Source organism: Streptomyces sp. NPDC088354, assembly GCF_044753585.1.
Classification (GTDB): Bacteria; Actinomycetota; Actinomycetes; order Streptomycetales; family Streptomycetaceae; genus Actinacidiphila.
This window is the reverse complement of sequence record NZ_JBIVNJ010000021.1, coordinates 1-55,234: the sequence shown is the minus strand read 5'-3', so window position 1 is coordinate 55,234 and position 55,234 is coordinate 1. Positions and strand designations below refer to the sequence as shown.

55 protein-coding genes (1 of these 55 cut by a window edge) are annotated in these 55,234 nt (G+C 72.9%); 28 read left to right on the top strand and 27 right to left on the bottom strand.

Annotated elements, in window-relative coordinates; all coding sequences use genetic code 11:
* On the bottom strand, positions 1-197 hold the beginning of the coding sequence (locus ACIP98_RS26625) for an MFS transporter (RefSeq protein WP_401978294.1). The gene continues 1,144 nt to the left of window position 1, outside the view; 197 of the gene's 1,341 nt are visible here — the first part of the coding sequence; it begins with the start codon at positions 195-197; its stop codon lies beyond the left edge, outside the window.
* 68 nt (positions 198-265) lie between these two features.
* Between ACIP98_RS26625 and ACIP98_RS26620 the strand changes: the two genes are divergently transcribed.
* The gene (locus ACIP98_RS26620; protein WP_319658618.1) at positions 266-844 is read left to right on the top strand and encodes a MarR family winged helix-turn-helix transcriptional regulator; all 579 of its coding nucleotides are present in this window, start codon (positions 266-268) and stop codon (positions 842-844) included.
* Between the two features lie 159 nt (positions 845-1,003).
* A complete protein-coding gene (locus tag ACIP98_RS26615) occupies positions 1,004-1,444 on the top strand; it encodes a DUF4234 domain-containing protein (protein WP_401978290.1) in 441 nt (146 codons plus the stop codon).
* 21 nt (positions 1,445-1,465) lie between these two features.
* Here the strand turns inward: ACIP98_RS26615 and ACIP98_RS26610 are convergent, their stop codons facing one another.
* Entirely contained in the window at positions 1,466-2,734 is a 1,269-nt protein-coding gene (locus ACIP98_RS26610; RefSeq protein ID WP_401978287.1) for a D-alanyl-D-alanine carboxypeptidase family protein, read from the bottom strand.
* 126 nt (positions 2,735-2,860) lie between these two features.
* On the opposite strand from ACIP98_RS26610, the gene ACIP98_RS26605 reads away from it, so the two are divergent.
* Both ACIP98_RS26605 and ACIP98_RS26600 read left to right on the top strand, forming a co-directional pair.
* Positions 2,861-4,111: a DUF4132 domain-containing protein gene (locus ACIP98_RS26605; RefSeq protein WP_401978284.1), complete on the top strand. Its 1,251-nt coding sequence runs from the start codon at positions 2,861-2,863 to the stop codon at positions 4,109-4,111.
* Complete coding sequence (locus tag ACIP98_RS26600; RefSeq protein WP_319658626.1) at positions 4,108-5,106, top strand: hypothetical protein; 999 nt, start codon at positions 4,108-4,110, stop codon at positions 5,104-5,106. The genes ACIP98_RS26605 and ACIP98_RS26600 overlap by 4 nt, the downstream gene beginning before the upstream one ends.
* Positions 5,107-5,172: 66 nt before the next feature.
* On the opposite strand, the gene ACIP98_RS26595 is transcribed toward ACIP98_RS26600, so the two are convergent.
* The 5 genes from ACIP98_RS26595 to ACIP98_RS26575 all read right to left on the bottom strand — a co-directional run bounded on the left by ACIP98_RS26595 (position 5,173) and on the right by ACIP98_RS26575 (position 9,177).
* Positions 5,173-5,931 carry a succinate dehydrogenase iron-sulfur subunit gene (locus ACIP98_RS26595; RefSeq protein ID WP_319658627.1) on the bottom strand — a complete coding sequence of 253 codons (759 nt, stop codon included), beginning with the start codon at positions 5,929-5,931 and terminating at the stop codon, positions 5,173-5,175.
* Positions 5,931-7,685, bottom strand: a complete 1,755-nt coding sequence (gene sdhA / locus ACIP98_RS26590) for a succinate dehydrogenase flavoprotein subunit (protein ID WP_319658628.1) — start codon at positions 7,683-7,685, stop codon at positions 5,931-5,933. Before sdhA ends, ACIP98_RS26595 begins: the two co-directional genes overlap by 1 nt.
* A 28-nt stretch (positions 7,686-7,713) precedes the next feature.
* Positions 7,714-8,184, bottom strand: coding sequence for a succinate dehydrogenase hydrophobic membrane anchor subunit (locus tag ACIP98_RS26585; protein ID WP_319658630.1), 471 nt, complete (start codon positions 8,182-8,184; stop codon positions 7,714-7,716).
* 8 nt (positions 8,185-8,192) lie between these two features.
* Complete coding sequence (gene sdhC / locus ACIP98_RS26580) at positions 8,193-8,573, bottom strand: succinate dehydrogenase, cytochrome b556 subunit (RefSeq protein WP_319658631.1); 381 nt, start codon at positions 8,571-8,573, stop codon at positions 8,193-8,195.
* Positions 8,574-8,700: 127 nt separating this feature from the next.
* Positions 8,701-9,177, bottom strand: coding sequence for a 2-oxo-4-hydroxy-4-carboxy-5-ureidoimidazoline decarboxylase (locus tag ACIP98_RS26575; RefSeq protein WP_401978355.1), 477 nt, complete (start codon positions 9,175-9,177; stop codon positions 8,701-8,703).
* A gap of 1,071 nt (positions 9,178-10,248) precedes the next feature.
* Here ACIP98_RS26575 and ACIP98_RS26570 point away from each other — a divergent pair.
* The 3 genes from ACIP98_RS26570 to ACIP98_RS26560 all read left to right on the top strand — a co-directional run bounded on the left by ACIP98_RS26570 (position 10,249) and on the right by ACIP98_RS26560 (position 12,491).
* Positions 10,249-10,881: an RNA polymerase sigma factor gene (locus tag ACIP98_RS26570; protein ID WP_401978280.1), complete on the top strand. Its 633-nt coding sequence runs from the start codon at positions 10,249-10,251 to the stop codon at positions 10,879-10,881.
* On the top strand, positions 10,878-11,843 hold the full coding sequence (locus ACIP98_RS26565; RefSeq protein WP_401978277.1) for a hypothetical protein: 966 nt from the start codon (positions 10,878-10,880) through the stop codon (positions 11,841-11,843). The genes ACIP98_RS26570 and ACIP98_RS26565 overlap by 4 nt, the downstream gene beginning before the upstream one ends.
* A 210-nt stretch (positions 11,844-12,053) precedes the next feature.
* Positions 12,054-12,491 carry an SRPBCC family protein gene (locus tag ACIP98_RS26560; RefSeq protein ID WP_319658634.1) on the top strand — a complete coding sequence of 146 codons (438 nt, stop codon included), beginning with the start codon at positions 12,054-12,056 and terminating at the stop codon, positions 12,489-12,491.
* A gap of 4 nt (positions 12,492-12,495) precedes the next feature.
* Here ACIP98_RS26560 and ACIP98_RS26555 read toward each other — a convergent pair whose 3' ends face one another.
* Entirely contained in the window at positions 12,496-13,389 is an 894-nt protein-coding gene (locus ACIP98_RS26555; protein WP_401978274.1) for a peptidoglycan-binding protein, read from the bottom strand.
* A gap of 120 nt (positions 13,390-13,509) precedes the next feature.
* Between ACIP98_RS26555 and ACIP98_RS26550 the strand changes: the two genes are divergently transcribed.
* Positions 13,510-15,099, top strand: a complete 1,590-nt coding sequence (locus ACIP98_RS26550) for a methylmalonyl-CoA mutase (protein WP_401978272.1) — start codon at positions 13,510-13,512, stop codon at positions 15,097-15,099.
* A 126-nt stretch (positions 15,100-15,225) separates the two neighbouring features.
* Here ACIP98_RS26550 and ACIP98_RS26545 read toward each other — a convergent pair whose 3' ends face one another.
* The 3 genes from ACIP98_RS26545 to ACIP98_RS26535 all read right to left on the bottom strand — a co-directional run bounded on the left by ACIP98_RS26545 (position 15,226) and on the right by ACIP98_RS26535 (position 18,004).
* Positions 15,226-15,606, bottom strand: coding sequence for a hypothetical protein (locus tag ACIP98_RS26545; RefSeq protein ID WP_401978270.1), 381 nt, complete (start codon positions 15,604-15,606; stop codon positions 15,226-15,228).
* Positions 15,607-15,671: 65 nt separating this feature from the next.
* Positions 15,672-17,024, bottom strand: coding sequence for a polysialyltransferase family glycosyltransferase (locus tag ACIP98_RS26540; protein ID WP_401978268.1), 1,353 nt, complete (start codon positions 17,022-17,024; stop codon positions 15,672-15,674).
* On the bottom strand, positions 17,024-18,004 hold the full coding sequence (locus ACIP98_RS26535; RefSeq protein ID WP_319658638.1) for a glycosyltransferase family 2 protein: 981 nt from the start codon (positions 18,002-18,004) through the stop codon (positions 17,024-17,026). Before ACIP98_RS26535 ends, ACIP98_RS26540 begins: the two co-directional genes overlap by 1 nt.
* A gap of 186 nt (positions 18,005-18,190) precedes the next feature.
* Here ACIP98_RS26535 and ACIP98_RS26530 point away from each other — a divergent pair, with 186 nt between their 5' ends.
* Genes ACIP98_RS26530 through ACIP98_RS26515 form a run of 4 tightly spaced genes read left to right on the top strand, consistent with a single transcriptional unit; the run spans position 18,191 to position 22,907 of the window.
* Entirely contained in the window at positions 18,191-19,498 is a 1,308-nt protein-coding gene (locus ACIP98_RS26530) for a DUF6716 putative glycosyltransferase (protein WP_319658639.1), read from the top strand.
* A gap of 26 nt (positions 19,499-19,524) precedes the next feature.
* Positions 19,525-20,838, top strand: coding sequence for an acylneuraminate cytidylyltransferase (locus ACIP98_RS26525; protein WP_319658640.1), 1,314 nt, complete (start codon positions 19,525-19,527; stop codon positions 20,836-20,838).
* The gene (locus tag ACIP98_RS26520; RefSeq protein WP_319658641.1) at positions 20,835-21,782 is read left to right on the top strand and encodes an N-acetylneuraminate synthase family protein; all 948 of its coding nucleotides are present in this window, start codon (positions 20,835-20,837) and stop codon (positions 21,780-21,782) included. Before ACIP98_RS26525 ends, ACIP98_RS26520 begins: the two co-directional genes overlap by 4 nt.
* 3 nt (positions 21,783-21,785) lie before the next feature.
* The gene (locus ACIP98_RS26515) at positions 21,786-22,907 is read left to right on the top strand and encodes a hypothetical protein (protein ID WP_401978264.1); all 1,122 of its coding nucleotides are present in this window, start codon (positions 21,786-21,788) and stop codon (positions 22,905-22,907) included.
* Between the two features lie 466 nt (positions 22,908-23,373).
* Here the strand turns inward: ACIP98_RS26515 and ACIP98_RS26510 are convergent, their stop codons facing one another.
* From ACIP98_RS26510 to ACIP98_RS26500, 3 genes are read right to left on the bottom strand one after another with little or no spacing between them, the layout of a single operon-like run.
* Positions 23,374-24,243, bottom strand: a complete 870-nt coding sequence (locus tag ACIP98_RS26510) for a SecDF P1 head subdomain-containing protein (protein ID WP_401978263.1) — start codon at positions 24,241-24,243, stop codon at positions 23,374-23,376.
* Positions 24,236-24,604: a hypothetical protein gene (locus tag ACIP98_RS26505; RefSeq protein ID WP_319658644.1), complete on the bottom strand. Its 369-nt coding sequence runs from the start codon at positions 24,602-24,604 to the stop codon at positions 24,236-24,238. The genes ACIP98_RS26510 and ACIP98_RS26505 overlap by 8 nt, the downstream gene beginning before the upstream one ends.
* The gene (locus ACIP98_RS26500) at positions 24,601-26,505 is read right to left on the bottom strand and encodes a hypothetical protein (protein WP_401978260.1); all 1,905 of its coding nucleotides are present in this window, start codon (positions 26,503-26,505) and stop codon (positions 24,601-24,603) included. The genes ACIP98_RS26505 and ACIP98_RS26500 overlap by 4 nt, the downstream gene beginning before the upstream one ends.
* A gap of 206 nt (positions 26,506-26,711) precedes the next feature.
* Here ACIP98_RS26500 and ACIP98_RS26495 point away from each other — a divergent pair, with 206 nt between their 5' ends.
* The 8 genes from ACIP98_RS26495 (at position 26,712) to ACIP98_RS26460 (ending at position 36,857) form a co-directional block, all read left to right on the top strand.
* On the top strand, positions 26,712-28,238 hold the full coding sequence (locus ACIP98_RS26495) for a glycosyltransferase (RefSeq protein WP_401978257.1): 1,527 nt from the start codon (positions 26,712-26,714) through the stop codon (positions 28,236-28,238).
* A 274-nt stretch (positions 28,239-28,512) separates the two neighbouring features.
* Positions 28,513-29,715 carry an amidohydrolase gene (locus ACIP98_RS26490; protein WP_319658817.1) on the top strand — a complete coding sequence of 401 codons (1,203 nt, stop codon included), beginning with the start codon at positions 28,513-28,515 and terminating at the stop codon, positions 29,713-29,715.
* A gap of 154 nt (positions 29,716-29,869) precedes the next feature.
* Positions 29,870-30,922, top strand: a complete 1,053-nt coding sequence (locus ACIP98_RS26485; protein ID WP_319658647.1) for a BMP family ABC transporter substrate-binding protein — start codon at positions 29,870-29,872, stop codon at positions 30,920-30,922.
* Between the two features lie 223 nt (positions 30,923-31,145).
* The gene (locus ACIP98_RS26480; RefSeq protein WP_319658818.1) at positions 31,146-32,747 is read left to right on the top strand and encodes an ABC transporter ATP-binding protein; all 1,602 of its coding nucleotides are present in this window, start codon (positions 31,146-31,148) and stop codon (positions 32,745-32,747) included.
* On the top strand, positions 32,744-33,859 hold the full coding sequence (locus tag ACIP98_RS26475; RefSeq protein WP_401978255.1) for an ABC transporter permease: 1,116 nt from the start codon (positions 32,744-32,746) through the stop codon (positions 33,857-33,859). Before ACIP98_RS26480 ends, ACIP98_RS26475 begins: the two co-directional genes overlap by 4 nt.
* The gene (locus tag ACIP98_RS26470) at positions 33,856-35,145 is read left to right on the top strand and encodes an ABC transporter permease (protein ID WP_401978253.1); all 1,290 of its coding nucleotides are present in this window, start codon (positions 33,856-33,858) and stop codon (positions 35,143-35,145) included. Before ACIP98_RS26475 ends, ACIP98_RS26470 begins: the two co-directional genes overlap by 4 nt.
* Entirely contained in the window at positions 35,142-35,564 is a 423-nt protein-coding gene (locus ACIP98_RS26465; RefSeq protein ID WP_319658650.1) for a cytidine deaminase, read from the top strand. Before ACIP98_RS26470 ends, ACIP98_RS26465 begins: the two co-directional genes overlap by 4 nt.
* A gap of 15 nt (positions 35,565-35,579) precedes the next feature.
* Positions 35,580-36,857 (top strand): thymidine phosphorylase, encoded by a 1,278-nt coding sequence (locus ACIP98_RS26460; RefSeq protein ID WP_319658651.1) that lies wholly within the window; start codon positions 35,580-35,582, stop codon positions 36,855-36,857.
* 98 nt (positions 36,858-36,955) lie between these two features.
* Here ACIP98_RS26460 and ACIP98_RS26455 read toward each other — a convergent pair whose 3' ends face one another.
* Positions 36,956-38,227 carry an MFS transporter gene (locus tag ACIP98_RS26455; protein ID WP_319658652.1) on the bottom strand — a complete coding sequence of 424 codons (1,272 nt, stop codon included), beginning with the start codon at positions 38,225-38,227 and terminating at the stop codon, positions 36,956-36,958.
* A gap of 63 nt (positions 38,228-38,290) precedes the next feature.
* Here ACIP98_RS26455 and ACIP98_RS26450 point away from each other — a divergent pair, with 63 nt between their 5' ends.
* On the top strand, positions 38,291-39,271 hold the full coding sequence (locus ACIP98_RS26450) for a LysR family transcriptional regulator (protein WP_401978250.1): 981 nt from the start codon (positions 38,291-38,293) through the stop codon (positions 39,269-39,271).
* On the opposite strand, the gene ACIP98_RS26445 is transcribed toward ACIP98_RS26450, so the two are convergent.
* Positions 39,258-39,458, bottom strand: a complete 201-nt coding sequence (locus tag ACIP98_RS26445) for a DUF5999 family protein (RefSeq protein WP_319658655.1) — start codon at positions 39,456-39,458, stop codon at positions 39,258-39,260. The genes ACIP98_RS26450 and ACIP98_RS26445 overlap by 14 nt on opposite strands.
* A gap of 114 nt (positions 39,459-39,572) precedes the next feature.
* A complete protein-coding gene (locus ACIP98_RS26440) occupies positions 39,573-40,352 on the bottom strand; it encodes an alpha/beta hydrolase (RefSeq protein WP_401978248.1) in 780 nt (259 codons plus the stop codon).
* A 52-nt stretch (positions 40,353-40,404) separates the two neighbouring features.
* On the opposite strand from ACIP98_RS26440, the gene ACIP98_RS26435 reads away from it, so the two are divergent.
* Positions 40,405-40,521 carry an excalibur calcium-binding domain-containing protein gene (locus tag ACIP98_RS26435; protein ID WP_401978353.1) on the top strand — a complete coding sequence of 39 codons (117 nt, stop codon included), beginning with the start codon at positions 40,405-40,407 and terminating at the stop codon, positions 40,519-40,521.
* Between the two features lie 137 nt (positions 40,522-40,658).
* Here the strand turns inward: ACIP98_RS26435 and ACIP98_RS26430 are convergent, their stop codons facing one another.
* Complete coding sequence (locus ACIP98_RS26430; RefSeq protein ID WP_401978246.1) at positions 40,659-41,774, bottom strand: adenosine deaminase; 1,116 nt, start codon at positions 41,772-41,774, stop codon at positions 40,659-40,661.
* Positions 41,775-42,230: 456 nt separating this feature from the next.
* Between ACIP98_RS26430 and ACIP98_RS26425 the strand changes: the two genes are divergently transcribed.
* A complete protein-coding gene (locus tag ACIP98_RS26425) occupies positions 42,231-42,572 on the top strand; it encodes a hypothetical protein (protein ID WP_319658658.1) in 342 nt (113 codons plus the stop codon).
* 66 nt (positions 42,573-42,638) lie between these two features.
* Here ACIP98_RS26425 and ACIP98_RS26420 read toward each other — a convergent pair whose 3' ends face one another.
* The 5 genes from ACIP98_RS26420 to ACIP98_RS26400 form a co-directional block, all read right to left on the bottom strand.
* On the bottom strand, positions 42,639-42,839 hold the full coding sequence (locus ACIP98_RS26420; protein ID WP_319658659.1) for a PspC domain-containing protein: 201 nt from the start codon (positions 42,837-42,839) through the stop codon (positions 42,639-42,641).
* Between the two features lie 85 nt (positions 42,840-42,924).
* Complete coding sequence (locus ACIP98_RS26415; protein WP_319658660.1) at positions 42,925-43,416, bottom strand: VanZ family protein; 492 nt, start codon at positions 43,414-43,416, stop codon at positions 42,925-42,927.
* 53 nt (positions 43,417-43,469) lie between these two features.
* Positions 43,470-44,195: a hypothetical protein gene (locus ACIP98_RS26410; protein WP_401978243.1), complete on the bottom strand. Its 726-nt coding sequence runs from the start codon at positions 44,193-44,195 to the stop codon at positions 43,470-43,472.
* Complete coding sequence (locus ACIP98_RS26405; protein WP_401978352.1) at positions 44,192-45,667, bottom strand: ATP-binding protein; 1,476 nt, start codon at positions 45,665-45,667, stop codon at positions 44,192-44,194. Before ACIP98_RS26405 ends, ACIP98_RS26410 begins: the two co-directional genes overlap by 4 nt.
* Before the next feature lie 74 nt (positions 45,668-45,741).
* Positions 45,742-46,419: a response regulator transcription factor gene (locus ACIP98_RS26400; RefSeq protein WP_319658662.1), complete on the bottom strand. Its 678-nt coding sequence runs from the start codon at positions 46,417-46,419 to the stop codon at positions 45,742-45,744.
* Between the two features lie 187 nt (positions 46,420-46,606).
* Here ACIP98_RS26400 and ACIP98_RS26395 point away from each other — a divergent pair, with 187 nt between their 5' ends.
* The gene (locus ACIP98_RS26395; RefSeq protein WP_319658663.1) at positions 46,607-47,449 is read left to right on the top strand and encodes a SigE family RNA polymerase sigma factor; all 843 of its coding nucleotides are present in this window, start codon (positions 46,607-46,609) and stop codon (positions 47,447-47,449) included.
* A gap of 139 nt (positions 47,450-47,588) precedes the next feature.
* On the opposite strand, the gene ACIP98_RS26390 is transcribed toward ACIP98_RS26395, so the two are convergent.
* A complete protein-coding gene (locus tag ACIP98_RS26390; protein ID WP_401978241.1) occupies positions 47,589-48,209 on the bottom strand; it encodes an ATP-binding protein in 621 nt (206 codons plus the stop codon).
* A gap of 180 nt (positions 48,210-48,389) precedes the next feature.
* Between ACIP98_RS26390 and ACIP98_RS26385 the strand changes: the two genes are divergently transcribed.
* On the top strand, positions 48,390-48,743 hold the full coding sequence (locus ACIP98_RS26385) for a hypothetical protein (RefSeq protein WP_319658665.1): 354 nt from the start codon (positions 48,390-48,392) through the stop codon (positions 48,741-48,743).
* A gap of 487 nt (positions 48,744-49,230) precedes the next feature.
* Here ACIP98_RS26385 and ACIP98_RS26380 read toward each other — a convergent pair whose 3' ends face one another.
* From ACIP98_RS26380 to deoC, 3 genes are read right to left on the bottom strand one after another with little or no spacing between them, the layout of a single operon-like run.
* Positions 49,231-50,154 (bottom strand): aldehyde dehydrogenase family protein, encoded by a 924-nt coding sequence (locus tag ACIP98_RS26380; protein ID WP_319658666.1) that lies wholly within the window; start codon positions 50,152-50,154, stop codon positions 49,231-49,233.
* Entirely contained in the window at positions 50,147-51,634 is a 1,488-nt protein-coding gene (locus ACIP98_RS26375) for an aldehyde dehydrogenase family protein (RefSeq protein WP_319658667.1), read from the bottom strand. Before ACIP98_RS26375 ends, ACIP98_RS26380 begins: the two co-directional genes overlap by 8 nt.
* A gap of 6 nt (positions 51,635-51,640) precedes the next feature.
* Positions 51,641-52,636, bottom strand: coding sequence for a deoxyribose-phosphate aldolase (deoC, locus tag ACIP98_RS26370; protein ID WP_319658820.1), 996 nt, complete (start codon positions 52,634-52,636; stop codon positions 51,641-51,643).
* A gap of 131 nt (positions 52,637-52,767) precedes the next feature.
* Here deoC and ACIP98_RS26365 point away from each other — a divergent pair, with 131 nt between their 5' ends.
* From ACIP98_RS26365 to ACIP98_RS26355, 3 genes are all read left to right on the top strand, one after another.
* Positions 52,768-53,304 carry a SigE family RNA polymerase sigma factor gene (locus ACIP98_RS26365; RefSeq protein ID WP_319658669.1) on the top strand — a complete coding sequence of 179 codons (537 nt, stop codon included), beginning with the start codon at positions 52,768-52,770 and terminating at the stop codon, positions 53,302-53,304.
* A gap of 46 nt (positions 53,305-53,350) precedes the next feature.
* Positions 53,351-54,304: a hypothetical protein gene (locus ACIP98_RS26360; protein ID WP_401978238.1), complete on the top strand. Its 954-nt coding sequence runs from the start codon at positions 53,351-53,353 to the stop codon at positions 54,302-54,304.
* A gap of 78 nt (positions 54,305-54,382) precedes the next feature.
* A complete protein-coding gene (locus tag ACIP98_RS26355; protein ID WP_319658671.1) occupies positions 54,383-55,042 on the top strand; it encodes a PH domain-containing protein in 660 nt (219 codons plus the stop codon).
* Positions 55,043-55,234: the final 192 nt, after the last annotated feature.

Genomic DNA, 55,234 nt, shown 5'->3' with positions numbered 1-55,234 from the left:
GGCACCGTCGCACAGCCCAGTACGAGTGCGAGTGCCGAGACGTCGCCGGTCACCCGGGTCACCGCGATGACCAGCGCGGCGGGTACGACCCCGTCGCCGAGCAGGGAGAGCAGGCGGCCGGTGAACAGCAGGCGGAAGGCGCGGAGCCGGAGCGGATGCGCCGGGCGCGGTGGATGCGTCGGTGTCATGGGGACCATGAGGACGCAATGTATTTTGGTGTCGAATGATTCGCCACCGAAATTTATGGTGCCGTAGGATTCAGGCCATGACAGCAGAGCCACCGGGTGCGACCGGCACGGAGCGGGACTGGACCGACGGCCATGTCGAGCGCTGGCTGCCCGTCCTGCCGGACCTCGATCCCGACATCGAGGGCGCCGTCACCCGGATGAAGCTGGTCACCAGGCATCTGCAGAAGGTCCGCGAGCAGTCGCTGGCCTCCCACGACCTCCAGGGGCACGAGTTCCACACCCTGCACGCGCTCGCCGGGCGCGGCGGCCGTGCCGTCCCCTCCGAACTCGCCGCCGACCTCGGCCTCGCCCCCGCGTCCGTCACCGGCCGGGTCGACGGCCTCGAACGCCGCGGCTACGTCCGCCGCACGCACTCCAGCACCGACCGCCGCCGCGTCGACGTCGAGCTCACCGACGACGGCCGCGCCGCCTGGCTCGGCGCGATGGACGTGCTGGGGCACGAGGAGTACCGGCTGCTCGGCGCCCTCGACGCGGGTGAGCGCAGGATGCTGTCCGACCTGCTGCGCCGTGTGATGGCGGTCGCCGAGGCGGGGGGTACCGAAACGGACGCCGGCGGGACGGACGGCGGCGGTGCGGGCGGTACCGGGGCGAAGTGAGCGGCGGCGACCGCCCCGTACATGTCGTACACGCCATCGCCATATCCTGACCCGGGAGTCTGTGCGGAATATGTCGCCGCCGACCCCTGACACTCGGCTGAACCGCCGAGTAGTTTTGCCTTCCTCGCCACCTTCGCCGGCATATCGCTCGGGGGCAGCATGTTGTACAACGAGGACCGGTACCGGACCCTGACCCGTCCGGTCGTCCCGGTTTTCCCCGTCACCACCCGCACGTACCTCGCCACGCCCTCCGGCGAACTGCGCCGCCCGGGCCGCGTGTGGCTCCTGGGCGCCTCGACCCTCGGCGTCTACTGGCTGGTCTGGTACTACCGTGCCAACCGCGAACTGCGCGACTTCGACCCCGGGATCAAGGTCCGTCCGGCCCTCGCCGTACTCGCGGTCTCCCTCGGCGCCCTGCTGCTGCTGCCCGCCGCGGTCTCCCTCTACAACACCGGCTGCCGCATCGCCCGCGCGCAGCGCCGCGCCGGTCTCTCCGGCTCGGCCTCCGGCTTCAAGGGCGTCCTCCTCGTGCCGGCCCTCGGTCTGATGCCCTTCTACTACCAGGAACAGCTCAACCGGGTGTGGGTCGCCCGCAACTAGGGCGGGGCCCGGCGCCGCCCCTCACGAGGGGCGCCTTCGCCGCCCGCCGGGTCGTTCCGAGGTCCGATCCGGGACCCGTTCCTGGGTGGGCGCGCCCGTCCGTGCGCCGGACCTGGTGCCCGTCCGCGGGGCGGCCTGGGTGCCGGCGCCGGATCGCCGGCGGCGACCGCCGTCCGCCACGGCCCTCGGCCGCGGACGCCGGCGGATCGCCAGGATGAAGGCCGCGACCAGCGCCACCAGCCCCGCCTCCGCCCCCGGCCCGAACCACCCGGAGCCCTTCGCCGCCGTCGTCGCGCTCACCTCGCCGCCGCCGCGCGGCGTCGGGGACGACTTCAGCTCGCTGAGCGGCGGCACCAGCGCCCCTACCGGGGTCACCCGGCCCGTCGCGCCGAACCCCCAGTCCAGCAGCGCGGCGGCCTCCTTGTAGACCTCGTCGTACCCCGACTCCGGGTGCATCACGGTGACGAGCAGCGTCCTGCCGTCGCGCTCCGCCGCGCCGGTGAAGGTGTTGCCGGCGTTCGTCGTGTAGCCGTTCTTCACGCCGATCACGCCCTGGTAGCGCCCCAGCAGCCGATTGGTGTTCTGGATCTCGAACGTGCTGCCGTGCTCCCCGGGGAAGTGCGCCACCTGGGTCCGGCAGTAGTCCCGGAAGTCCGGATTGCGCAGCCCGGCCCGCGCGAACAGCGTCAGGTCGTACGCCGACGACAGCTGTCCCGGCGTGTCGTAGCCGTCCGGGCTCACCACGTGTGTGTCGTTCGCCTGCAGCTCCAGCGCCCTGGCCCGCATCTCCCGCACGGTCCTGTCCACGCCGCCGTTCATGGAGCAGAGCACGTGCACCGCGTCGTTCCCCGACCGCAGGAACACCCCGAGCCACAACTGCTCGACCGTGTACGTGATCCCCGCCTCGATCCCGACCAGGCTGCTCCCCGCTCCTATGTCCGCGAGGTCCTCCGCCGTCACCCGGTGCCTCAGCGACCGGTCGAACTTCGGCAGCACCGTGTCCGCGAACAGCATCTTCAGCGTGCTCGCCGGCGGCATCCTGCGATGCGCGTTGTACGCCGCCAGCACCTCGCCGGAACCGGCGTCCGCCACGACCCACGACAGCGAGTTCGTCTCCGGCAGGTCCGGCGCGCCGCCGTCCACCTGGACCCCGGAACGGGCCAGCCGCTCACCGCCGATCACGGATCTGCCGGCGGCCGCGGCGGAGCCGGACGCCAGAAGGGCGGAGGGGAGGGCGGCCGCTGCCAAGCCGAGCGCGCCGCGACGTGAGATGGGGGGGAAGTCGCGCACCGCAAGACCGTACAAGCGATGGCGCCCCGACGGGGAACAGGGGGCGGGTCCCGGCGGAAAGTGGCACTCGTTCGGACGGTGGTGGACGGGGGTCCGCTGTCAGTCCCCCTCTCTACGCTCGCGGACATGGGGACTGGAACGGTCGTCGGGGAGACGGAGCAGGCCGTTCCCGCGTACGGGCTGAGCGGCCTGGGGCGGGGCGTGTGGCGGCTGGGCGGGGTGAGCGCCGAGCTGGAGGTACGGGGCGGGAAGGTGGCGCTGGGCTGGCGGGATGCCGCGGGCAGGGCCGTACGGGGGGTGCCGGGGTGCGTGCGGCGGGAGCACGCGGGGGAGCTGGCGCCGCTGCGGGCCGCCGTGCGGGACATAGAGCAGGCGCTGGCGGCCCAGGCCGCCCGGCTGGAGCGGGAGTTCCTGCGGGGCCGCCCGTGGGCGTACGACGCGTGGCGGGAGCGGTGCCTCGACCACCCGCTCGTGGGAACGCTCGCCCGGCGCCTGCTGTGGACGGTGGACGGTGCGGCGTGCGCCCACACGGACGGAGCGCTGCGCACGCTGACGGGGGAGCGGGTCGACGCGGGCCGGGCGGTGGAGTTGTGGCATCCGCTCGGCCGGGACCGCGCGGAGGTCGCCGCCTGGCGTACCCGGCTGGAGCGGCACGGCATCACGCAGCCCTTCCCGCAGGCCCACCGCGAGGTCTGCGCCGCCGAACCCGCCGCAGGGCACCTTCTGCGTGAGGACCGGTTCGACGCGCGGGCCCGCGCCCTCGGGTGGCGGTACACGCCGGGCGACGGCGCCCGCGGCTCCGCCACGCGTGACCTGACGCACTGGGGGGTGCGCGCGGAGCTGCCGATCGAGGCCGTGCCGTACGCGGGGGGCCGGGCCCTGGCCCCGGGTGTGCCGCGGTTCCACCCGCTCGGGTCCGCCGGCGTTCCGCCGCTCGTCGTCAGCGAGGTCGGGCGGGACGTCGGCCTGCTCGTGGACGCCGCCGGTATCGGCAACGACGCCGCCCCCGCGGGTGGTCAGGACCGCGCCCTGTGGGCCTCCTGCGCCTTCGGGGAGCTCACCCCGGCCGCCCGGACCCGCCGCGACGTACTGACCCGCCTCCTGCCGCGCCTCGCCGTGGGGGACCGCTGTCGCACCGAGGGCCGGTTTCTGCACGTCAGCGGAGTCCGTCATGCCTACCGGATCCACCTCGGCTCCGGCCGCGTACTCCTGCCCGGCGACCGCCACCTGCCCCTCGCGACGGCCGGCTCCCGTGCCCCGCAGCCGAGTTGGCTTCCCCACGAGGGCGACCGCATGCTGTCGGTCGTCCTCGGCACGGCGCAACTGCTCGCACGCGACAGCGAGATCACCGACCCGACGATCGTGGCGCAGCTGTGAGCCCGGCGCGCACGTACCGTCCCTCGCCCTGGGAGGACCCGGACCGGGCCGGCCTCGTGGCCCGCCTCGCCGCACAGGGGGAACCGGCCGCTCTCGCCGACGAGTTGCTGCACCGGAGCGAGGGCGTCGGCCACCGGACGGCGGCCGTCCTGCGGGCCATGCCCGAGGAGCGGCGCCGGGCTCTGGCCGGGGTCGTCGTCGCGCGTATCGGTGGCGCCGCCTGTGCCGGAGACGCGCGTCGAAGTGGCATGGTGCTGCTGGCCGTGATCTCGCGGGGCTTCCCGCACCAGGCGTGGTGCGAACAATGGAACGCCCTCCTGGAGGGCTGGGCGCGTCGCTGGTACTCCTCGGGCACCAGCGACGAACTGCCCGCCCTCGCCGAGGCCCTGCTCGACGCCGGACGGCCCCTGTCGGGCGAGGTGGTCGGGTTGCTCCGCAGATCCGCTGACGACGGCTGCCTCGACTGGGCGGGCATGCTCCTGGACCGCCTGCCGGAGCCGCCCGTGAACCCCGGCGAGCCCTGGGCCGACCGCGTCCTCGCGCAATTGCCGCAACTCGGCGAGGGATGGCGGCGGTTGATCCCGCATCTGCGTGCCGCGAAGCCGGCTCCCAGCGAGCGCTGGGACCGGGCGGCCGCGGCGGTCCTCGACGGTATCGACGCCGGGACCGTGCGCCGGACCGTCACCCCATGGCTCGCCCTCGCCGTCCACGGCGGCAGCGCCCGCGGGGGCGGCCACGACCCCTGGAACCTCACCGGCGTCCGCGGCCTCGCGTGGCTGCTGTCGTCCCCGGCGCTGCCCCCGCACCCGGAGACGGTCCGCACGCTGGGCGCCCTCGTCGAACGGTCACCGGTCAAGAACGTCGTCGCCGGCGCCGGGGTGCGCGCCCTGGCCCGCCTGGCCTGCGGGGCCGGGCAGGAGGAGCTGCGCAGGCTTGCCGGGAGTGTCAGCCACACGGTCACCCGCAGGCAGATCCAGAACGCGCTGACGAGGTGAACGGCCGAGGGCCCCGCACCCGGTGAAACGGGTGCGGGGCCCTCGGGCGGACCTGGGGAGGCGGGATCAGAAGCGACGCGTGATGAGCGCGCGCTTCACCTCCTGGATGGCCTTGGTGACCTCGATGCCGCGCGGGCAGGCGTCGGTGCAGTTGAACGTGGTGCGGCAGCGCCACACGCCGTCCTTGTCGTTCAGCACCTCGAGGCGCTGCTCGCCCGCCTCGTCACGCGAGTCGAAGATGAAGCGGTGCGCGTTGACGATGGCCGCCGGACCGAAGTACTGGCCGTCGTTCCAGAACACCGGGCAGGACGACGTGCACGCGGCGCACAGGATGCACTTGGTCGTGTCGTCGAAGCGCGCGCGGTCCTCGGGGGACTGCAGGCGCTCGCGGGTCGGCTCGTTGCCCTTGGTGATCAGGAAGGGCATCACGTCCCGGTAGGCCTGGAAGAACGGGTCCATGTCCACGATCAGGTCCTTCAGGACCGTCAGGCCCTTGATGGGCTCGACCGTGATGGGCTTCTCCGGGTTGATGTCCTTGATGAGGGTCTTGCAGGCCAGGCGGTTGCGGCCGTTGATGCGCATGGCGTCGGAGCCGCAGATGCCGTGGGCGCAGGACCGACGGAACGTCAGCGTGCCGTCCAGGTCCCACTTGATCTTGTGCAGGCCGTCGAGGACCCGCTCCTTGGGGTCGATCTCGAGCTGGAAGTCCTGCCACGTGGGCTCCGCGGAGACCTCCGGGTTGAACCGGCGGATCCGGAAGGTGACGGTGATGTAGGGCGAGGCCTGGGCCTCGGCCTCGACCTTGTCGAGGGTCGCGGTGCTCATCAGTACTTACGCTCCATGGGCTGGTAGCGGGTCTGCACGACCGGCTTGTAGTCGAGACGGATCGCTTCGGTGCCGTTGGCACCCACTTCGCGGTACGCCATCGTGTGCCGCATGAAGTTGACGTCGTCGCGGTTCGGGTAGTCCTCGCGGTAGTGACCGCCGCGGGACTCCTTGCGAGCCAGGGCGGAGACCGCCATGACCTCGGCGAGGTCGAGCAGGTTGCCCAGCTCGATGGCCTCCAGCAGGTCGGTGTTGAAGCGCCGGCCCTTGTCCTGGATCGAGACGTTCCTGTACCGCGCGCGCAGCTCGCCGATCTTCTCGACCGCGGTCTTGATGGTCTGCTCGGTGCGGAAGACCATGACGTTGGCGTCCATGGTCTCCTGCAGCTCCTTGCGGAGCGTCGCCACCCGCTCGTTGCCGGTGGAGGCGCGCAGGGTCTCGACCTGGCTCTCGACCAGCTCGGCCGGGTTCTCGGGGAGCTCGACGTAGTCGGCGGTGGCCGAGTAGTCCGCGGCGGCGATGCCGGCGCGGCGCCCGAAGACGTTGATGTCGAGCAGCGAGTTGGTGCCGAGGCGGTTGGCGCCGTGCACGGAGACGCAGGCGACCTCGCCGGCGGCGTACAGGCCCGGGACCACGGTGGTGTTGTCCGCGAGGACCTCGCCCTGGACGTTGGTCGGGATGCCGCCCATGGCGTAGTGCGCGGTGGGCTGGATCGGGATCGGGTCCGTGTAGGGCTCGATGCCGAGGTAGGTGCGCGCGAACTCCGTGATGTCCGGGAGCTTGGCGTCCAGCTGCTCCGGGGGCAGGTGGGTGAGGTCGAGGTAGACGTGGTCGCCCTCGGGACCGCAGCCGCGGCCCTCCCGGATCTCGGTGTAGATCGCGCGGGAGACGACGTCGCGCGAGGCGAGGTCCTTCATGACCGGCGCGTACTTCTCCATGAAGCGCTCGCCGTCCTTGTTGCGGAGGATGCCGCCCTCACCGCGGGCGCCCTCCGTCAGCAGGATGCCCATGCGCCAGATGCCCGTCGGGTGGAACTGGAAGAACTCCATGTCCTCCAGCGGCAGACCGCGGCGGTAGACGGCGGCCTGGCCGTCACCGGTGAGGGTGTGCGCGTTGGAGGTGACCTTGAAGAACTTGCCGGTGCCGCCGGAGGCATAGACGACCGACTTCGCCTGGAAGACGTGGATCTCGCCGGTGGCCAGCTCGTAGGCGACCACGCCGGCGGACTTCTTGACGCCGTCCTCCTCGACCAGCAGCTGGTCCAGGACGTAGAACTCGTTGAAGAACTCCACGCCCTCCTTGACGCAGTTCTGGTACAGCGTCTGGAGGATCATGTGACCGGTGCGGTCGGCCGCGTAGCACGCGCGGCGGACCGGGGCCTCGCCGTGGTTGCGGGAGTGCCCGCCGAAGCGGCGCTGGTCGATCCGGCCCTCGGGCGTGCGGTTGAAGGGCAGGCCCATCTTCTCGAGGTCGAGGACCGCGTCGATGGCCTCCTTCGCCAGGATCTCGGCGGCGTCCTGGTCGACCAGGTAGTCACCGCCCTTGATCGTGTCGAAGGTGTGCCACTCCCAGTTGTCCTCCTCGACGTTGGCGAGGGCGGCGGCCATGCCGCCCTGGGCCGCGCCGGTGTGGGAGCGGGTGGGGTAGAGCTTCGTCAGCACGGCGGTGCGGCTGCGCTTCGTCGCCTCGATGGCGGCGCGCATGCCGGCGCCGCCCGCGCCGACGATGACGGTGTCGTACTTGTGGATCTGCATGGGGGGTCGCTTCCCTGTCCAGCCCTGGCTAGCGGATGTTCGGATCGAAGGTGAAGATCACCAGCGTGCCGAGGAGAATGGTGAACGCCGTCGCCGTGTACAGCAGCATCTTCAACCAGAACCGGGTGTTGTCCCGCTCGGCGTAGTCGTTGATCACGGTGCGCAGGCCGTTGCCGCCGTGCAGCATGGCCAGCCACAGCATGATCAGGTCCCAGGTCTGCCAGAAGGGGGACGCCCAGCGGCCGGCCACGAAGGCGAAGCCGACCTTGGTCACGCCGCCGTCGAGGACGAGCTGGATCAGCAGGTGGCCGAGGACCAGGACCACGAGCACGATGCCGGACAGGCGCATGAACAGCCAGCCGTACAGCTCGAAGTTGGTCCGGGTGGCGCGCGGCGTGCGCTTCGAACGGGCGCGCGGCGCCTCGATGAAGGGAGCCGGGTTGTCAGGGCCGTAGGCGGCGCTGGAGGAGCTGAGCTCCACGTGGTCGGTTGCGGACATGAATGGACTCAGCTCCCGAACAGCACTCGAGCGGCGTGACCGAGGACGGGGTAGATCGCCCCGATCATCAGGACGACCCAGATTCCGACGACCGACCACAGCATCTGCTTCTGGTACTTCGGGCCCTTGGACCAGAAGTCGACGGCGATGACGCGCAGGCCGTTCAGAGCGTGGAAGAGGACAGCGGCGACCAGCCCGTATTCGAGAAGGCTGACGATGGGCTGCTTGTAGGTGTCGACGACCTTGTCGTAGTCCTCGGGGGAGACCCGCACCAGTGCGGTGTCGAGGACATGGACGAACAGGAAGAAGAAGATGAGGACACCGGTGACGCGATGAGCCACCCATGACCACATGCCTTCCCGGCCGCGGTACAACGTTCCAGCCGGCACGGAAAAAACCCTCCGGGAGCGGTGAGGGGCCTGCCGGCTTCGTTTGGTCGGTCGGGCCCGGCCGGGTACGGTCCTCCGGCCCTGGCCATCGTAGCGACGGCCTGTCGGCTACGTCCTGCCGGGTCCGTCAGGTGTGATCGATCCCGCACGGGTGGGTGTATCCACCGGGAACCCCTTGTCCCGCCGGGTCGTCCCCGCGGGCGAGGCGGGCCAGCCGGGTGCGGGTCACCCGGCGCAGCTCCTCGGCGGCGACCACGCGTTCCTCGTCGGGGTCGTGGCCCAGGCGGCGGCGCAGCGAGGCGAGCAGCTGGCCGAGGGTCTCGTCGGGGTCGACCCCGTCCAGGCTGACGACGAAGACATGGCCGAAGCGGGCCTCGTAGGCGGCCTGGGCGGCCCGCAGCGCGGTGTGCGCGGCGAGGCTGCCGCGGGTGGGCGCGATGTCCGGCGGGGCGCCCGCGGCCTCGCCCGCGAGGGCTTCGGCCAGGTCGGCGGGGGACAGGTCGTAAGCGGCCTCGTCGGCGGCGGCGAGCAGCGCGTCCACGTCCGGGTAGGGACGGTGGGCGGCGACCCGGCGGGCCCAGCGCAGGCTGCCGCAGCAGCCCAGCAGGGCGGCCTCGGCAACCGCGGGCGGGGCGTCGTTGAAGCCGTCCAGGCCGCCGCGCGGGCGCCCGGGGGGCGGTCCCGGACGGGACGGCCGGGCCGCGCGCTCGGCGCCGCGGGACTGCGGCGGGAGCAGCGGCGGTGTCGTCGGCTGGGCGGACGGAGTGTCGCTGGTCAGCGGTGCTCTCCTGGAACTGCGGGGGGACTGCGGGGTGGGGGGACTGCGCGGCGCCGCGGGTCATGCGGGGGACGACGGAACTGACGGTGACGCGTGGGGCGTCCGTGGGAGTGGACGGCGCGTGAGCGCCACCGTATCGGCGTATGTTCGGCCCTGTACGACGGATGCGCGAATTTCACCCGTACGGGAACGAAAGTGCACGTCCACGGTGACCTCGTACGGCGGGATGCGCCCTTCGGGGCGAACGTCGGATCATGTGGCGTATGCGGGCGAAGCGCGCGGCGGTGTGCGCCGTAGCGACCGCCGTACGCGACCGGCGGGTCGGAGCCGGGGACATCGCCCTGCCACTTTCACCCGAACGGAGTAGCAGTGAACCCGAGTCGTACGAGAGGACGGGCGCTGCCGATCGTGTGACCGCGCGCCGGCACCGACGCCGGGGCCTGCCACGGCACCCGCACGATTCTGCTGGTGCTCCGTTCCACCGGACGGGTGCCGGCAGGCACGTCGAGGCGGTCCGACCGGCCGCGGCGCGGGCCGATGGTGCCCGGCGGCCCTCCCGTACCCCACCGGCGGCGCATCGGCGCCCGGCACGGGTCGCCCCAGGCGTCCGCATGCCGGAAGCCGCGGGATCCGGGCCGGCCGGGACGAAGCTGGCGGGAATTCGCGGCTCCGGCCTCACGGGTGGACCGGCCCGGCGGTCACCGTCCCAGGTGAAGCGGCCGAAGTCCGCCTCCCCCCACAGGAGCGTCTTCGGCCGCTTCTGTCTTGTTCAGCGTCCCGCGGGCCGAAAGTGTCACACCCCTCGGGGCCACCGGCGCGCCGGAGGGATCCCCGCTGCTTTCGCGCGCTTTGTGACCCGTGAGTAGCCGCCCCCCAGGGCCTGTCGGGACGCGTGTCATGGGGCAGTATGGTGCGCGATTCCAAGGGGGAGGCTCGAACGTGGATTTGGCGACCGCGGTACGCGCGGCGCAAGAAGGGGACGAGGACGGCTTCCGGTTCGTGTACCGAGCGGTGCAACCGCAACTGCTGCAGTACGTACGCTCGCTGGTCGGCGTGGGGGACGCCGAGGACGTGGCATCGGAGGCGTGGTTGCAGATCGCCCGGGACCTGTCGTCGTTCCACGGCGACGGGGACGCGCTGCGCGGCTGGGCGGCGCGCATCGCCCGCAACCGCGCGCTGGACCACCTGCGGGCCGTGGGCCGCCGCCCGCTGACCGCCGCGGGGGTGGAGGAACTGCTCGACCGGCCAGGTCGCTCCGACACCGCCGAGGAGGCGGTCGCCGCGGTGGGCACCGGTGCCGCGCTGGCCGCGATCGCGGCCCTTCCCCGGGACCAGGCCGAGGCGGTCCTGCTGCGCGTCGTGATGGGGCTGGACTCCCGCGCCGCCGCCGCGGTGGTGGGCAAGCGGCCCGGGGCGGTGCGCATGGCCACCAGCCGCGGCCTGCGGCGCCTCGCTGAGCTGCTGGAATCCGACGACGGGTCGTCAAGTGTGACGTTTTCGGCGTCTCGAACGCTTGAGGACATGAGATGAGCGATAACAAGGGACAGGACTGGCTCGACGACACCACCGCCGAAAGGCTGTTGCGCGGGGCGGCGGGGAACGGCACCGCCGGCGCCGCACGGACGGACCCGCGTGCCGTCGCCCTCGCCCGGATGCTGGCCGCGGCCGCCGCACCCGCGACGGTCGACCCGGCCCGCGAGGAGGAGGCCCTCGCCGCGTTCCGGGACGCGCGGGACGGCGGGCCGGAACTGCCGTCCGTCGCCGGCGGCCGCGAGGCAGGGGACGGCGGTCGTGTCGCGGGCGACTGGCGCCCCGACGGGCCCGAGAGCCGGACCGCCAGGGCCTTCAGCGGCACCCTGCTGGCCACCGCGGCGGTCGCCGGGGTCGCCCTCGCCGCCGCGGCGGGCGTGTTGCCGGTACTGCTGAGGGGTGCGGACGAGGCGCCCGCCCCGGTGCACACCCAGGGCGCGGCTCCACAGGCGACGGGCGGGACCCGCCCGGCCACCCCGGCGGTCTCACCGGGCGAGCCCGTGCCCTCGCGGTCCTCACGCGGTCTCCCCGCGGGCACCGTGCCGGGCGCCGGCGTCGTCCCGGGTGCGCCCGGGGCTTCGCGGGCCGCCGCGCCGCACCGCGGCGAGGCGATCGGGCCCACGGCGCTGTGCCGTGCCTATGCGGCGGCCGGCTGGCGTCGCGGGAAGACCGACGAGCAGATCTGGAAGCAGCTGCGCAAGGCGGCGGGCGGCGGCGGCCAGCCCGCGGTGCGGCGCTACTGCGCCACGGTGCTCGCGACGCACGTCCGGCGCGGCGGCGAGGCGAACAAGGACGGCGCCAGGGACGGCGCCAAGGACGGCGCCAGGGACAGCGCCAAGGACGGCGCCAAGGACGACGGCCCCGGCCGGCGGCACCACGTGGGAGGCGGGAACGGGAAGAACCGTTCCGGCGCGCACCACCGCCCCGGTGAGCGGCGGCCGGCCCGCCCCGGCGGCCAGTGACACCGTCCGGCCGCCACCGCTCCCGGCCGCTCGGAGAGTGACACTTTCGGCCCCCTGGGCGCTTTAACCAGTAGACCGACTGGTCATCGGTCGAGGGGCAGCCCGGTCTCCCCGTATCGGGCCCCCCAACGAGGGACGTGGGCGGGGCGCTTTCCCCCCGCCCTGCCCGCGTCCCCTCCCGTCGGCGGCCGGAGACCTAGATTGGCCGTCGTGACCACGACCTTTCATGTCGAGCGCGAGTCGTCCCTGTCACCCGCCGAGGCCTGGCGACGGGTCACCGACTGGGAACGGCACGCCGCCCACGTCCCGCTGACCACGGTCGTCCGCGACGGCGACGCGGGCTTCACCGCCCGGACCGGTGTCGGCCCGCTGTCCTTCGCCGATCCGATGGAGATCGTGCGCTGGGAGCCGCCGGACGCCGGCGGCGGGCCCGGCCGGTGCCGGCTGGAGAAGCGGGGCGCGGTGGTGCTGGGCTGGGCCGAGATCGAGGTGTGGCCGCGCGACCCGGGGCCCGGGTCGCGGATCGTGTGGCGCGAGGACCTGCGGGTGCGCGGGCTGCCCAAGGCGTTCGGCCGGCCCACGGCGTGGGCCGGCCGACGGGTGTTCGGGCGCGCGCTGGACGCCCTGCTCGCCGGGGATCCCCGGTAGCCGGTCACCAGTGGACGACGACCTTGTCGCCGATCCGGACCTGGTCGAAGAGCGCCGAGATCTTGTTGACGTCCCGTACGTTGACGCAGCCGTGGGACGCGCCCGCGTAGCCGCGCGCCGCGAAGTCGGGGGAGTAGTGCACCGCTTGGCCGCCGCTGAAGAACATCGCGTACGGCATGGACGTGTGGTAGATCGTCGAGACGTGGTGGCGGCTCTTGGCGAACACGCTGAAGGTGCCCTCGCGGGTGGGCGTGTACTGCGAGCCGAAGCGGACGTCCATCGCCGAGACGACCCTGCCGTCGATCACCCAGGCCAGGGTGCGGCTGGTCTTGCTGACACACAGGACGCGGCCGTGCAGGCAGCGCGGGTCCAGCTCGCCCACCGGGTTGGCGGTCGGCGGGTACATCGCGGCGCGGGTGGGCTGCCGGGTGAGGGAACGGAGCGTGGTCCAGGTGGACTTGGTGACCGTGCCGGAGGCGGCCAGGCCGTGCTTGCCCTGGAAGGTGCGGACCGCGGCCTTGGTGACGCTGCCGTAGTAGCCGGTGGGGGCCCGGTCGAAGAGGCCGAGCTGCCGCAGGCGGGCCTGGAGTTCGCGCACCGTGGCGCTGTTGCTGCCGGGTGCCACGACCACCGCGGGGCGCGCGGTGTGCGGGGCCTTCGGTGTGCCGGACGGGCTCGGCTTCGCGGTCGTCGGGGGGGTGCTCGGGGTGGCACTCGGGGTCGGGGCCGACGAGGTGCCGGTGCTCGCACTCGGCGTGGCGGCCGGGCGCGGGCTGTCCTCGCCGCCGGCGGCCGCGGGCTCGGTGGCGTGGGCGGTGCAGCCGGCCAGCAGCGCCGCGGTGAGAAGGGCAGCGGCCGCCGCGGCCGCGCGTGATCGGGCGATCGATATGAGTGCCATGACATCCCCCTGTGAGAACCGGTACCCCCTTGGACTGATTTCCCCGGCATGTAGTTGCGCCAACATCCCGGGACATCGCCGCACACTGGGACCAGGGGGCGAGTCCCTGGAGGATGACGCATGGCACGCGAGTCCGAATCCGGTCTGCCGATCGAGCCGGTCTACGGCCCCGCCGCACTGGACGGCTGGAACCCGGCGGAGAGGCTCGGCGAGCCCGGCGGGTACCCGTACACCCGCGGCGTCCACCCGACGATGTACACCACCCGCCCCTGGACGATGCGCCAGTACGCCGGCTTCGGCACCGCCGCGGAGTCCAACGCCCGCTACCGGCAGCTGATCGCCCACGGCACGACCGGCCTGTCCGTCGCCTTCGACCTGCCCACGCAGATGGGCCACGACAGCGACGCCCCGATCGCGCACGGCGAGGTCGGCAGGGTCGGGGTGGCGATCGACTCGGTCGAGGACATGGGCGTGCTGTTCGGCGGCATCCCGCTCGGCGAGGTCTCCACGTCGATGACCATCAACGCTCCCGCCGCCCTGCTGCTGCTGATGTACCAACTGGTCGGCGAGGAGCAGGGGGTCCCCGCCGACCGGCTCACCGGCACGATCCAGAACGACGTGCTCAAGGAGTACATCGCCCGCGGGACCTGGATCTTCCCGCCCGCGCCCTCGCTGCGGCTGGTGGCGGACCTGTTCCGATACTGCCGCGCCGAGGTCCCGCGCTGGAACACGATCTCCATCTCCGGCTACCACATGGCCGAGGCCGGGGCCTCGCCCGCGCAGGAGATCGCCTTCACCCTGGCGGACGGCATCGCGTACGTCCGCACCGCTCTCGCCGCCGGCATGGACGTGGACGACTTCGCGCCCCGGCTGTCGTTCTTCTTCGTGTCGCGGACGACGCTCCTGGAGGAGGTCGCCAAGTTCCGTGCCGCGCGCCGGATCTGGGCCCGCGTGATGCGCGAGGAGTTCGGCGCGCGCGACCCCAGGTCGCAGATGCTGCGCTTCCACACGCAGACGGCGGGCGTGCAGCTCACCGCGCAGCAGCCGGAGGTGAACCTGGTGCGGGTCGCCGTCCAGGGCCTGGCGGCGGTACTGGGCGGCACGCAGTCGCTGCACACCAACGCCTTCGACGAGGCCATCGCGCTGCCCACCGAGAAGTCGGCCCGGCTCGCGCTGCGCACCCAGCAGGTGCTGGCGTACGAGACCGACGTGACGGCGACGGTGGACCCGTTCGCCGGCTCCTACGTGGTCGAGACGATGACCGACGAGGTCGAGGCGGCGGCGGTGGACCTGATGCGCAGGGTCGAGGACATGGGCGGCGCGGTCGGTGCCATCGAACGCGGCTTCCAGAAGTCGGAGATCGAGCGGAACGCCTACCGGATCGCGCGCGAGACGGACTCCGGTGAGCGGGTCGTCGTCGGGGTGAACCGCTTCCGGCTCGACGAGGAGGAGCCGTACCGGCCGCTGCGCGTCGACCCGGCGATCGAGGCCGCGCAGGTGGAGCGGCTCACGACCCTGCGCGCCCGGCGGGACCGGCGGGCCGTCACGGCGGCGCTGGGCGCGCTGCGCAGGGCCGCGGAGGGCGGGACGGGCGAGGGGGGCGTGCTGTATCCGATGAAGGACGCGCTGCGCGCCCGGGCCACGGTCGGCGAGGTCTGCGGCGCGTTGCGCGAGGTCTGGGGCACCTACGTCCCCACCGACGTCCTCTGACGTCTTCCTACGTCCTCTGCCGCCCGGTCGGCCGCCGAAGCGGGCCAGGTACGCGCCCACCCGCCGCGGGTCGTCCGCCGCCGGTCGCACCCGGCCGTCCGGACGGACGACGAACAGGCCGCCGCCTTACGCCCGGTGGGCGCGGGCGAACCCCGGCAGCACGGCGAGCGGTGCGTCCGGGGCGCGGTCGCCGGCCCGCAGCGCCGTGTCGGGCAGGCCGCCGCGGATCTCGGCGGTGCGCGGGCCCCCGCGGTAACCGACCCCCGGCTGACGGACCGCCGAGCTGCGTTGGCTCGTCCGGTTGCCCCGGGCGACGGTGCTGCGGTGCCGGTGGGTGCTCATGCCCAGGACGTCGGCGGCGACCGGCAGCCGCTCCTGCGCGTAGCTGCCGAGCAGGGCCGCGTCGGCACCGTGCCGCGGCACCTGGCCCGACCCCGACGAGCGCGGGGAGCAACTCGACTCCGGGTACCCGCTGCTGGGAGCGGTGACCGAGGAGATGCTCGGCAACTACGAGGCCCGTTTCGGGACCGGCCCGCGGCTGACCCGGCGGACGGGGCGCCCCGTCCGCCGGGTCAGCCGCGGCGTGCCACGTGACGCAGCCGGCGGGCCGCCCGGCGCACCGCCGGATTGTTCGGCAGGAAGGCCAGCTGGGCCGGCACCCCGCCGGGGAGGGCGAGCCTGGAGAGCCGGCGCCGCGTGAAGTAGCGCCGGCTGCCGGCGTTGAGCCGGTTCGACAGGTAGGCGGCGGTCTCGTCGCGCAGGGACGCGTACATCTGCGGCTGCATGCAGAAGGCGACGGCGCGCAGCAGTGGCGCGAGCTCGGTGGCGACGCGGTCGGCGGCCGGCGGGGTCCAGCCGGTCGCCGCGGTGCCGTCGGCCAGGTCGGGCAGCAGGCGGTCGGCGATGGTGACGGGAACGCGGGTGCTGTCGGCGTAGACCGTCAAACGCTCCAGCACCGTCCCGGTGCCGGTCCGGGCGACCGGCAGCCCGTAGAGCGCGTACGCGGTGAACAGCGCCGTGGAGAAGCATCCGACGACCAGTTCGGGGCGGAGGCTCTGGAAGAGCACCTCGGCGGGCTGCGCCGGATCGGCCACACGCAGTTCGGCGCCCAGCTCCGCCGCCTCGCGCTCCAACTGCCCCGCCCGGTGCGCGGGAGCCGTCGGGTGGGGCTTGAAGACGATCGTGCGGTGCCCGGCGGCGACGGCCCCGCGCAGCATGCGCACGTGGAGCTCCTCTTCCTGCCGGTCGCTGAGGATCTCCAGCGCGGACAGGTGCTGGCCGAGCAGGAGGGCGCCGCCTTTCGGCGGCGTGTCGCCGTCCGCGGTGAGCTCCGCGGCCGTGGCGACCTCCGCGAGCACCTTGGTGAACGCCTCGGCCGGGACGACCTCCTCCGGCACGCCGTACTCCGACAGCATCAGCGGGCGCAGTCCCGGCACGAGCCCCAGGTGCAGCAGCCGGCCGACACGCGTGGTGACCAGCGGCTCCAGCTTGTTGGGGCTCGGGCCGTAGGCCGTGAGCCCGTCCGCGTACGCCACGACCGGAGCGCCGGTGAAGACGTTGACCAGGGCGAGCGCCGGGTCGACGTGCAGCGACTCGACGACCAGCTCCAGCTCGTCGTCGCCGAGGTCCCACAGCCGCCGCAGATGGCGTTCCCACATCGGCACGTCGTCCGGACGCGGCGACCAGCCGCGCGGGTGCAGCGGGGCGATCGCCTCGTTCCACGACAGCACGCGGTCGAAGCGGCCGCGCAGCGCCTCGAAGCCCGCCATCGCGTCGGCGGCGGGCGAGATCTCCGGGACCGGGGCGTTGTTGCTGATCAGCAGCAGTCGCCGGTCGGCCGGGGTGAACAACCCCGCGTCCAGCGCGGCGGCCAGGGCGGCCACGCCGGTGAGGCCGCCCGCCAGGAAGACCTGGGTACGGCCCATTACGCGGCCACCGCCCCGCCGCCGATCCGCCGGCGCAGCAGCCTGCGCAGGCGCAGGCTGCGCTCCATGTCCATCGAGTCCAGAGCCTCGGCGAGGAGGTCCTGGGGCATCTGCCTCAGGGCGGCGGCGCTCATGGTCTTCAGCTTACGGGCCACCTGGGGCTCGTAGCGGCCCATGGCCCCGAGGTGGTGCGAGATCACCGCGCAGTAGGTGCGCACGGCCTTGGGCAGGAAGCGGTCCGCCTCCGGGTCCGTCGCCGTCTCGGCGAGCACCTGGTCGAAGGAGCGGATGAAGTCCAGCTGCCGGACGTCGCCGATCTGCGTCAGCGAGGTGGCCACCCCGCGCCGGTAGAAGACCCCCAGCAGGCCGACGACGGCGAAGCTCTTCGCCTCGCGGTGCAGCCGCCAGATCCACGGCCGGTCCTCGGCGGTGCGCAGCCCGTCGGGGAAGTGCAGCAGCCCGGCGTCGACGAGCCGGCGGTGGTAGATCCCGGCCCAGGCGTACGGGTAGTCCACCGAGGTCGTGCGGTCGGCCGGCAGGATCGCCCCGCGGGGGTCCAGCGAGACCCCGCGGCGGCCGTGCGGGACACGGGCGACGGTGCGCTTGCGGCCGTGGACGACGACGTGGTCGGTGCGGACGAAGTCGGTGCCCAGGGTCTCGATGGAGTCCAGCAGCTGGGGCAGGTAGCCCTCGGCCAGCCAGTCGTCACCGTCGAGGAAGGTCACGTACTCGCCCTTGGCGGCGTCGATGCCCGTGTTGCGGGCGGTGGCGAGGCCGCCGTTCTGCTCGTGCGAGATCAGTCTCGCCCCGGGGAGGTCCGGCAGGGCGCGTTCGAGGATTTTCGGCGTCTCATCCGTGGCGCAGTCGTTCACCAGAATGAATTCGAAATCCGGCCGAGCGTTCGCACGGAGACTTCTCAACATGTCAGGAGCAAATGCCTGCACGTTGTAGAACGGGACGATGACGGAAAGCTTACTCACGGGGCGCACCCTATGGCCCCAGGCGCCTCGCGCGCTGACACGACGCAGGCTCTTTGGTGAACGTGGAGTGTCGGGTTTGTGAACGCGTCAGCCTGGCGTGCCGGTTCTTCATCCGGCGGCGTGTTGTTAACCGTCCGTTGGCGTGGCGTTGGGCGCTCGCTAGGAATCTATTCCTAGCTTTGCGGCGTGCCAGCAAGTACCGCCGACCCGATCAGGGTCACCGTCCTCGCCGACTCGGACACCCGATGGAAATGGGGTGCGCTGACGGCCCGCCGTATCGCCCCCGAGGCGCGGCTCGACGCCCGCCTGCTCCGCGGGCGTGCGACGCCGACCGAGCGCCAGCTCGCCGAGGTCGGTATCCCCGCGGACTCCATGCGCGAGGTCACCGCCGCCGAGTTCCTGGCCACGACCAGCCGCGACACCGCGGACGTGGTCGTGCTGTCCTGCGTGGGCGGCACGGTCCAGGCCATGCTGCACGGCCTGGCCCGCGCCTGGGAAGGCACCCCCCGCCGGCCCGTGGTCGTCACCGGCTACGTCGGCGTGGTCTACGAGAAGCTCGCCGACGGCCTGTTGCTGCGCTCCGGCGCCGACGCGGTCCTGGCGAACAGCGCGCACGACGCCGACCGCTTCCGCGCGGTGTACGAGGGCGTCGGGGCGAACACCGGCTCCATCGTGGAGACCGCGCTGCCGTTCCTGGAGGGCGCCGCGTACGAGCCCTCGACGGACCGGCCCTTCACCGTCGTCTTCGCGGTCCAGCCGTCCGTCCCGGACAGTCGCAAGGACCGCCTGTACCTGCTGCGCCGCGCGGTGGACCACGCCCGCTTCCACCCGGACCGCGAGGTGCTGGTCAAGCTGCGCAGCAAGCCCGGTGAGCACACCACGCACATCGAGGAACAGCCGTACCAGAAGCTGGTGGCCCGGCTGGACCCGCCCAAGAACCTCAAGCTCGTCTACGGGCACATGGGCGAGGTCCTGGACCACACGGACCTGCTGGTCACGGTCAGTTCCACGGCCGCGCTGGAGTCCATGCACCGCGGTATCCCGACCGCGATCCTCACCGATCTCGGCATTCGCGAGTCGCTGGGCAACCACCATTTCCTGGGGTCCGGCGCCTACGCCTCGTGGGACCACATCGACGCGGGCCAGGTGCCCCGCGTGAGCCCCTCGTGGGCTCGCGCCCAGGGCATCGCCTCGGACGGCGACCCGTTCCGCACGGTGCGTGAGCGCGTCACCGCGCTCGCCGCCGCGACGGAACTGCCTGCGCTCGCGCCGTACTACACCACCGCCACCGCGCCCGGTTACCTCCCCGGGGTCCTCGCCCGGCACAGCCTGGACCCGAAGGGCGAGCCGCTGCCCGGCGCCGCCGTGGAGCCCGCCGAGCCGAGCGCGCTGCGCCGCGCCGTACGCGATTTCGCGCGCAACTCCGCGCGCACCGCCTACCGGCAGGGCGTCCAGCGCGTCGCGCCCGTGATCCGCCGATGGGGCCAGCTGTGAGTCCCCTCAAATCGCAAGGAGCCCCCATGCCAACGGTGTTGGCCGTCATTCCCGCCCGCGGCGGCTCGAAGGGCGTACCCGGCAAGAACCTCGCCCCCGTCGGCGGCGTGCCGCTGGTCGCCCGCGCCGTGCGCGCCTGCCGCGAGGCCGAGTTGATCACCGACGTGGTCGTCTCCACCGACGACCCGGAGATCGCCGACGCGGCCCGCGCCGCCGGCGCCGAGGTCGTGCTGCGCCCGGCGGCCATCGCCGGTGACACCGCGACCAGCGAGGCGGCGGTGCTGCACGCCATGGACGCCTACCAGGCGATGTCCGGGGTCGGCGCGGACGTCGTGCTGCTCGTGCAGTGCACCAGCCCGTTCATCTCCGTCGAGGACGTCAACGGGGTCGCCGCGGCGGTCGTCGAGGACGGCGCCGACACGGCCGTGACCGTCGCGCCGTTCCACGGTTTCATCTGGCGCGACGCCGCAGACGAGATGGGCGCCGCGGCCGCCGCGGGGGGTACGGTGGGCGCCGCCTCCCTCACCGGCGAGGCCCGTACCGCCCTGGCCACCACCACCGGCGGGTACGGTGTCAACCACGACAAGGCGCACCGCCCGCGCCGGCAGGACCGCCCGCAGGACCTCCTGGAGACCGGCGCCGCCTACGCGATGCGCGTCGAGGGCTTCCGCGAGGCCAAGCACCGGTTCTTCGGCCACACCGCGCTGGTGCGCACCGACCCCGCCCGGGTGCTGGAGATCGACGAGCCGGACGACCTGTCCCGCGCCCGTGCCCTGGCCCCGCTGCTCGACCCCGCGACCGGCTCCGCCGACAGGACCGACGAGTCCGCGGCACCGGCCGCCCTGCCGACCCGCGACGACATCGACGCGGTCGTACTCGACTTCGACGGCACCCAGACCGACGACACGGTGCTGGTCGACTCCGAGGGACGCGAGACCGTCACGGTGCACCGTGGTGACGGGCTCGGGATCGCCGCCCTGCGCGACAACGGACTTCCGGTCCTGATCCTGTCCACGGAGACCAACCCGGTCGTCGCCGCACGGGCCCGCAAGCTCAAGGTCCCCGTGCTCCATGGCATCGACCGCAAGGACCTCGCACTGAAGCAGTGGTGCGAGGAGCAAGGTATCGCCCCAGAGCGGGTCCTTTACGTCGGCAACGACGTCAATGACCTCGGCTGCTTCGCGCTCGTCGGCTGGCCGACCGCCGTCGCCAACGCGCACGACGTGGTCAAGGACGCGGCCCGCTCCATCACCGCAACGCCCGGAGGGCGCGGCGCGATCCGCGAGGTCGCCTCGTGGATCCTCGGCCCCTCACTTTCCCGAAGGGAACTCTCCCAGTGACCACCACCCCCGCCCGCCTTCGTCCGATCGGCGACCGCCTGGTCGGCCCCGGCCAGCCCGTCTACGTCACCGGCGAGATCGGCATCAACCACAACGGCTCCCTCGAGGACGCCTTCGCCCTGATCGACGCGGCCGTCGAGGCCGGCGCCGACGGTGTGAAGTTCCAGAAGCGCACCCCGGAGATCTGCACCCCCCGCGACCAGTGGGAGATCGAGCGGGACACCCCCTGGGGCCGGATGACCTACATCGAGTACCGTCACAAGGTGGAGTTCGGCGAGGAGCAGTACCGCGCCATCGACGAGTACTGCGTCAGCAAGGGCATCGACTGGTTCGCCTCCCCGTGGGACGTCCCCTCGGTCGAGTTCCTGGAGAAGTTCGAGAACGTCCGCGTCCACAAGGTCGCCTCGGCCTCGCTGACCGACGACGAGCTGCTGCGCGCGCTGCGCGCCACCGGCAAGACCGTCATCCTCTCCACGGGCATGTCCACGCCGAAGCAGATCCGCCACGCGGTGGAGGTCCTCGGCAGCGACAACATCATCCTGTGCCACGCCACGTCGACCTACCCGGCGAAGCACGAGGAGCTCAACCTGCGGATGATCAACACGCTGCAGCGTGAGTTCCCGAACGTGCCCGTCGGCTACTCCGGCCACGAGATCGGCCTGCAGACCACCCTCGCGGCGGTCGCCCTGGGCGCGGTCTTCGTCGAGCGCCACATCACCCTGGACCGCGCGAACTGGGGCTCCGACCAGGCCGCCTCGGTGGAGCCGCAGGGTCTGGACCGCCTGGTCCGCGACATCCGCATCATCGAGTCCGCGCTCGGCGACGGTGTCAAGAAGGTCTACGAGGGCGAGCTCGGCCCGATGAAGAAGCTGCGCCGCGTGCCCGGTGTCATCGCCGAGCAGGAGGCTGCAGCTGCCGCCGACGCCGAGTCGGTGTCGGCCTGATCCATGGGCGACAGCGGCACTCTGGCACTCGTAGAGAGCCCCGTTCAGCTGCTCAACGTGCTGGAGTGGGCGCATGTTCACCCGCCCGCGGTGCCCACACCGCGACCCGGGGCGGCTTCGGCCGCCCCGGGCCCGGTGGCACCCGGCCGACCGCTCACCGTGGTGGCACTCGTCCCGCGCGACCCCATGACGCGCGGGCAACTGCGCCGCATGGCGGAGCTGGCGATGGACGAGGGCATCGTGGTCCGCTGGTGCGAGGCACGCTCCTCACGGGGCTCCCTGCTGCGCACCGCGGCCGAGCTCACCCCGGCCCTGCGCTCCGCGGGCCGGGTGGTACTCGGTGACCCCTTCTCCCGGCTGGTGCAGGTCCTCCTGCCGCTCACCCGGGCGCGGGAGATCATCGTTGTGGACGACGGCACGGCGACCATGGAGTTCACCGAGCTGCTGACCAAGGGCGCCCGGCTGGTCCGGTGGCACCGCAGCGGCCGGCGGGGCTCCCCGGCGGACGCCGCCTTCGGCGTCTTCGCCTCGGCCGCCCGGCGGCGCCTCACCCCGGGTCGCGGACGGCGGGTCGAGCTGTTCAGTTCGATGCCCGCCACTCCGCCGCCCGGCATGGCGCTGCGCGCCAACCGGTTCGCCTGGACGCGGGCCCGCTTCGGTCCGCCGACCATCAGCGCCGGCACCGACATCGTCGGCACCTCCCTGGTGGAGACCGGCGTCGTCGACCTGGAGCGGTACATGACCGCGGTCGGCATCCTGGCCAGTGGCCACGGTGCCACCCGCTACTTCGCACACCGTCGTGAGAGCGTCGAGAAGCTGCACCGGCTCTCCGTCGAGACCGGTCTGCAGATCGTGCGGCCCGACCTGCCCCTGGAACTGGTCGCCCGGCGGGGTCCGATCGGCCACACGATCCTGAGCTTCCCCTCCACGGTCGTGCACACCCTCCCGCTCGCGCTGGAGGGCACCGGCGTCAAGATCACGGTCTGCGACGTCGACCCCGAGTGGCTGACCGACTCCGCCTCACCCCGGGCGGAGAGCTTCCTGTCCGGCATCACGGGCACCGCCCGCGATCTGCACGGGCTGGCGTCGGTGGTCTCCGGGCAGACCGCGGCCCTCGCACCCTGACCCGAGGCAAGCGGGTCTCCCCGGTGGCGAAAGTCACCGGGAAGACCCGCCTCCCGCGTCGACCGAGGGATCCGCGGGGCGCCGGCCGCCGCGGGTGTCCGCAGGGGGACGACCGAGGGCAGGCGCTGGATGACGGCGCGGCCCGGTGTCACCCCGGCGGCCAGGAGGACTGCTCCACCACCGAGGGCGGACGACAGGATCGTCCGGACCGGCACCGCGGCCGGCGACGCCCGCTTGGCCGCCCGCACGGAGGCCATCGGGCAGCCGCTGGGACGTGCAGGGCACGCCGGAGACGACGCACGCGTACGGGGTCGTGACAACCGACCGGTACGGGTATGTCCCGCGACCGGGCCCGGCCGCCACGGAGACCACCCCGGACACCGAGCGTCCCGCCCCGGCGCGGGACCTGACCGCGGAACGCGTGGCGGTGCCCCGGACACCGCGGACGTGCCGTCCACGAGGCGCCTCAGCGCGTCATGGACGACACGTCCATCGGTGTCGGCAACGAGCCGCCGCTGATCTGCGCGGCCAGCAGGCCCGCCGACGCGCGGGTGAAGTTGCCGGTGATGACGGCGGTCCCGCCGGGGATGGCCTGGTTCACCGCGGGGGCGGACAGTACCGCGCCGTCCAGCACCATGGCGAACTGGTTGGTCGGGCTCGTCCGTCCGGCCAGCCGGCCGGTGACGTCCTGGAAGGTCCTCGCGCCGGCGGCGGTCAACCGCAGCTGGATCTGCCACCCGGTGCCGTCCTGCCGGTCGAAGACCGCCTCGGCGCTGCTGATCTCGGTGCCGTTGAGCGCGACCGGGTCGAGCAGGTACTTCGACCGGACCCCGTCCGCGACGTCTGTGGCGCACGCCACGGCCCGCTCCCCGTCGCCCCGTTGGTGATCCGTGCGGCCCGCTGCCACCGAGCAGTCGAGCGCCCGGAACTCCGCGGCCCCGGCCCCCGCCGGAGCGGAGGGCCCCTCGTCGGCGGCCGGCGCGACCGCGACCACCGGCCGGAGCACCAGCACCGCCGGCCTGCCGAGCGAGGCGAGCTGCTCGGCGGCGAGCTGCTGCGAGGCGGCGCCCCGCGCGGAGACGGTGACCTTCCCGCCGGCCGCGCGCACCTCCACGTCCCGGAGACCGAACCCCTCGGCGCGCCGGCGCATCAGGTCGGCGGTCTGCCGCAACCGCTCCTCGCCCAACGGCCGGCGCGGGGTGAACACGGCCGTCGTCCGCGGACCGTCGCCGCCCTTGTCCGCGGCGGAGTGCCCGGCCGGCGAACAGGCCGCGAGCGCGCTCGCACACCCGAGCAGCAGGGCGAGCGCCGCCGTGCGGCGGCGGTGCTCAGCCACCCGTGACCGCCCGCACACTCGCGTGCACCGCGGTGACGAGGCCCGTGAGCGCGGTGGCGTCGCCGATGAGCGCCCGGAGCCGGGCGAGACGCCGCTCGACGCGCTCGCCGTCGGCCTGCCCGGCGGCCAGTTCCCGGGCCAGTGCCCCGGCCTCCGCGCGCGCAGCCTCGGTGTCCTCCAACGCCTCCAGCCGGCGCCGCAGTTCGTCGAGGGCGGCGAGCGCGCCGTCGGCGGTGGAGGACCCGTCCGCGGTGCGGTGGGCGACGGCGCCCGCCCCGGCGGCCAGTGCCGAGTCGGCGACCCGGGCGTGCCCGCCGATGACGATGCCGTGGTTGGTCCCCGGTTCGCCGGTCCCCGTCATCGCGCGCCACCCCCCTCGCCGGGGTCGGCGGCCGACTGCGGCGCGGGGGCGGTGGACAGGGCCGCCGCGCCGGCCCCGGCGGCGATGCTGCCGCTCATGGAGCCCCCGGTCATCATGATCCCCTGGTTGAGGATGACGTTGCGGTGCCGCGTCAGATCACCGAGGTCCAGGCCGTGCTCGGCGAGGAACTCGGCGACGGTGCCCAGGACCTGCAACTCGATCTGCTTGCCGATGCGGTTGACGTCCACCCGCTGGAAGAAGTCCCGGAAGGCGTGCGAGGAGGCGAGCTCGCGGAGGCTGAGCCGGGCCCCGAAGTCGTAGCGCCGGTCGTCGGTCATGGCGGCGCGCTGTTCCTGCAGCGCTCGCTGCCGCCGGGCCGGGGCGCGCAGTTCGGAGAAGGCGGCGGCCGGCGCGGACTGGAGTACCGAGCGGCTGTGCAGCAGTGCGTCGGCGAGGCCCGGGGCGGTGCTCCCGCCGTCCTGCGGGTCCTCCGGGCGCGCGACCGAGTCGGCCACCCGGTACTCCTGCTTGACGGGCGTGAGCACCAGGGTGTTCGCCTGCAGGTACAGGGTCGCCGCGCTCACGGCGACCTGGACGAACACCGACAGCACCAGGTCCGTGCCCCAGCTGCGCACCTGGGCACACAGGCAGTGCCGCACCGGCCCGTCGATGTTGCCCCGGGCGGCGGCGATGCGCTCCGAGGACAGCTGGTCGGCGGGCCTTCCCTCGGGCGGCCAGTGCCCGGCGGCGCCGGGCCAGAACACGGCCTCGCCGAACAGGGTGTTCTGCCGCAGCTCGGTGCCGTGGACGAAGACCTTCTCGGTGACCTCCAGTCCCGGGACGCGGTCCATGGGCGAGACCGCGCCCGCGCGCAGCGCGTCCAGGTCGTCCGCCATCCGCCGGACCAGGCCGGCGGTGTCGAAGGGCACCGGGGGCGGCTCGGCGCCCGTGCCGGGCTCGTGCCCCTCGGGGGTCAGCCGCATGGCGAACGACCAGGAGGTGACCTCGTCGCCCGCGCCGACGAAGGGGCGGTAGCCGCTGTAGACGACGAGGTTGGCGTCGCCGCCGACCGAGGACTGCGGCAGCCCGGTCGCGTCCCGGTCCACGGGCGGGCCGTCGGCGGCCGAGCCGAACGCCTCCCGGGTGAGCTGCTCGCGGACCGCCCTCCACGCCCGGCCGCGCTGCTCCCAGGTGAACACCCAGGGGCAGACGACCAGCAGGACGAGCGTCAGCAGGAAGGTGGCCACCGGGACGTCGTTGAGCCACACCGGCACCAGCGGGGTCAGCCAGCTCGCGGCGAGCAGCACGAGGACCTGTACGGCCAGCGCCCGCAGCACGGCCAGGACGGCCGGGTCGCGGGGCCGCTCCCGGCCGCGCGCCCACCGGGGTGCGGCGGAGCCCTGCGGGGCGCCGCCGGGCAGGAAGGCGGTGGCGAACCAGTACACGACGGTGGCCACCGGGGCCAGCAGCAGCGACGCCAGGAAGGCGCCGCCGACCACCAGGTCGCGTTTGCGCAGGTCCCCCAGGGTCTGTTCGGCATGCGTGCCCACCCGGTCGAGGTCGACGCCGTAGGAGGGGGCGCAGGCCCGGTAGCGCTCGTGCCGCAGTTCGTGCACCACCCGGCGGGCGAAGCCTTCGTCGAGCCGGGCGCCCGCGCACATGTAGCGGGTGGACGCGCTCCAGTCCTCCTCGCCGGCGCCGCCTCCCCGCTGGTGCGGGATCGGCGGCGCGGCCGCCGGGCGAGGGGGCGGCGGCTTCGCGGCGGCCCGTGCGGCGCGGGCGCCGGAGCCCTCCCGGACGCCGTCCTCCACACCGGCCTCGGCGCCGTCGTCGGCACCGTTCCCGATGCCGGTCCCGGCCGTGTCCCCCGGGCTCCCGGCACCCGGGTATCGCGATGTCACACGCCCCACCCCATTTCCCCTGTTCCCACCAGTGTGGGCGTCCGCACAAGTCCCGAAAAGGTGGGGGATGTGTGAAAACCAGGCGCGCCGGGGCGCTTGGAGGCGTGAGGGGCGCACGAGGGAGCGCGTTGCGGCTGCCGGGGGCGTTCCGCTCCGCGCAAGCCGTACGTAACCGATCAGTCACCCGAACCAGGTTGCCTTGGTCCATGGCAACGGCACCGAGGCCCGCCCGGCGCGTCGTGGTTCTCGCGGACAGTGCGCTGGAGCGCGACTCACGGGCGCATCGTGTGGCGGCGGCCGCCGCCGGGGCGGGGTACGAGGTCACGATCATCGGCCGGGCAGCCGAGGGCCCCGGCTGCCAGGACTGCCGGGAGGACGGGGCCGGTATCGCGCCCGAGGGCGTGCGCCTGATCCGTGTCGCCGTCCAGGAGACCCTGCAGCGCAGGGTCCTGCAACGGCCCCGTCCGGGCCTGCTGCGCGCACTGGCGTACCGCAGCGCGGAGTCCTGCGCGTACCGCACCGCCCTCGTGGTCGCCCACACGGCCCTGCTGGCCTCCCGCCGGGCCGAGCTGGACGTGATCCACCGCCCTTTACCGGTGAAGGCCGCCGCCCGGCTCGGCCACGGCGGCGCGCGGGTGCGGCACGCGGTGCGCCGGGCCTGGACCGCCCTGCGCTCGGCGCAGTACCGCGCCGCCGTCCGCCGCAGGGCGGCGCCCGACGGGCTGCTGGACCGGCTGGCCACCACCACCGCGCGGCTGCTGCTCGGCAAGCGCTGCTGGCGCCGGCTCGACCCGCTGCTGCTCGACCTGGAGATCGCCTACGGGCCGGTCCTGGACGAGCTGCGCCCGCACCTGGTCCACGCCCTGGGGCACCGCACCCTGGGCACCGCCGTCCGCGCCGCGCTGCGCGCGGAGGGCACCGGGCACCGTGTCGAGGTCGTCTGGGACACCACGGCCAAGACCGAGCCCAGCCACCGGGCCGCCGTCGCCCGCGACGCCCACGAGCGCACCTATGTGCCGCTCGTCGACGGCGTCGTCACCGTCGCCGAGACCTACGCCGACCGGCTGCGCGAGCGCCACGGCCTCGCCGCCCGCCCGGCCGTGGCGCGCAACGCCCCGCCGTCCTCGGCCTCCTCGTCGCGGTCCGGGGTCCGTGACCGCTGCCATCTGGCCCCCGAGGTCCCCCTCCTGGTCCACAGCGGCGCGGTCGGTCCGGCCCGCGGGCTGCTGACGGTCATCGAGGCGCTGCCCAAGCTGTACGACCTGCACGCCGCCCTGGTCGTGCCCGATCCCGGCGACGCCTATGTGCGCGTCCTGACCGACCGCGCCGCGGAGCTCGGCGTCGAGGGCCGTCTGCACGTGCTGCCCTTTGTCCCGCCCGCCGAGATCCCGGGCTTCCTGGCCTCCGCGGACATCGGCGTGCTGCCCGTGCACCGACTGCCGGCGCAGCAGGTGGCCCTGCCGGCCCGGTACTTCGAGTACGCCCACGCCCGGCTGCCCGTGGTCGTCAGTGACGTCCGGGTGCTGGCCCGCCCGACGCTGGAGATCGGCAACGGCGAGGTGTTCCGGTCCCTGGACACGGCCGACTTCGTGCGCGCGGTCGGCGCGGTGCTGACCAATCCGCGGCGTTACCGGAAGGCGTACGACCGTGGCGACACCCTGCGCGAATGGTCCTGGCAGACGCAGTCCGCCCCGCTCCTGGACCTCTACTCACGGCTGCTCGGACCGCGCTGACCCCGCCCGCCTCCGCGCGGCTGCCTCCCAGGTCAGGGTGACGCCGCTCACCGGGCGTTGCCTCGCGACGGGGCGATCGTTGAGCCACTATGGAGTGGCGAGGGGTAAACCGTGTTGATACCCCTGTACGGAGCCGGGTACGCGCCGGACGGGGGAGTTTTTCTTCCTCGCGCGGAATGAATTTACGGCGATGTAGCGATCGGGAGAGCAGATGCGGTCTAGCCTGTCGGAGGTGAACGACTCACCCTCCGAACCCTCCGGAACCCCTGTGTCAGTGGCCCCCACCGTCCCCGCCGCGCCGGACGACGCCCTTCTGGGTGTGCTCCCCGAGCGCCTGCGGACGGAGCTCGTGGCGTTCCGGCGGGATGTGCACATGCATCCCGAACTGGGCCGCCAGGAGTTCCGCACGACGGCCGCGGTGAAGGCCCGCCTGGAGCAGGCCGGTCTCAAGCCCCGAGTGATGCCGGGCGGGACGGGCCTGATCTGCGACATCGGGGACACGGACCCGGAGCGGCCCCGGCTGGCCCTGCGCGCCGATCTGGACGCGCTGCCGATCCCGGACACCAAGCGGGTCGACTACCGTTCGACGGTCCCCGGCCGGGCGCACGCCTGCGGACACGACGTGCACACCACGGTGGTGCTGGGCGCCGGCCTGGTGCTGGCGGAGCTGCTGCGCGAGGGCAAGCTGCGGCGGCCGGTGCGGCTGGTGTTCCAGCCGGCCGAGGAGGTCATGCCGGGCGGGGCGCTGGACGCCATCAAGGCGAACGCGCTGGACGGCGTCGGCCGCATCCTGGCCGTGCACTGCGACCCCAAGGTCGATGTCGGCCGGATCGGGCTGCGGCAGGGGCCGATCACCTCGGCGGTGGACCGCCTGGAGCTCTCCCTGGACGGCGCGGGCGGCCACACCGCCCGCCCCCACCTGACCACCGACCTGGTGACGGCCACCGCCAAGATGGCCACCGAGCTGCCGGCCGTGCTGGCCCGCCGGGTCGACCCGCGGTCCGGGATGAGCATCGTGTGGGGCCGTATCGAGGCCGGCCACGCCTGCAACGTCATCCCGCAGCACGCCGAACTGGAGGGCACGGTCCGCTGCCTGGACCTGACCGCCTGGCACGAGGCGCCGGACCTGGTGCACGAGGTGATCGACCAGATCGCCGGCATGTATCGCGCCAAGTGGGAGCTGACGTACCACCGCGGCGTCCCGCCGGTGGTCAACGAGCACGACTCGACGGAGCTGCTGCGCGACGCCATGACGGCCCGCTACGGCGCGCACACCGTGGAGGACACCGAGCAGAGCCTCGGTGGCGAGGACTTCTCCTGGTACCTGGAGCAGGTGCCCGGCGCCCTTGCGCGGCTGGGGGTGCGTCCCGTGGGGGACACGACCAAGCGTGATCTGCATCAAGGTGACTTCGACGTCGACGAGGGAGCGATCAAGGTCGGGGTGGAGCTGTTCACCTCTGCTGCGCTGCTGGCATGACGGTGGGTGACCCGGCTGTCACGGCCGGGTCACCTGGCCGAAATGCGTCGATCCGATAACGGGCCGCCAACCCCCCTTTACCTGACATCTACGCGCGTTAAGCTCCGGGTTAAGCCAGCGCCGGACGGGGCGCTTCTAGTGAAGGGGTACCCTCTTGCGCCGGGTAACCAAGTTCGCCGCCGCGGGCATAGCCTCCGCGGCCCTCGCGCTCACCGCGACCGCTTGCGGCAGCAGTTCCAAGGACAGCGGCAGCGACAGCGACAAGAGCAGCGGCAAGCTCAAGGTCGGTGTCGCCTACGACGTGGGTGGTCGTGGCGACCACTCCTTCAACGACTCCGCCGCCGCGGGCCTGGACAAGGCCAAGACGGACTTCGGGATCGACGTCAAGGAGCTCACCGCGAAGACCTCGGACACCGAGGCCGACCGCGAGCAGCGCCTCGAGGACCTGGCGGACGCGGGCTACAACCCGGTCATCGGTGTCGGCTTCGCCTACGGCGACTCCATCAAGGCCGCCGCCGCGAAGTACCCCAAGACCACCTTTGCGATCGTCGACTCCGTCGTGGACGCCAAGAACGTCGACAGCATCGTCTTCACCGAGGAGCAGAGCTCCTACCTCGCCGGTGTCGCCGCCGCCCTGAAGACCAAGGACAACAAGGTCGGCTTCATCGGTGGCGTGGACATCCCGCTGATCAACAAGTTCGAGGCGGGCTTCCGCCAGGGCGTCACCGAGACCAACCCGAAGGTCAAGGTCACCACCCAGTACCTGACCAGCGGCTCCGACCTGTCCGGCTTCTCCGACCCGGCCAAGGGCAAGGCGGCCGCGCAGGGCATGCTCGACAAGGGCGTCGACGTCGTCTACGCCGCGGCCGGCTCCTCCGGCAACGGCGCGATCGAGGCCGTCGCGGGCAAGACCGGCGCCTGGGCGATCGGTGTCGACTCCGACCAGTACGCGCAGACCGGTCTGGTCAAGTACCAGAAGTCGATCCTGACCTCCGCGCTGAAGAACGTGGACGTCGCGGTCTACGACGCCGTGAAGTCCGTGAAGAACGGCGCCCCGCTGACCGGCACCCAGAGCTACGACCTCGCCAAGGACGGCGTCGGCCTGGCGACCAGCGGTGGCTTCATCGACGACATCAAGTCGCAGCTGGACGCGGCCAAGCAGAAGATCGTGAGCGGCGACATCAAGGTCAACACGACCGTCAAGTGACGCCCGGTCTCCTCTGAGTCACGGTCGCGAGGCTCGGTGGGGGATAGCCCAGGCTCTCCCCCGCCGGGCCTCGCGCCTGCGTTCCGCCCATTTCGGTCCCGGTGGTATCTGTTCTGACTCGCACCACTATGGATCTGGCAACGCTACGCGCATAGAGTTCCCTCCTCGCGGTACGTTCGCCACACCCGCCCCGCCCCGCTCTTTTCCGCGAGGAGAGTGCGTCATCAACGCGTCCAGCACCCCCAGTCCCCCTAGCCCCCTCAGTCCGCATGCCGTCGAGCTGCGCGGCATCACGAAGCGATTTCCCGGTGTCGTGGCCAACCACGACATCGACATCACCGTCCGCCGCGGCACCGTGCACGCCCTCGTGGGTGAGAACGGCGCCGGCAAGTCGACGCTGATGAAGATCCTCTACGGCATGCAGAAGCCGGACGAGGGCACCATCACCGTCGACGGCGAGCGCGTCACGTTCCACGACCCGGGTGACGCCATCGCCCGCGGCATCGGCATGGTGCACCAGCACTTCATGCTCGCCGACAACCTGACGGTCCTCGAGAACGTCGTGCTCGGCAGCGAGAAGCTCCACGGCATCGGCGGTCGCGCCCGTGCCAGGATCAAGGAGATCTCGGACGCCTACGGCCTCGGAGTGCGGCCGGACGTCCTGGTGGAAGACCTCGGTGTCGCCGACCGTCAGCGTGTCGAGATCCTCAAGGTCCTCTTCCGAGGCGCCCGTACGCTGATCCTCGACGAGCCGACGGCGGTCCTGGTCCCGCAGGAGGTCGACGCGCTCTTCGACAACCTGCGCGGTCTGAAGGCCGAGGGCCTGACCGTCATCTTCATCTCGCACAAGCTCGGCGAGGTGCTCTCCGTCGCGGACGAGATCACGGTCATCCGGCGCGGCACCACGGTCGGCTCGGCCGACCCGAAGACCACGACCCCCAAGCAGCTCGCGGAACTGATGGTGGGCAGCGAACTGCCGTCCCCGGAGACCCGCGAGTCCACGGTCACCGACGTCCCGATGCTGACCGTCGACGGCCTGCACCTGTCGGAGACCGACCTGGAGGGCATCGAGCGCGTCGTCCTGGACCGGATCTCCCTGACCATCCACAAGGGCGAGGTCCTGGGCATCGCGGGCGTCGAGGGCAACGGCCAGGCGGAACTGGTCGAGGCGATCATGGGCATCCTCCCGCCCGACGCCGGCCGGATCACCCTCGGCAGCACCGACATCACCCACCTCCCGACGCGCAAGCGCCGCGAGGACGGCATCGGCTACATCCCCGAGGACCGCCACCGGCACGCCCTGCTGCTGGAGGCCCCGTTGTGGGAGAACCGCATCCTCGGCCACGTCACGGAGCGCCCGAACAGCAAGGGCGGCCTCCTGGACCCGGCCGCGGCCCGCCGCGACACCGAGCGGATCGTGCGCGAGTACGACGTCCGCACCCCCGGTATCGAGGTCACCGCCGCGTCCCTGTCCGGCGGCAACCAGCAGAAGCTGATCGTCGGCCGCGAGATGAGCCACCAGCCGCGGCTGCTGATCGCCGCGCACCCCACCCGGGGTGTGGACGTCGGCGCCCAGGCCCAGATCTGGGACCAGATCCGCGAGGCCCGGCGCGAAGGCCTGGCCGTGCTGCTGATCTCCGCGGACCTGGACGAGCTGATCGGCCTGTCCGACACCCTGCGCGTCATGTACCGCGGCCGCCTGGTCGCCGACGCCGACCCCGCCACCATCACCCCGGAGGAGCTGGGCTCCGCGATGACGGGCGCCGCCGCCGGTCATCTCGAGCACGAGAACGGCGACGCCGCCCACGGGGGAGAGGACCGATGAAGAAGATCGACAAGGAGCGGCTGCTCCTCGCGGTCGCCGCGCCCGTGCTGGCGATCGTCGCCTCGTTCGTGATCACCGCGCTCGTGCTGCTGGCCACCGGCAAGGAGCCGTTCGGCGCCTTCAGCACGATGATCGACTACGGCTTCAAGAGCGACAGCCAGGTCGAGATCATCAACAAGGCGACCACCTACTACATCGCGGGTATCGCGGTCGCCGTCGGCTTCCGCATGAACCTGTTCAACATCGGCGTCGAGGGCCAGTACCGGCTCGGCGCCTTCTTCGCCGCCGCGGTCGGCGGGGCGGTGACCCTGCCGAGCTTCCTGCAGATCCCGCTGATCATCGTGGTGGCCATGGTGGTCGGCGGCATGTGGGCCGGCATCGCGGGCGTCCTGAAGACCAGCCGCGGCGTCAGCGAGGTCATCGCGACCATCATGCTGAACGCGATCGCGCTGTCGATCGTCGGCTACTTCCTCAAGGCGGGCCGGCTCGGCCACCTCGACAAGGCGCAGACGTCGGTGTCGACCACGCCGCTGCCCTCGTCCGGCCACCTGTTCAACTTCGACATGGGCGAGGACATCGGCCAGATCTACGGCTTCGTCGTCCTCGCCCTGATCATCGGCGTCGGCTACTGGTTCGTCCTCGGCCGCACCCGCTTCGGCTTCGACCTGCGCAGCGTCGGCCTGTCCGAGAGCGCGGCCACCGCCAGCGGTGTCAGCGTCAAGCGCATGGTGCTCTACAGCATGCTGATCTCCGGCGCCCTGGCGGGCCTGACCGGCCTGCCGCTGCTGCTGAACGACGTCCACGCCTACGGTGCCGACCTCTTCCCGGCGGGCATCGGCTTCACCGGCATCTCGGTGGCGCTGCTCGGCCGCAACAACCCGATCGGCGTCGCGCTGGCCGCGCTGCTGTGGGGCTTCCTGGAGCGCGGCTCCGGCCGCCTGGAGTTCGACGGCTACGACAAGGAGATCGTCGGCGTGATGCAGGGCGTCATCGTCCTGAGCGTCGTCATCGCCTACGAGCTCGTCCGCCGCTACGGCCTCAAGCGCCAGCAGCAGAAGGTCGGGGAGCAGCTCGCCGCCCAGGCCGGCATCAAGAAGGAGGTGACGGCGTGACCGCCACGACGACCCACACCCCGCCGCCCGCGGCTCCCAAGCCGGCCGGCACCAAGGGCCGCAAGGTCCGCCTCTCCTTCCCGATGATCCTGCTGATCGTCGCCGGCGCCCTCGCGCTGGTGTCGGTCGTACGGATCGTCACGGGCCAGGACCAGCTCACCGCGCAGGGCCAGATCACCGCGGCCCTCGGGCTCGCCGTGCCGATCGGTCTGGCCGGTCTGGCCGGTCTGTGGTCCGAGCGCTCCGGCGTGGTCAACATCGGCCTCGAGGGCATGATGATCCTCGGCACCTTCTTCGGTGCCTGGGCCGGCTGGCAGACCAACCCCTGGGTCGGCGTGCTCGCCGGTGTCGTCGGCGGCGCGGTCGGCGGCCTGGTCCACGCGGTCGCCACCGTCACCTTCGGCGTGGACCACATCATCTCCGGTGTGGCGATCAACATCCTGGCGCTCGGCGCGACGCAGTACCTCGCCAAGCTCTGGTTCACGGGCGGCGAGGCGGCGACCAAGGGCGGCAACCCCAAGCAGTCCCCGCCGATCGACTCCCTGCCGTCGTTCGACATCCCCGGGCTGTCCGACTGGCTGGCCGGCATCGAGAAGCACGGCTGGTTCTTCGTCTCCGACCTCGCCGGGGTCGTCGGCGGCCTCGTCACCGATGTCTCGGCGCTGACGCTCGTCGCCGTCGTGCTCTTCGTCGGCAGCTTCTTCCTGCTGTGGCGCACGGCCTTCGGCCTGCGGCTGCGGTCGGCCGGCGAGAACCCGGTGGCCGCCGAGTCGCTGGGCGTCAACGTGTACCTGTACAAGTACGTGGCCGTGATCGTCTCCGGTGCCCTGGCCGGCCTCGGCGGCGCGTTCCTGGCGATGGTGCCCACGCACATCTACCTGGAGGGCCAGACCGGCGGCCGCGGCTACATCGGTCTCGCCGCGATGATCTTCGGCAACTGGCGGGTGGGCGGTCTCGCCGCCGGCGCCGGCCTGTTCGGCTACTCCGACGCGCTGCAGCTGCGCAACGGCGGACCGACCGTCCACGCGCTGCTGCTGCTCCTGGTGATCCTGCTGGTGCTGCTCGGCGCCTGGAAGCTGTGGAAGCGCAACCTGTGGCAGGGCGTGACCAGCCTGGCCGTGGGCGCGCTGGTGCTGGTCTGGTACCTGCTCACCGACGAGGTCCCGGCCGAGTTCGTGGGCGCGACCCCGTACGTCGTCACCCTGCTGGTGCTCTCCCTGTCGGCGCAACGCCTGCGCATGCCCAAGGCTGACGGTATGCGCTACCGAAAGGGTCAGGGGAAGTGACCGGCTCCGCGGGCCCGGCCGACCTCGAAGGGGTCGACTGGGAGGGCCTGCGGGCGCAGGCCCGGGACGCCATGTCCCGGGCCTATGTGCCCTACTCCCACTTCCCGGTGGGAGCCGCCGCCCTGGTGGACGACGGCCGTGTCATCGCCGCGTGCAACGTGGAGAACGCCAGCTACGGTCTCGGCCTGTGCGCCGAGTGCGGGCTGGTCTCGCTCCTGCACGCGACGGGAGGCGGCCGGCTCGTCGCGTTCACCTGCGTCGACCGCAACGGCGACCAGCTGATGCCCTGCGGCCGCTGCCGCCAGCTGCTGTGGGAGCACGGCGGCCCCGATCTGCTGGTCGAGATGTCCGACGGCATCCGCACCATGCGGGACGTCCTGCCCGACGCGTTCGGCCCGGACGACCTGACCAACCGCTGAGAAGGTACGTGAACTATGGACGCCATTTCCGTCATCCGCACCAAGCGCGACGGCGGCCGCCTCGACGACGGGCAGATCGACTGGGTCATCGACGCCTACACCAAGGGTGAGGTCGCCGACGAGCAGATGTCCGCGCTCGCCATGGCGATCCTGCTCAACGGCATGGACCGGGCGGAGATCGCCCGCTGGACCGCGGCGATGATCAACAGCGGCGAGCGGATGGACTTCTCCTCGCTGCCGCGCCCCACCGCCGACAAGCACTCCACCGGCGGCGTCGGCGACAAGATCACGCTGCCGCTCGCGCCCGTCGTGGCCGCCTGCGGCGCGGCCGTGCCCCAGCTGTCCGGCCGGGGCCTCGGCCACACCGGCGGCACCCTGGACAAGCTGGAGTCCATCCCCGGGTGGCGGGCGCTGCTGTCCAACGAGGAGATGCTGCGGGTCCTGGGCGACACCGGCGCGGTCATCTGCGCGGCGGGGGACGGCCTCGCCCCGGCCGACAAGAAGCTGTACGCGCTGCGCGACGTGACGGGCACCGTCGAGGCGATCCCGCTGATCGCCTCCTCGATCATGTCGAAGAAGATCGCGGAGGGTACGGGCTCGCTCGTGCTCGACGTCAAGGTCGGCTCCGGCGCCTTCATGAAGAACCTGGAGCAGGCCCGCGAACTGGCCTCCACCATGGTGGGCCTGGGCACCGACCACGGCGTCAGAACCGTCGCCCTGCTCACCGACATGGCCACCCCACTGGGCCTGACCGCGGGCAACGCCCTGGAGGTCCGCGAGTCCGTCGAGGTGCTGGCGGGCGGCGGCCCGGCCGACGTGGTGGAGCTGACCCTCGCGCTGGCCCGCGAGATGCTCGACGCGGCCGGCCTGAAGGACGCCGACCCCGCCAAGGCGCTGGCCGACGGTTCCGCCATGGACGTGTGGCGCCGCATGGTCGCCGCCCAGGGCGGCGACCCGGACGCGGCGCTGCCCGTCGCGCGCGAGCGGCACGTGGTCACCGCCGAGAAGTCCGGTGTGCTCACCGGGCTGGACGCCTACGCCGTCGGCGTCGCCGCCTGGCGCCTCGGCGCGGGCCGGGCCCGCAAGGAGGACCCGGTGCAGGCCGGCGCCGGCGTCGAGATCCACGCCAAGCCCGGTGCGACGGTCACGCAGGGGCAGCCCCTGCTGACCCTGCACACCGACACCCCGGAGAAGTTCGACTACGCCCTGGCGGCCCTCGCCGGCGGCGTCGCGATCTCCCCGGCGGGCACGGCGTTCACGCCCCGGCCGATCGTGCTGGACCGGATCGCCTGACCGTGGGCGGGCCCCGGTGACGGGACAGTGAGCGGGGCCGGTGGACGTCCACCGGCCCCGCTCCCTTCCCCTCCGCGGTCGCGCCCGCGGATCGCGGTTCAGCCCGCGGTGCGGACCGCCCGTCCGCGGTGCTCGGCGAGGGCGCGCCGGGTGGCGTGCAGGGTGATCCCGGCGACCCCCACGACCGCGGCGAGGCAGAGCACGACCGTGCCGTCCCATCCCGCCGAGTGGAAGGCGGACGCCCCCAGGGTGCCGCCGAGGCTGTTGCCGATGTAGTACGCCGTCAGATAGAGGGCGGAGGCCTGGGCGCGGCCGGTGGTGGCGGTGCGGCTGACGGCGCCCGAGGCGATCGCGTGACCGGTGAAGAAGCCGGCGGTGATCAGCACCAGGCCGGTGAGCACGGCGGCGAGGGAGCCGGCGAGGCTCAGCAGCAGGCCGGTGGTCACCAGGGCCGCGGCGACGTACAGAGCGCCGCGCCGGCCTATGCGTCCGTGCAGCACGCCCGAGGCCGCCGAGGCGGCGGTACCCACCAGGTACACCAGGAAGACGAGGCCGATGGCGGTCTGGGAGAGGCCGAAGGGCTCCTCGCCGAGCCGGTAGCCCAGGACGTTGTAGACGGCGCCGAAGACCGCCATGAACAGCAGCCCGATCGCGTAGAGGCGGCGCAGCAGCGGCGTCCGCAGGTGGCCCACGACGGTGCGCAGCAGGGCCGCCGGATTGACCGGCCCCGGACGGAAGTTGCGCGCGGGCGGGATCAGCAGGCGGAAGGCGACGGCGCACAGCAGCGCCATGGCGCCGGCGGCGAACAGCGCGGTGCGCCAGCCGAAGGCCTGGGCCAGGGCGCCGGTCAGGACCCGGGAGCTCATCCCGCCGATGCTGTTGCCCGCCACGTACAGGCCGATCGCGGAGGCGACCGCCTTGGGGTGGATCTCCTCGGCGAGGTACGCCATGGCCGTCGCGGGCAGCCCTGCCAGGGCCACGCCCTGGACGGCGCGCAGGACTACGAGCGTGGTCAGGTCCGGGGCGAAGGGGATGGCCAGGGCCAGTGCCGAGGCGCTGAAGACCGAGGTCGTCATCACCGCGGTGCGGCCGTACTTCTCGCTCAGCGCGCTCACCGGCAGCAGGGCCAGCGCGAGTGCGGCCGTGGTGGCCGAGACGGTGAGGCTGGCCTGCGCCGGGGTGAGCGAGAGGCCTGCGGAGAGCGCGGGGAGCAGGGCCTGTGTCGAGTAGAGCAGGGCGAAGGTCGCGAGTCCGGCGGCGAACAGCGCCACGTTGGCGCGGCGGTAGCCGGGTCCGCCCGGGCGGAGCGCGTCGGCGAAGGCGGCGTCCGGCCGTGCCACGGCGGACGCCCCTGTATCGGCAGGAGGCATGTCCACACGCTAGGACGGCTCCGTTTCATGCGTCCAATGCACGGACTGGCCATAATCGTTCCCATGGTGCATGAGGCGAGGTCAACGACGCCGGTTCCGCCGTCCCGTGACGCGGGCGACATTCGCGCGGAGCTGGACAGCGCCTCCTGGGCGGCCGTCCTCGCGCCCCGGCTCGCGCAGTTCGCGGCGGTCGCGCGGCACGAGCACGTGACACGGGCGGCGCGGGAGCTGGGCGTGCCGCAGTCGACGCTCAGCCGGGCCATGGTCCGGCTGGAGACCGATCTGGGCGTCACGCTCTTCGCCCGCCAGGGGCGCACCGTCTCGCTGACCCCCGCAGGGCGCGGCTTCCTCGGCTCCGTGGAGCGCGCGCTGGCGGAGGTGGACCGGTCGGCGGAGTCGGCACGCGCCGGAGCCGACCCGGAGACCGGGCTCGTCGCCTTCGGCTTCCTGCACACCCTCGGCTCGGAGACCGTACCGGCCCTGCTGCGGGAGTTCCGCGCCGACCACCCGCGGGTGCGCTTCCAGCTCGTGCAGAACTACAGCGAGGCGATGCTGGCCGGGCTGCGCGCGGGTCAGCTGGACCTCTGCCTGACCTCACCCGTTCCCGACGCGCCCGACCTGGTCACCCGGCGCCTGGACGAGCAGCGGCTGCGGCTGGTCGTCCCCGACGGCCACCGGCTCGCGGGACGGCGCAGGATCCGGCTCGCGGAGGCCGCCGGTGAACTCTTCGTCACCCTCGAACCGGGCTACGGGCTGCGCCGGATCGCCGACGCGCTCTGCGCCGAGGCCGGGTTCACCCCGCGCGTCGCCTTCGAGGGCGAGGAGACCGAGACCCTGCGCGGCCTGGTCGCCGCCGGGCTGGGGGTGGCGCTGCTGCCACCGCCGCTGGTCCCCCGCCCCGGTGTGGTGGAGCTGTCGGTGACGGCGCCGCGCGCGGTGCGCGAGATCGGGGTGGCCTGGCTCGGCGGTCACCCGGACACGGCGCCGGTGGCGGCCTTCAAGAAGTTCCTGATCGGGCGGCGCGGCAGGCTCATCCCGGGGTGAGCGGCGGGTCCGTCGGACGGCGCGGACCGACGACCCGGCCGTCGGGCAGGATCTCCCCGGTGTCCTCGAAGAGCAGGACGCCGTTGCACAGCAGACTCCAGCCCTGCTCGCCGTGGGACGCCACCACATGCGCCGCCTCATGGTCGGAAGCGTCGGCGGACGGGCATTGCGGCTGGTGCAGACACATGACGGACCTCACTTTCCACCGGCTGCGGCGATGCTTCCCCGCCCCACCGACACCGGCCGTACGGCCGTGCGGCGCGCAGGCGAACGCCGGGACAGCTCTTGGTGCCGGAGGGCGTCAGCGCAGTGGAGCGCGGCCGAAACCCGCCGCCAGCGGCATGCGCAGACCGAGCGGGGGAGGCGCGGCGAGGGCGTCGGCGACCGGGCGGGCGAAGGAACGTCCCAGCAGGGTCCCGAGGACGAAGTCGGCGGCCAGCGCGGAGACTTCGAGGCGGTGCTCGGTCAGCTGATGGCCGTCGGAGTGCACCTCGAAGCGGCACACGTCCCGGTTGACCTTCTTCGCGCGCTCGGCGAGCCGGTAGGACAGGTCGGGATGGGTGGAGTGGTCGTTCGTGCCGTGCACGAGCATCACGTGGCGGCCGATCAACTGCTTGACCGGATCGGGCTCCAGGGCGTCGGGCAGCCACGGGGCTATCGCCACCACGGAGTTGACGGCCGGGTGGCCGGCCGCCCGCAGCGCGGCGCGGCCGCCCATGTCCATGCCGACCAGGGCCACCGGCACGTCGCCGTACCGCTGCACGACCTCGTCCACGGCCCACTGGGCGTCCTGCGCGGGGTGCGCGTGACCGCCGTTCCAGCCGCGGAAGCGGTAGTGCACGACGTGCACGGCCAGGCCCTCGCCCCGGCCGGCCGCCCGCACCAGCCGCCGGGCCAGGGGCACCATGGCGGCGGCCGCCACCGGCGAACGCCGGCGCGTGCTCAGCGCGCTGCCCCCGGGCAGCACGAGTACGGCGGCCCGGACGGTCTCGTCCGATTGCCGCCGTGCCGCCGGGGTCAGCCCCGGAGTGACTCTCTTTCCCAACCGCGCACCACGCACCGGTAAAGCTTGCGAAGCCATGGCGTAACCATGGCAGACGGGAAGGTGTGCACGACCTGGCCGGGAGGTCAATATTCGGCATCATCCACGGGCTCCACGCGCGTACGGCCGCGCGAGGCCGACCGCTCCTCGAAGGGGGCGGCCGTCCGGCGGCCTCGACCGTGACGGCGACGGAGTCGCCTGCGAGTAGCCCGCCGCCGGGTCCGCGGCGTCGGTCCACCGGGGAGCCGGTCAGGGACTCACCCGTTCCTGGCCGGCGCCACCGCGATCACCGGGGGTGCGGGCGGCCTTGCCGCAGCGGGTCGCGCGCCGGCCCCCGCCGGCGCCTCACCCCTGGAACAGCCACTCACTGCGCAGCGCCGAGTACCCCGGCTTGATCACCTCGTCGATCAGCGCCAGCCGCTCGTCGAACGGGATGAACGCCGACTTGAGCGCGTTGATCGAGAACCACTCGAAGTCCCGCAGCGTGTACCCGAACGCCTCCGCCAGGTGCTCGAACTCCCGGCTCATGCTCGTCCCGCTCATCAGCCGGTTGTCGGTGTTCACCGTCACCCGGAACCGCAGCCGGCGCAGCAGCCCGATCGGATGCTCCTCGTACGACGAGGCCGCCCCGGTCTGGAGGTTCGAGGTCGGGCACATCTCCAGCGGGATGCGCTTGTCCCGCACGTACGACGCCAGCCGGCCCAGCTTCACCGACCCGTCCCCGGCCACCTCGATGTCGTCGATGATGCGGACACCGTGCCCCAGCCGGTCCGCGCCGCACCACTGGAGCGCCTGCCAGATCGACGGCAGGCCGAACCCCTCGCCGGCGTGGATGGTGAAGTGGAAGTTCTCCCGCTTCAGGTACTCGAAGGCGTCCAGGTGGCGGGTGGGCGGGAAACCGGCCTCCGCGCCCGCGATGTCGAAGCCGACCACGCCCGCGTCGCGGTAACGGATCGCCAGCTCCGCGATCTCCTGCGACCGCGCCGCATGGCGCATCGCCGTCAGCAGCGCCCCCACCCGAATGCGCCGGCCCTCCTCACGGGCGCGCCGCTCGCCCTCCCGGAAGCCCTCGTTGACGGCCTCGACGACCTCCTCCAGGCCCAGACCTCGCTCGACGTGCAGTTCCGGCGCGAACCGCACCTCCGCGTACACCACGCCGTCGGCGGCGAGGTCCTCGGCGCACTCCGCGGCGACCCGCACCAGGGCCTCGCGCGTCTGCATCACGCCGACCGTGTGCGAGAACGTCTCCAGATACCGCTCCAGCGACCCCGAATCGGCCGCCTCGCGGAACCACGCCCCGAGCTTGCCGGGGTCCCACTCCGGCAGCCCCTCGTAGCCCGACGCACGGGCCAGGTCGACGACCGTGTCCGGCCGCAGACCGCCGTCCAGATGGTCATGAAGCAGCACCTTCGGCGCGCGCCGGATCTGCTCAGAACTCGGGACCACGCTCTGGCTCGTCATTTCCGCACTCTAACTCCTACGCGCATAGAACGGGCCCCGGATACGGCACCGCTGCGCGTGGCCGACGGACGTGCCGCACGACCGCCCCCGGTCCACGGGGCCCGGGCCCGTGGGAGTGGCGGCTCGTCAACGCGATGAAACCGGCGTTCATCCCTTTCGATGAACGGTTGGCCATGATCAACGACGTCGTCGAGCCCCGGTGGGCCGAGCCGAAGGACGAGCGGCTGTTCCGCCGGACGTCCGCCACACCGCCCTCGGCCAGCGGTTCCGCGTCCGGGGCGGGAGTGAACCGCGGGGCGGGCCAGGGTGCGCCGGGGCGGGGACGGCGCGCCGCGCGGCCGTGCGCGTCCGCTTGCGCCGCGGTGCCCCGCATCGCTACGTTCCGGATTCCCGCGGCTACGGCCCGTGTGCCGGCGCGGCGGACGCTCCATCTCCCCCATCACGAGGATCGCAACCATGAAGACCGGAACCGTCAAGACTCTCGGTGCCGCCGCGCTGGGCGTGGCCTTCGTCGGTGCCGCCGCGGGCGCCGCATCCGCCGCCCCGGCGACGACCGACATGGGCCTGCCCCAGGTGCCGAACCTGCCGGCCACCTCTCTGCCGGTCAACCAGGTGGCTCAGGCGGTCCCGCTCGACTCGCTCGCCGGCAACCTGCCCAAGGCGGGCAACGTCGTCCCCGGTGCGCAGAACACCCCCGTCGCGCTGAACACGCTGCTCGGCGGCCTGCCCCTCGGCAAGCTCCCGATCGGGGGGCAGCTCGGCCAGCTTCCGCTGCAGGGCCTGCCCATCGGTGGCTGAACCCGTCCGTGCGCGAGGGTCGCACCCCCGATGGGGTGCGGCCCTCGCGCGTCGTGGCGCCGGCGGCTACAGCGCGGCCGCGGTGCGCCCCTCGGCGGGCAGCACGATCCACAGCGCCAGGTAGAGCAGGAACTGCGGGCCGGGCAGCAGGCAGGAGAGCAGGAAGATCACGCGCATCGTGGTGTGCGAGGTGCCGAACCGGTCGGCGAGCCCGGCGCAGACCCCGGCGATCATCCGGCCGTGACGCGGGCGGACCAGAGACGACATGGCGGGTGCTCCTTCGGGAGTTCCAGGCCGGTCCCTCCGGCCGATGACATCACCGTACGAGCGCATACCACCGCGAATCATCGCTCTACGGGGCGACCCCGACCCTGGAAATCCTCGGGGTCCGGCCCCGAGAGCCGGCGGGGCCCGGGGCGGTGACCCGCGCACCGCGCCGCCGCAGCCAGGCACGCGCGGCCGGCACGACCGCGAGATGGGTCAGCGCGACGCCCGCGGTGTTGAGCAGCAGGGCGTCCACGTCGAAGATCTGACCCGGCACGCCGGTCTGCATGAACTCCAGGGTCAGTGAGATCATCAGCCCGGCGAACACCGTCCGCGCGAACGAGCCCGCGGCGGAGACCTGTGCCCGCCCCCCGGCCATGGGCAGCAGCACCCCCAGCGGGGCCAGTAGCACCAGTCCGGCACCCAGCGCGCGGGCCGCCGCCAGGGGCGGCAGGGCGAGGTCGGTGCGGATCGTCGCCAGGGGGCGCAGGTTCGGCGCGTCGACCCAGGCGACGTACTGCGGTCGCAACAGCAGCCATCCCACCAGGGTCAGATGAACCGCGGCGAGTATCAGGCCCACCGCGCGCACTTTCGGGAGAGAGCCGTTGCGCCGCACGAATGGAAGGACGTCCGTCACTTCACGGCGGTTCCAGCGGTTTCGGCGGCCCCGGGGTCGGTGCGCAGGTCGCTGGTGCAGGTGAAACGACGCACCTGTGCGCCGTCCGAACCGCCCAGCACCACCGAGCCGTCGGAGGACAGCGTGGGGTTGCCCGCGTAGGTGCACACCAACTGCGCGAGCGCGAACGGCGGCAGCTCCGACAGCGGCGCGCTCAGCCGCAAGGTGCCCCGGGGATCGCCGGCACGCGGTCCCTCCACGGCGAGGTCGCCCTGCACGGCGGTGCCGAAGCCGGCCGACGCCTCGGCCATCCCGAGCCGTTGCTGGAGTTCCCGCAGCAGCGCCACCGCGGTGCCGAGCCGGGTCAGCCCGGCGAGGGCGACGGAGCGGTGCACGTCGGCGACCTGCGAACTGCACACCAGGTACACGGTGGCGACGGACTGCGCGGCGGAGGGCGCCGCCGTCGCGGAGGCGGCTGCGGAGGCGAGGCCGGAGGCAGTCGCAGTGGCAGTGGCGTTGGCAGTCGCGGTGGCGGAGGCCGCCGCCGTCGCCCGGGTGTCGTCCGGTACCGCGCACGACACCCGCGACGGCGCCGGTCCCGCGTCCACCGGTACGGAGGTCGTGCGGATGCCGCAGCCGGCCGCCAGCGCCGCGCACACCAGGGCGAGGAGCGGGGCGCGCCACCGCCGGGAGGAGCCCGGCACCGCGGGGTACGGGGCGGTGCCCCGGGGCGGCTGCGTCACGTGCTCACGTTCCCTTCCTCGGGCTCCGGGGTGAGATCGTCCCCACCGCCCATCGGCAGCCGCAGGGTGAAGACCGCGCCCCCACCGGGGGCGTTGGCCGCGGTGATGCCGCCGCCGTGGATGTGCGCGTTCTCCAGCGCGATCGACAACCCCAGACCGCTGCCCTCGGAACGGGCGCGGGAGGCGTCGGCCTTGAAGAACCGGTCGAAGACGTGCGGCAGGACGTCCTCGGGGATGCCGGGACCGTTGTCGGCGACCTCGACGACCAGTTCCTCGCCGTCCTGCCGCACCTTGACCCGGACCGGCGAGCCGCCGTGCTTGAGGGCGTTGCCGATCAGGTTGGCCAGGATGACGTCCAGGCGGCGCGGGTCGAGCCGCGCGATGATGCCGCGCGGCGCGTCGAGGTCGACCGCGTCCAGCCAGGCACGGGTGTCCATGCACGCGGTCACCATGTCGGAGACGTCCACCGCGTCCTCGACGAGCCGGGCGGTGCCCGCGTCGAAGCGGGTGACCTCCATCAGGTTCTCCACCAGTTCGCCCAGCCGCTTGGTCTCGCTCACCACCAGCCGCACCGCCGGGGCGATCATCGGGTCGAGGGAGTCGGCCTCGTCCTCCAGCACCTCGGTCACGGCGGTGATCGCGGTCAGCGGGGTGCGCAGCTCGTGCGACATGTCGGCGACGAAGCGGCGGCTGGCCGCCTCGCGCTGGCTGAGCTCGTCCACGCGCCGCTCCAGGCGCTCGGCGGTGCGGTTGAACGTCCGCGACAGCTCGGCGAGTTCGTCGGTGCCGGTGACGCGCAGCCGTGTGTCGAGCTTGCCCTCGCCGAGCCGCCGCGCCGCGTCGCCGAGCCGGGCCACGGGCCGCAGCACGGTGGAGGCGGCGGCCTGCGCCAGCAGTGCGGCGCCGATCAGGGCGAGCGCGGTGGCGATGCCCAGCGACCAGGCCAGCGAGTTGAGGTCCTTGCGCTCGGCCTCCAGCGACTTGAACATGTAGCCGGTCGGGCCGCCCCCGATCACCTTGGCGCCGCCCACCAGGTAGGGCTGGCCGCCGCGGGTGATCCGCTGCCAGTACAGGTGGTACTCGGCGGGGTCGCCCTGCTTGGGGTTGCGCTTCTCGACGGCCTTGCGCAGCGACTGCGGCACCGCGTCCAGCGAGAGTCCGTCGCTGCTCGACTTGGTCGCGCAGTGCTCGCCGTCCGGCCCGGTGCCGATGAGGATCACCTGGTAGTTCTGGGTGCTCGCGCCGATGCTGCGCGTCGCGTCGGCCAGTTTGTCGCAGGACGGATGGCGCGGCAGCGATCCGGCGTTGCGCGTCATCGACGCACGGAAGTCGTTCAGCGCCGCGTTCTGGGCGCGGGTGAGCACGGCGTCGCGGTTGAGCCAGTACGCGATGCCGGAGGCGGACACGGCGGCGGCCAGCGCCACGGCGGCGAAGACCACCACCAGGCGCAGCCGCAGGCTCGTGAGCCGCAGCAGTCGTGATCGCCAGCCGTTCAGCCGCTGGTCCGCGGCCTCGTCCTCGGCGGCGTACTCGTGATGCCCTGGGTTCACGCCGGTGCGTCCAGGCGGTATCCGACGCCTCTGACGGTACGGATCAGAGTGGGTGACGACGGCACGTCCTCGATCTTGGCGCGCAGCCGCTGCACGCAGGCGTCGACCAGGCGGGAGTCACCGAGGTAGTCGTGCTCCCAGACCAGGCGCAGCAGTTGCTGCCGGGACAGCGCCTGCCCTGGCCGGCGGCTGAGCTCCAGCAGCAGGCGCAGTTCGGTGGGGGTCAGCTGCAGGTCCTCGCCGTTCTTCGTGACGGTCATCGCGGAGCGGTCGATCACGATGCTGCCGAAGGCCGCCGAGTCGGAGCTGTCCCGCTCGCCGCGGCGCAGCACCGCGCGGATGCGGGCGTCCAGCACGCGCGGCTGGATCGGTTTGAGGACGTAGTCGTCCGCACCGGACTCCAGGCCCACGACGACGTCGATGTCGTCGCTCCGCGCGGTCAGCAGGATGATCGGCAGTTGGTCGGTGCGCCGGATCCGCCGGCACACCTCGAAACCGTCGATCCCGGGCAGCATGACGTCCAGCACGATCAGGTCCGGCCGCTGCTCGCGCAGCAGCTTCAGCCCGTCCTCGCCCGTCGCCGCGGCCACCACTCGGTGGCCTTGGCGCGACAGGGCGAGTTCGAGGCTCGCTCGGATGGCGTCGTCGTCCTCGATCAGCAACAGGAAAGGCACGCCCGCATTCTCCACCAAGGACGGCCGCGGAAGGTACCTGTGGCGTCTGTGACGGGCCTGTGACACTCGGCGGACAGCGTCATGAAACTGGCCCGGCAGTCTATTGGTCACGGCGAGGGCGTCCCTGGGCGAAGCCCCCGCCGGACCGAGACAGACACCAGGCAGGCTCCACCCACGGGGGCGCGAAATGAACGCACTGCACAGCACGACGACGGCAGTACTTCAGCCGCTCCCGCTCGTCTCCCACCAGCCCGTCCGCAACGAGGAGCTTCGCCCGGCCGCCGCGGTGCACACCGCGGCCCGGGGCGTGGAGAAGTCCGGTGCCACGGGCGGGCGGGGGTGCGCTCGTGGCACCGGACGTGGGGTGATCCGCAACCGGCCGCCGTTCTTCACGGCGATCGAGGGCGGTCACGGGGGACACGGGGGTGTCGCGTACGGAGAGGCCACGGGGGCCTCGGGGGACCTCGCCGGCCCGGCCACGGGCGGCGAGGAGGAGCGGCGGACCTCGGCGGAGGCGGACTTCACCGCCTACGTCCAGGAGCGCCGGGCCTCTCTGTACGCGACCGCGTACCACCTGACCGGTGACCGGTTCGAGGCGGAGGACCTGCTGCAGAGCGCGCTGTTCTCCACCTACCGGGCCTGGGACCGGATCAGCGACAAGGCGGCGGTCGGGGGCTACCTCCGCCGCACGATGACCAATCTGCACATCAGTGCCTGGCGGCGCCGCAAGCTCAACGAGTACCCGACCGAGGAGCTGCCGGAGACGGTGGGCGACTGCGACGAGATGCGCGGCACCGAGCTGCGCGCCGTGCTCTGGCAGGCGCTCGCCAAGCTGCCGGAGACCCAGCGCACGATGCTGGTGCTCCGCTACTACGAGGGCCGCACCGACCCGGAGATCGCCGGCATCCTCGGCATCAGCGTCGGCACGGTGAAGAGCAGCATCTGGCGCTCGTTGCGCCGGCTGCGTGAGGACCAGACGCTCAGCGCGGGCGTCGACGAGGAAGGGGCGTTCGGCGAGCTGGTGGCCTGACGCCGCGGAGCCCCGGGGGGATCGGGGGAGCGGGGGCTCCACAGCGGGGGGAGGGGGGAGAGGGAGCGGTCGCGTACGGCGGGGGGTCCGTGCGCACCGCTCCCTCGTTCATGTCTTACGGGAGTGCGAGCCGAATCGTTCAGACCCGGACGGGAATCGGTTCGTAACGAGCACCGGTGATCCGTTCCAGTGCCTCGTCCCGGTCGCACACATGGGCCCCGAGCGCCGAGTGCCGGGCCACGATGTGCCGTTCGGCCCGCATCAGGTTCCAGCCGCGGCGCAGCAGGAAGGGCACCGACTTGCGGCCCTCGCGCAGGTCCCGCACGAAGCGGCGGCGGGCGGTGGTGACCGCGCCCCGGCTCAGGCACAGGGCGTCGGCGAGCAGCCCGAGGCCGGCGCACCGCGCGGCGATGTCGGCGGCGAAGATGCCCTCGGCGATGAACAGCGGTGCCCCGTCGAGCCGCACGGCCGTGCTGCCGGTGACGGAGCTGGACGAGAGGTCGTACTCGGGGACGTCGGTCCGCCCGGTCGCGCACAGTTCGGCGACGGCGGCGAGGGCGGCGTCCGCCTTCCAGGACGCCGGTGAGTCCCAGTCGGTGCCGATGCCGCTCGGCAGCGCGGGGAGGGTCGGGTCGCCGCCCTCCTTGTAGAAGTCGTCCAGGCGGAGGATCGGCAGCCCGGTGCGGGCGGCGAGCGAGGACTTGCCGGACCCGGAGGGGCCGGTCAGCAGGATCACGCGGGCGACGAGGTGGGAGCTCACGGAACACCAGTGTGGGGCATTCCGCCTTTGGGGTGACCCTCGGGGACATGTTTTGGACGCGTGATGTTCAACCGAATACCGTACGTGGCGACATCGTCGCGTACGGAGACGGCCGCCGGCCCGCGACCGGCCCCGGTCTCCGGCCCGGCACCGGTTCAGTGACCAGGCAGGTGGACCTTCATGGCGCAGCTCTCCCGTACCCTTCTCCGCACCGCAGCCCTCGCGGTGTCGTCCGTCGCCGCCCTCGCGGTGGCCGGGGCGGCGCAGGCGGGCGCGGCGCAGCCCGACGGGCAGGGCAGCACCGACAAGTCCGCCAAGGAGACCGCGTCGGCCGTCGTCGGCACCATCAACTACCTGCCGGTCAACCCGCTGGCGCGCACCAGCGTCAACCCCCTGGACAACGCGGTGGGTTCGCAGATCAGCGACTTCAAGCCGGTCTCCACCGCCATGCTCACCAAGCCGGTCGCCGACAGCCGCTCGGTCGCCGACCTGCCGCTCGTGGGCGGCCTGGTGCGCACGCTCCAGGGCCACTGACCGTCGTTTCCGCCTCGCCCCGCTCCGGCCGGTGACTTCCGGGCCGGGCGGGGCGCCTTGCCGCGTCGTCCCTCATGCACGCCGGGATCCGCCGCGCGGCGGTCCGCGCGACAGGTGGCGGCGGCACGGAAGGGCCGCGGACCCGCACCGGGTGCACGGACGAGCGTCGAGCGGTCCCCGGACGGGGCCACCACTGGCGCATGACGGCGTACAACGGCCGGTGGCGGCCGGAAGCAGTCCCGGTCCCGGCACCTGTCACGCCGACGTGACGCTGCTGAAGAGCGCGCCCGGCGAACTCGCCTGCGTGATGCCGCACACACCCGGTCCGTCCCCGCGCCGATGAGCGCCGCTCGACCTGCCGGACGGCGTACGAACGCCTCGCTTGCTCATCGGCGGGCACGACGACGGACGACACCGGGGACACGGCGGCTCGCCCCGCCGTCGAGAAGGCTCCCCGGCGGCGGAACGGGCCGCCGGGGAGTCCGGGTCAGTAGGCGGAGCCGGAGCCCGCGCCCGCACCCGCCGGGTGCCACACGGTCTTCGTCTCCAGGAACGCGGTCATGCGCTCCGTGCCGGGCTCGGCCGCCCAGTCCACAGCCTGTGGACGCAGCACCCGCTTGAGGTTGTCCGCGGCGGCCACCTCCAGCTCCCGGGCCAGATCGGCGTCGTGCGCCGCGCCCGCGAGGTCGATGGCGTTGACGTCCTGGTGCGCGGCGAGCGTCGGGGCGATCTCGGACGTCCGGCCGGACAGCAGGTTGACCACACCGCCGGGCACGTCCGAGGTGGCCAGCACCTCGCCCAGCGACAGCGCGGGCAGCGGGGCCTTCTCGCTCGTGACGACGACCGCCGTGTTGCCGGTGGCGATCACCGGGGCGATCACCGACACCAGGCCGAGGAAGGACGACTCCTGCGGCGCGAGGACCGCCACGACACCGGTGGGCTCGGGGCTGGAGAGGTTGAAGTACGGCCCCGCCACGGGGTTGGCGCCGCCGACGACCTGGGCGATCTTGTCGGTCCACCCCGCGTACCAGACCCAGCGGTCGATCGCGGCGTCCACGACGGCGGCCGCCTTCGACTTCGACAGCCCCTCGGCCTCGGCGACCTCGCGCACGAACTGGTCCCGGCGGCCCTCCAGCATCTCCGCGACGCGGTAGAGCACCTGGCCCCGGTTGTACGCGGTCGCGCCGGACCAGCCGGCGACGGCCTTGCGGGCGGCGGAGACCGCGTCACGGGCGTCCTTGCGGGAGGACTGCGGCGCGTTGGCGAGCCAGCCGCCCTTGGAGTCGGTCACCTCGTACACCCGCCCGCTCTCGCTGCGGGGGAACTTGCCCCCGACGAACAGCTTGTAGGTCTTGAAGACGGACAGCCGCGCTGCCTCCGGCTTCTCGGACTTCTCGGGCTTGTCAGACATCGAGGTACCCCTCCAGACCGTGCCGGCCGCCCTCGCGGCCGAAGCCGGACTCCTTGTAGCCGCCGAACGGCGAGGTCGGGTCGAACTTGTTGAACGTGTTGGCCCACACCACACCCGCGCGGAGCTGGTTCGCGACCGACAGGATGCGCGAGCCCTTCTCGGTCCAGATGCCGGCCGACAGGCCGTACGGCGTGTTGTTGGCCTTCTCCACGGCCTCGGCCGGGGTGCGGAAGGTCAGCACGGACAGCACCGGGCCGAAGATCTCCTCGCGGGCGATGCGGTGCGCCTGGGTGACACCGGTGAACAGCGTCGGCGCGAACCAGTAGCCGGAAGAGGGCAGTTCGCACTCGGGGGACCAGCGCTCGGCGCCCTCGGCCTCCCCGGCCTCGGCGAGCGCGGTGATCCGTGCCAGCTGCTCGGCGGAGTTGATGGCGCCGACGTCGGTGTTCTTGTCCAGCGGGTCGCCGACGCGCAGCGTCGACAGCCGGCGCTTGAGCGCGTCCAGCACCTCGTCGGCCACCGACTCCTGCAGCAGCAGGCGGGAGCCGGCGCAGCAGACCTGGCCCTGGTTGAAGAAGATGCCGTTGACGATGCCCTCGACGGCCTGGTCGATCGGGGCGTCGTCGAAGACGATGTTGGCGCCCTTGCCGCCCAGTTCCAGCGTGACCTTCTTCTTCGTGCCGGCGACGCTGCGGGCGATCTGCTTGCCGACCCCGGTGGAACCGGTGAAGGCGACCTTGTCGACGTCCTCGTGCGCGACGAGCGCGGCGCCGGCGTCACCGTAGCCCGGGAGGATGTTGACGACGCCCTTGGGCAGACCCGCCTGGCGGCAGATGTCGGCGAAGAACAGCGCGGACAGCGGCGTGGTCTCGGCGGGCTTGAGGACCACGGTGTTGCCGGCGGCCAGCGCCGGGGCGATCTTCCACGCCAGCATCAGCAGCGGGAAGTTCCACGGGATGACCTGGCCGGCCACGCCCAGCGGGCGGGGGTTCGGGCCGTAGCCGGCGTGCGAGAGCTTGTCCGCCCAGCCGGCGTAGTAGAAGAAGTGCGCGGCGACCAGCGGGAGGTCGGCGTCGCGGGTCTCCTTGATCGGCTTGCCGTTGTCCAGGGTCTCCAGTACGGCCAGTTCGCGCGAGCGTTCCTGGACGATCCGGGCGATGCGGAACAGGTACTTGGCCCGCTCGGAGCCGGGCAGCGCCGACCACGAGGCGAAGGCGCGGCGGGCGGCCCGCACGGCGCGGTCCACGTCCGCCTCACCGGCCCGGGCGACCTCGGAGAGCACTTCCTCGGTGGACGGGCTGACGGTCTTGAAGACCCTGCCGTCGGCGGCCTCGGCGAACTCGCCGTCGATGAACAGGCCGTAGGAGGGCGCGATGTCGACGACGGAACGGGACTCCGGCGCGGGCGCGTACGCGAAGGCGGAGCCCGGCCTCGGCTGCTCGGACCGCTGCGCGTGGTTCTTCTGGGTGTTCTTGGTCATGGGTTCTCAGTCCACCGTCACGTAGTCGGGACCGGAGTAGCGGCCGGTGCTCAGCTTCTGGCGCTGCATGAGCAGGTCGTTGAGCAGGCTGGACGCGCCGAAGCGGAACCACTCGTTGCTCAGCCACTCGTCGCCCACGGTCTCGTTCACCAGCACCAGGAACTTGATGGCGTCCTTGGAGGTGCGGATGCCGCCGGCGGGCTTCACGCCGATCTGGACGCCGGTGGCGGCGCGGAAGTCGCGCACGGCCTCCAGCATCAGCAGGGTGTTGGCGGGGGTCGCGTTGACCGCGACCTTGCCGGTCGAGGTCTTGATGAAGTCGGCGCCGGCGAGCATGCCGAGCCAGGAGGCGCGGCGGATGTTGTCGTACGTCGCCAGCTCGCCGGTCTCGAAGATCACCTTGAGGCGGGCGGAGCTTCCGTCGGCGCGGCGGCAGGCCTCCTTGACCGCCTTGATCTCCTCGAAGACCTTCAGGTAGCGGCCGGACAGGAAGGCGCCGCGGTCGATGACCATGTCGACCTCGTCGGCCCCGGCGGCCACCGCGTCCGCGGTGTCGGCGAGCTTGACGGGCAGTGCGGCACGGCCGGCCGGGAAGGCGGTGGCGACGGAGGCGACCCGGACGCCGGAGGAGCCGAGGGACTCCTTGGCGATCGCGGCCATGTCCGGGTAGACGCAGATCGCGGCGACCTGGGGGGCCGTGCGGTCGGTCGGGTCCGGGGTGACGCCCTTGGCGCACAGCGCCCGGACCTTGCCCGGGGTGTCCGCGCCTTCGAGCGTGGTCAGGTCGATCATGGAGATCGCCAGGTCGATGGCGTAGGCCTTCGCCGTGGTCTTGATCGAGCGGGTGCCGAGGCTTGCGGCGCGGGCCTCGAGGCCGACCGCGTCGACGCCGGGCAGCCCGTGCAGGAAGCGGCGCAGCGCGGCGTCGGAGGACGTGACGTCGGACATCGACGCCAGCCTCGCCGCGGCGTCCGGGCCGTGAGCGGGAACAGTGGTGGGCATGGTCACCAGACGAGCATATCTACGCGCGTAGCGAATGTCACCGGGGAGAAAGGCATCCATCTGATCCCGCCGGGCCGCCCGGGCAACCGAATCCGGAGGAGTGGCGGTCTGGTGGGTGAAGGGGGTCATCGATGAACGCAGACCACGAGGCGGAGTTCCAAGGGTACGTCCGCGCCAGATGGGCCCAGCTGGTGAGGACGGCCTATCTGCTCACGGGTGACAGGCATCACGCCGAGGACCTCGCGCAGACCGCCCTCGCCAAGGCCTACCGGTCCTGGCGCAGGATCCAGCGCAGGGACAACCCCGACGCTTATGTGCGCCGGATCCTGATCACCTGCAACAAGGACCGGTTCCGCAAGAAACGGGTGCCCGAACGGCTGGTGGACATGCCGCCGGACGGTGTCGGCGCCGATCCCACGGCGCGGGTGGCACAGCGGCAGGTGCTGCTGGCGGCTCTCGGCGAGCTGCCGAGCCGGCAGCGGGCCGTGGTGGTGCTGCGCTACTGGGACGACCTGTCGGAGACCGAGGTGGCCGAGTCCCTCGGTTGCTCGGTCGGCACGGTCAAGAGCCAGGCGGCCAAGGGCCTGGCCAAACTCCGCGTCCGGCTGGGCCCTGCGGTGGAGCACACGGCAGGAGCCGGCGCGGGCGTGGGGGTGCGGACGTCATGAGGCACAGCGGACAGCACACGAGGACCGGGGAGAGCGGAGGAGTCCGATGAGGGACACAGGACACGGCGCGGGGCACGGCCCGGCGGAGCAGGACACGGAGTTCGAGGCCGTGCTGCGCGAGCTTCTGGAGGAGCAGACGGAGGTGGTGCGAGCGGGCGAGGCGCCCGTCGCCTCGATCCTGCGGCAGGGCAGGACGGACCGCAGACGCCGCATGGCCGCCGCCGGGGCGGGGCTGGCCGTGCTCGCCGCGCTGCCGGGGACGGCCCTCGCGGTGCACTTCCAGCCGGAGGGGCGCGGCACGACCGCGCTGCCCGGCGACGCCGCGTCGACGGCGAGCACCGCTCCGCGGCACTCCGCCGCGTCACCGCGGGTGAGCCGGACGCCGAGCGGCCCGGAGGGGCCGCTCACACCTGGGCAGCTGACGGACGGCATCACCCTGGAGCGGGCGAGCAGCGCACTGGAGAAGTGCCTGGCAGCCCAGAAGGCCCATGAGCACAGGGGCGTCCCCGCCGGCGACGCAGGCAAGGCCGAGGACTACCGCGTCATCCTGGCCATGAACGCCACAGGCGACGAGAACTCCCCCGGCGACGGGATCAATGTCGTGGCGGTCAAAAAGCCCGGCGGCACGCCCACCCGGCTGCTTTGCACCGAGAAGAACGGCGAGCCGGGTCTCAACACCAGCGCCGGCGCCGAGCCCGAGGGGGCGCCGGTGCAGCCGGACGTCAACGCCTTCCGGCTCTACAAGCAGGACACCAGCACCGGTCCCGGCCTGCCGTACGTCTTCCCCTTCCGCTGGGGCAGCATCGGCACGGTGAAGCCCGGGGTCGCCGAGGTCACCGTCGCCTACGGCGGCGTCACGAAGCAGGCGGTGCTCGACCACGGGTACTTCGTCGCGACCGGCGTCCTGACCAAGGCGGCGAGCGCCCTGCCGCACATCAAGGGCTATGACACCGCGGGCAAGCTGGTCTACGACTCGGCCGACGACAAGGGGTACGCGTAGGCAGCCGCTGACGCCGATGCACTAACGCAACCTCCGCCCCGTGAGGCAGCGGCGGCCCGTCGGGCACAATCTGATCTCATGACGAGCTCGCAGACCCCCGCCCCCGACCCGCAGCCCGAACCGGGGCAGCCGAAGTACGCCGACCGGTCCTACCGCTCGGCGGCTGGTATCGGCGGCGGAGTGATCATGCTCGCCATCGCCCTCTGGCTCGGCATCGACGCGATCGTCCGGGGCGACGGCCGCACTCCCTGGGTTGCTCTGGCGCTGCTGGTGCTGGTCGTGCCGCTGATCGTCGCCTTCAGCCTGCGCCCGGTGGTGTTCGCGGGGGAGGAACGGCTGCGGGTGCGCAACCCCTTCCGGACGATCACCGTGCCGTGGGCCGCGGTGGAGGGACTGCGCTCCGGTTACTCCACGGAGCTGTTCGCCGGGAGCAGGAAGTACCAGCTGTGGGCGGTGCCGGTGTCGATGCGGGCCCGCAAGCGTGCGGCGCGGGCCCAGGCCCGGGCGGCGTCCGCGACCGAGTCGGGCACTGCCCCGAGGGGGCGCTTGGGCGCGTCGGACTCCGTCCCCACCAGGGCTTGGTCCGACCGGGTCGTCGCCGAACTGCGTGAGCTCGCCGAGAAGAACGCGGGCCGCGACACCGCCCAGGGCGAGGTCACGGTGCGCTGGGCGTACGAGGTGATCGCACCCGCGGCGGCCGGGGCGATCGCCCTGGTGGTCCTGCTCGCCACGGGCTGAGCCGGGGGCCCGCCCGGGGCCGGGCCCAGACCTTGGTTCCGGCTGCCGGTCCGGCCGATTCCTCTCCCCTGTGGTCTGGGGGAGGACACCCCCCCGACCACGGAGCGTCGGGGGGGGGGGGGGGGGGGGGGGGGGGCGCCCCCCCCCCCCCCCCCCCCCCCCCCCCGGGGGGGGGGGGGTAGCGAGCCCGGG

Excerpts from the sequence above, each read along its gene's own strand:
- ACIP98_RS26620 (WP_319658618.1), top strand. The coding sequence starts at position 266 with ATGACAGCAGAGCCACCGGGTGCGACCGGCACGGAGCGGGACTGGACC.
- ACIP98_RS26615 (WP_401978290.1), top strand. The coding sequence starts at position 1,004 with ATGTTGTACAACGAGGACCGGTACCGGACCCTGACCCGTCCGGTCGTC.
- ACIP98_RS26605 (WP_401978284.1), top strand. The coding sequence starts at position 2,861 with ATGGGGACTGGAACGGTCGTCGGGGAGACGGAGCAGGCCGTTCCCGCG.
- ACIP98_RS26595 (WP_319658627.1), bottom strand. The coding sequence starts at position 5,931 with ATGAGCACCGCGACCCTCGACAAGGTCGAGGCCGAGGCCCAGGCCTCG.
- sdhA (WP_319658628.1), bottom strand. The coding sequence starts at position 7,685 with ATGCAGATCCACAAGTACGACACCGTCATCGTCGGCGCGGGCGGCGCC.
- ACIP98_RS26585 (WP_319658630.1), bottom strand. The coding sequence starts at position 8,184 with ATGTCCGCAACCGACCACGTGGAGCTCAGCTCCTCCAGCGCCGCCTAC.
- ACIP98_RS26570 (WP_401978280.1), top strand. The coding sequence starts at position 10,249 with ATGGGGCAGTATGGTGCGCGATTCCAAGGGGGAGGCTCGAACGTGGAT.
- ACIP98_RS26565 (WP_401978277.1), top strand. The coding sequence starts at position 10,878 with ATGAGCGATAACAAGGGACAGGACTGGCTCGACGACACCACCGCCGAA.
- ACIP98_RS26555 (WP_401978274.1), bottom strand. The coding sequence starts at position 13,389 with ATGGCACTCATATCGATCGCCCGATCACGCGCGGCCGCGGCGGCCGCT.
- ACIP98_RS26550 (WP_401978272.1), top strand. The coding sequence starts at position 13,510 with ATGGCACGCGAGTCCGAATCCGGTCTGCCGATCGAGCCGGTCTACGGC.
- ACIP98_RS26540 (WP_401978268.1), bottom strand. The coding sequence starts at position 17,024 with ATGGGCCGTACCCAGGTCTTCCTGGCGGGCGGCCTCACCGGCGTGGCC.
- ACIP98_RS26525 (WP_319658640.1), top strand. The coding sequence starts at position 19,525 with ATGCCAACGGTGTTGGCCGTCATTCCCGCCCGCGGCGGCTCGAAGGGC.
- ACIP98_RS26515 (WP_401978264.1), top strand. The coding sequence starts at position 21,786 with ATGGGCGACAGCGGCACTCTGGCACTCGTAGAGAGCCCCGTTCAGCTG.
- ACIP98_RS26505 (WP_319658644.1), bottom strand. The coding sequence starts at position 24,604 with ATGACGGGGACCGGCGAACCGGGGACCAACCACGGCATCGTCATCGGC.
- ACIP98_RS26495 (WP_401978257.1), top strand. The coding sequence starts at position 26,712 with ATGGCAACGGCACCGAGGCCCGCCCGGCGCGTCGTGGTTCTCGCGGAC.
- ACIP98_RS26475 (WP_401978255.1), top strand. The coding sequence starts at position 32,744 with ATGAAGAAGATCGACAAGGAGCGGCTGCTCCTCGCGGTCGCCGCGCCC.
- ACIP98_RS26460 (WP_319658651.1), top strand. The coding sequence starts at position 35,580 with ATGGACGCCATTTCCGTCATCCGCACCAAGCGCGACGGCGGCCGCCTC.
- ACIP98_RS26455 (WP_319658652.1), bottom strand. The coding sequence starts at position 38,227 with ATGCCTCCTGCCGATACAGGGGCGTCCGCCGTGGCACGGCCGGACGCC.
- ACIP98_RS26450 (WP_401978250.1), top strand. The coding sequence starts at position 38,291 with ATGGTGCATGAGGCGAGGTCAACGACGCCGGTTCCGCCGTCCCGTGAC.
- ACIP98_RS26445 (WP_319658655.1), bottom strand. The coding sequence starts at position 39,458 with ATGTGTCTGCACCAGCCGCAATGCCCGTCCGCCGACGCTTCCGACCAT.
- ACIP98_RS26440 (WP_401978248.1), bottom strand. The coding sequence starts at position 40,352 with ATGGCTTCGCAAGCTTTACCGGTGCGTGGTGCGCGGTTGGGAAAGAGA.
- ACIP98_RS26430 (WP_401978246.1), bottom strand. The coding sequence starts at position 41,774 with ATGACGAGCCAGAGCGTGGTCCCGAGTTCTGAGCAGATCCGGCGCGCG.
- ACIP98_RS26425 (WP_319658658.1), top strand. The coding sequence starts at position 42,231 with ATGAAGACCGGAACCGTCAAGACTCTCGGTGCCGCCGCGCTGGGCGTG.
- ACIP98_RS26420 (WP_319658659.1), bottom strand. The coding sequence starts at position 42,839 with ATGTCGTCTCTGGTCCGCCCGCGTCACGGCCGGATGATCGCCGGGGTC.
- ACIP98_RS26395 (WP_319658663.1), top strand. The coding sequence starts at position 46,607 with ATGAACGCACTGCACAGCACGACGACGGCAGTACTTCAGCCGCTCCCG.
- ACIP98_RS26385 (WP_319658665.1), top strand. The coding sequence starts at position 48,390 with ATGGCGCAGCTCTCCCGTACCCTTCTCCGCACCGCAGCCCTCGCGGTG.
- ACIP98_RS26380 (WP_319658666.1), bottom strand. The coding sequence starts at position 50,154 with ATGTCTGACAAGCCCGAGAAGTCCGAGAAGCCGGAGGCAGCGCGGCTG.
- ACIP98_RS26375 (WP_319658667.1), bottom strand. The coding sequence starts at position 51,634 with ATGACCAAGAACACCCAGAAGAACCACGCGCAGCGGTCCGAGCAGCCG.
- deoC (WP_319658820.1), bottom strand. The coding sequence starts at position 52,636 with ATGCCCACCACTGTTCCCGCTCACGGCCCGGACGCCGCGGCGAGGCTG.
- ACIP98_RS26365 (WP_319658669.1), top strand. The coding sequence starts at position 52,768 with ATGAACGCAGACCACGAGGCGGAGTTCCAAGGGTACGTCCGCGCCAGA.
- ACIP98_RS26360 (WP_401978238.1), top strand. The coding sequence starts at position 53,351 with ATGAGGGACACAGGACACGGCGCGGGGCACGGCCCGGCGGAGCAGGAC.
- ACIP98_RS26355 (WP_319658671.1), top strand. The coding sequence starts at position 54,383 with ATGACGAGCTCGCAGACCCCCGCCCCCGACCCGCAGCCCGAACCGGGG.